The 57,671-nt window shown below is 37.2% G+C and carries 53 protein-coding genes and 1 pseudogene (2 of these 54 only partly in view); 29 read left to right on the forward strand and 25 right to left on the reverse strand.

The features are described from left to right. The 4 genes and pseudogenes from ACS125_RS12545 to ACS125_RS12560 all read right to left on the reverse strand — a co-directional run. A protein-coding gene (locus ACS125_RS12545) for a MotA/TolQ/ExbB proton channel family protein (protein WP_004792695.1) crosses the window boundary here: on the reverse strand, positions 1-539 show its 5' portion. The gene continues 343 nt to the left of window position 1, outside the view; the window shows 539 of its 882 coding nt (coding positions 1-539); its start codon is at positions 537-539; its stop codon lies off the left edge, out of view. Positions 540-580: 41 nt separating this feature from the next. Continuing rightward, positions 581-1,294, reverse strand: coding sequence for an energy transducer TonB (locus ACS125_RS12550; protein ID WP_443272436.1), 714 nt, complete (start codon positions 1,292-1,294; stop codon positions 581-583). 109 nt (positions 1,295-1,403) lie between these two features. Further along, complete coding sequence (locus tag ACS125_RS12555) at positions 1,404-4,073, reverse strand: TonB-dependent receptor (protein ID WP_443272438.1); 2,670 nt, start codon at positions 4,071-4,073, stop codon at positions 1,404-1,406. 547 nt (positions 4,074-4,620) lie between these two features. After that, a pseudogene (locus tag ACS125_RS12560) lies at positions 4,621-4,689 on the reverse strand (hypothetical protein); the annotation flags it as partial. A 160-nt stretch (positions 4,690-4,849) separates the two neighbouring features. Here ACS125_RS12560 and ACS125_RS12565 point away from each other — a divergent pair. From ACS125_RS12565 to ACS125_RS12595, 7 genes are all read left to right on the forward strand, one after another. After that, on the forward strand, positions 4,850-6,640 hold the full coding sequence (locus tag ACS125_RS12565) for an ABC transporter substrate-binding protein (RefSeq protein ID WP_443272440.1): 1,791 nt from the start codon (positions 4,850-4,852) through the stop codon (positions 6,638-6,640). Between the two features lie 18 nt (positions 6,641-6,658). After that, complete coding sequence (locus ACS125_RS12570) at positions 6,659-8,479, forward strand: ABC transporter substrate-binding protein (RefSeq protein ID WP_443272442.1); 1,821 nt, start codon at positions 6,659-6,661, stop codon at positions 8,477-8,479. Further along, positions 8,480-10,513, forward strand: a complete 2,034-nt coding sequence (locus ACS125_RS12575) for a M3 family metallopeptidase (RefSeq protein WP_443272444.1) — start codon at positions 8,480-8,482, stop codon at positions 10,511-10,513. 12 nt (positions 10,514-10,525) lie between these two features. Beyond that, positions 10,526-11,464 carry an ABC transporter permease gene (locus ACS125_RS12580; RefSeq protein ID WP_116772711.1) on the forward strand — a complete coding sequence of 313 codons (939 nt, stop codon included), beginning with the start codon at positions 10,526-10,528 and terminating at the stop codon, positions 11,462-11,464. A gap of 7 nt (positions 11,465-11,471) precedes the next feature. Next, positions 11,472-12,614 (forward strand): ABC transporter permease, encoded by a 1,143-nt coding sequence (locus ACS125_RS12585; RefSeq protein ID WP_440202564.1) that lies wholly within the window; start codon positions 11,472-11,474, stop codon positions 12,612-12,614. A 12-nt stretch (positions 12,615-12,626) separates the two neighbouring features. After that, complete coding sequence (locus ACS125_RS12590; RefSeq protein ID WP_443272447.1) at positions 12,627-14,360, forward strand: ABC transporter ATP-binding protein; 1,734 nt, start codon at positions 12,627-12,629, stop codon at positions 14,358-14,360. Between the two features lie 107 nt (positions 14,361-14,467). After that, complete coding sequence (locus ACS125_RS12595) at positions 14,468-15,127, forward strand: SOS response-associated peptidase family protein (protein WP_174740298.1); 660 nt, start codon at positions 14,468-14,470, stop codon at positions 15,125-15,127. A gap of 58 nt (positions 15,128-15,185) precedes the next feature. Here the strand turns inward: ACS125_RS12595 and ACS125_RS12600 are convergent, their stop codons facing one another. Further along, positions 15,186-15,554, reverse strand: a complete 369-nt coding sequence (locus ACS125_RS12600; protein ID WP_151962708.1) for a hypothetical protein — start codon at positions 15,552-15,554, stop codon at positions 15,186-15,188. A 296-nt stretch (positions 15,555-15,850) separates the two neighbouring features. Here ACS125_RS12600 and ACS125_RS12605 point away from each other — a divergent pair, with 296 nt between their 5' ends. Then, positions 15,851-16,708, forward strand: a complete 858-nt coding sequence (locus tag ACS125_RS12605) for a 3'(2'),5'-bisphosphate nucleotidase CysQ family protein (RefSeq protein ID WP_440202561.1) — start codon at positions 15,851-15,853, stop codon at positions 16,706-16,708. Positions 16,709-16,765: 57 nt separating this feature from the next. Beyond that, positions 16,766-17,500, forward strand: coding sequence for a histidine phosphatase family protein (locus tag ACS125_RS12610; protein ID WP_151962710.1), 735 nt, complete (start codon positions 16,766-16,768; stop codon positions 17,498-17,500). 57 nt (positions 17,501-17,557) lie between these two features. On the opposite strand, the gene rpsT is transcribed toward ACS125_RS12610, so the two are convergent. Beyond that, positions 17,558-17,824, reverse strand: a complete 267-nt coding sequence (rpsT, locus tag ACS125_RS12615) for a 30S ribosomal protein S20 (RefSeq protein WP_004792670.1) — start codon at positions 17,822-17,824, stop codon at positions 17,558-17,560. Positions 17,825-18,036: 212 nt separating this feature from the next. Here rpsT and ACS125_RS12620 point away from each other — a divergent pair, with 212 nt between their 5' ends. From ACS125_RS12620 to ACS125_RS12655, 8 genes are all read left to right on the forward strand, one after another. Then, entirely contained in the window at positions 18,037-18,702 is a 666-nt protein-coding gene (locus ACS125_RS12620; protein ID WP_174759480.1) for an NAD(P)H-binding protein, read from the forward strand. A gap of 12 nt (positions 18,703-18,714) precedes the next feature. Then, positions 18,715-19,221, forward strand: coding sequence for a ribonuclease E activity regulator RraA (rraA, locus tag ACS125_RS12625; protein ID WP_005304796.1), 507 nt, complete (start codon positions 18,715-18,717; stop codon positions 19,219-19,221). A gap of 21 nt (positions 19,222-19,242) precedes the next feature. Then, positions 19,243-20,025 (forward strand): glutathione S-transferase N-terminal domain-containing protein, encoded by a 783-nt coding sequence (locus ACS125_RS12630; protein WP_174741122.1) that lies wholly within the window; start codon positions 19,243-19,245, stop codon positions 20,023-20,025. Positions 20,026-20,167: 142 nt separating this feature from the next. Continuing rightward, positions 20,168-21,100 carry a Dyp-type peroxidase gene (locus ACS125_RS12635; protein WP_151963295.1) on the forward strand — a complete coding sequence of 311 codons (933 nt, stop codon included), beginning with the start codon at positions 20,168-20,170 and terminating at the stop codon, positions 21,098-21,100. An 82-nt stretch (positions 21,101-21,182) separates the two neighbouring features. Beyond that, on the forward strand, positions 21,183-21,539 hold the full coding sequence (locus tag ACS125_RS12640) for a hypothetical protein (protein WP_004792661.1): 357 nt from the start codon (positions 21,183-21,185) through the stop codon (positions 21,537-21,539). A gap of 134 nt (positions 21,540-21,673) precedes the next feature. After that, complete coding sequence (gene mfd, locus ACS125_RS12645; protein WP_443272452.1) at positions 21,674-25,135, forward strand: transcription-repair coupling factor; 3,462 nt, start codon at positions 21,674-21,676, stop codon at positions 25,133-25,135. Between the two features lie 201 nt (positions 25,136-25,336). After that, positions 25,337-25,771, forward strand: a complete 435-nt coding sequence (locus tag ACS125_RS12650) for an HIT domain-containing protein (protein WP_004792657.1) — start codon at positions 25,337-25,339, stop codon at positions 25,769-25,771. 56 nt (positions 25,772-25,827) lie between these two features. Next, the gene (locus ACS125_RS12655) at positions 25,828-27,294 is read left to right on the forward strand and encodes an adenylate/guanylate cyclase domain-containing protein (protein WP_023274248.1); all 1,467 of its coding nucleotides are present in this window, start codon (positions 25,828-25,830) and stop codon (positions 27,292-27,294) included. A 51-nt stretch (positions 27,295-27,345) separates the two neighbouring features. Here ACS125_RS12655 and fdx read toward each other — a convergent pair whose 3' ends face one another. From fdx to ACS125_RS12695, 8 genes are all read right to left on the reverse strand, one after another. Then, entirely contained in the window at positions 27,346-27,684 is a 339-nt protein-coding gene (gene fdx / locus ACS125_RS12660; RefSeq protein ID WP_004792653.1) for an ISC system 2Fe-2S type ferredoxin, read from the reverse strand. A gap of 17 nt (positions 27,685-27,701) precedes the next feature. Further along, complete coding sequence (gene hscA, locus ACS125_RS12665) at positions 27,702-29,561, reverse strand: Fe-S protein assembly chaperone HscA (RefSeq protein WP_312821835.1); 1,860 nt, start codon at positions 29,559-29,561, stop codon at positions 27,702-27,704. Positions 29,562-29,599: 38 nt separating this feature from the next. Then, positions 29,600-30,118, reverse strand: coding sequence for a Fe-S protein assembly co-chaperone HscB (hscB, locus tag ACS125_RS12670; RefSeq protein ID WP_005304822.1), 519 nt, complete (start codon positions 30,116-30,118; stop codon positions 29,600-29,602). An 83-nt stretch (positions 30,119-30,201) separates the two neighbouring features. Next, positions 30,202-30,522, reverse strand: a complete 321-nt coding sequence (gene iscA / locus ACS125_RS12675; protein ID WP_238611192.1) for an iron-sulfur cluster assembly protein IscA — start codon at positions 30,520-30,522, stop codon at positions 30,202-30,204. A 30-nt stretch (positions 30,523-30,552) separates the two neighbouring features. Continuing rightward, positions 30,553-30,939, reverse strand: a complete 387-nt coding sequence (gene iscU / locus ACS125_RS12680; protein WP_004792646.1) for a Fe-S cluster assembly scaffold IscU — start codon at positions 30,937-30,939, stop codon at positions 30,553-30,555. A 67-nt stretch (positions 30,940-31,006) separates the two neighbouring features. Beyond that, complete coding sequence (locus ACS125_RS12685) at positions 31,007-32,224, reverse strand: IscS subfamily cysteine desulfurase (protein ID WP_004792644.1); 1,218 nt, start codon at positions 32,222-32,224, stop codon at positions 31,007-31,009. A gap of 1 nt (position 32,225) precedes the next feature. Next, the gene (locus ACS125_RS12690) at positions 32,226-32,699 is read right to left on the reverse strand and encodes an Rrf2 family transcriptional regulator (RefSeq protein ID WP_004792640.1); all 474 of its coding nucleotides are present in this window, start codon (positions 32,697-32,699) and stop codon (positions 32,226-32,228) included. 109 nt (positions 32,700-32,808) lie between these two features. Further along, positions 32,809-33,456, reverse strand: a complete 648-nt coding sequence (locus ACS125_RS12695) for a hypothetical protein (protein ID WP_443272457.1) — start codon at positions 33,454-33,456, stop codon at positions 32,809-32,811. A 208-nt stretch (positions 33,457-33,664) separates the two neighbouring features. Here ACS125_RS12695 and ACS125_RS12700 point away from each other — a divergent pair, with 208 nt between their 5' ends. The 3 genes from ACS125_RS12700 (at position 33,665) to ACS125_RS12710 (ending at position 36,558) form a co-directional block, all read left to right on the forward strand. Then, a complete protein-coding gene (locus tag ACS125_RS12700) occupies positions 33,665-34,120 on the forward strand; it encodes a phasin family protein (protein ID WP_004792635.1) in 456 nt (151 codons plus the stop codon). A gap of 168 nt (positions 34,121-34,288) precedes the next feature. After that, positions 34,289-34,561 carry an HU family DNA-binding protein gene (locus ACS125_RS12705; protein WP_001043034.1) on the forward strand — a complete coding sequence of 91 codons (273 nt, stop codon included), beginning with the start codon at positions 34,289-34,291 and terminating at the stop codon, positions 34,559-34,561. A gap of 131 nt (positions 34,562-34,692) precedes the next feature. Further along, positions 34,693-36,558: a SurA N-terminal domain-containing protein gene (locus tag ACS125_RS12710; RefSeq protein ID WP_443272461.1), complete on the forward strand. Its 1,866-nt coding sequence runs from the start codon at positions 34,693-34,695 to the stop codon at positions 36,556-36,558. Positions 36,559-36,606: 48 nt separating this feature from the next. Here the strand turns inward: ACS125_RS12710 and ACS125_RS12715 are convergent, their stop codons facing one another. Continuing rightward, on the reverse strand, positions 36,607-37,551 hold the full coding sequence (locus ACS125_RS12715; protein ID WP_416202045.1) for an AraC family transcriptional regulator: 945 nt from the start codon (positions 37,549-37,551) through the stop codon (positions 36,607-36,609). Positions 37,552-37,740: 189 nt separating this feature from the next. Here ACS125_RS12715 and ACS125_RS12720 point away from each other — a divergent pair, with 189 nt between their 5' ends. Beyond that, positions 37,741-38,964 carry an alkane 1-monooxygenase gene (locus tag ACS125_RS12720; RefSeq protein WP_004792629.1) on the forward strand — a complete coding sequence of 408 codons (1,224 nt, stop codon included), beginning with the start codon at positions 37,741-37,743 and terminating at the stop codon, positions 38,962-38,964. Between the two features lie 108 nt (positions 38,965-39,072). Here the strand turns inward: ACS125_RS12720 and ACS125_RS12725 are convergent, their stop codons facing one another. The 4 genes from ACS125_RS12725 to ACS125_RS12740 all read right to left on the reverse strand — a co-directional run bounded on the left by ACS125_RS12725 (position 39,073) and on the right by ACS125_RS12740 (position 43,724). Further along, positions 39,073-40,278, reverse strand: a complete 1,206-nt coding sequence (locus tag ACS125_RS12725; RefSeq protein WP_004792627.1) for an acyl-CoA dehydrogenase family protein — start codon at positions 40,276-40,278, stop codon at positions 39,073-39,075. A gap of 23 nt (positions 40,279-40,301) precedes the next feature. Next, positions 40,302-41,585 carry an acyl-CoA dehydrogenase family protein gene (locus ACS125_RS12730; RefSeq protein WP_171065167.1) on the reverse strand — a complete coding sequence of 428 codons (1,284 nt, stop codon included), beginning with the start codon at positions 41,583-41,585 and terminating at the stop codon, positions 40,302-40,304. A 229-nt stretch (positions 41,586-41,814) separates the two neighbouring features. Next, positions 41,815-43,188: an ABC1 kinase family protein gene (locus tag ACS125_RS12735; protein WP_004792624.1), complete on the reverse strand. Its 1,374-nt coding sequence runs from the start codon at positions 43,186-43,188 to the stop codon at positions 41,815-41,817. A 233-nt stretch (positions 43,189-43,421) separates the two neighbouring features. Beyond that, positions 43,422-43,724 carry a hypothetical protein gene (locus tag ACS125_RS12740; RefSeq protein ID WP_440202552.1) on the reverse strand — a complete coding sequence of 101 codons (303 nt, stop codon included), beginning with the start codon at positions 43,722-43,724 and terminating at the stop codon, positions 43,422-43,424. 190 nt (positions 43,725-43,914) lie between these two features. Between ACS125_RS12740 and ybaK the strand changes: the two genes are divergently transcribed. The 8 genes from ybaK to ACS125_RS12780 all read left to right on the forward strand — a co-directional run bounded on the left by ybaK (position 43,915) and on the right by ACS125_RS12780 (position 52,601). Next, positions 43,915-44,382, forward strand: coding sequence for a Cys-tRNA(Pro) deacylase (gene ybaK, locus ACS125_RS12745; RefSeq protein ID WP_267530283.1), 468 nt, complete (start codon positions 43,915-43,917; stop codon positions 44,380-44,382). A 641-nt stretch (positions 44,383-45,023) separates the two neighbouring features. Next, complete coding sequence (gene mtlD, locus ACS125_RS12750) at positions 45,024-47,171, forward strand: bifunctional mannitol-1-phosphate dehydrogenase/phosphatase (RefSeq protein WP_443272466.1); 2,148 nt, start codon at positions 45,024-45,026, stop codon at positions 47,169-47,171. Between the two features lie 105 nt (positions 47,172-47,276). Continuing rightward, positions 47,277-47,903: a 2'-5' RNA ligase family protein gene (locus ACS125_RS12755; protein WP_443273973.1), complete on the forward strand. Its 627-nt coding sequence runs from the start codon at positions 47,277-47,279 to the stop codon at positions 47,901-47,903. Next, positions 47,891-48,409, forward strand: a complete 519-nt coding sequence (cobU, locus tag ACS125_RS12760; protein ID WP_443272469.1) for a bifunctional adenosylcobinamide kinase/adenosylcobinamide-phosphate guanylyltransferase — start codon at positions 47,891-47,893, stop codon at positions 48,407-48,409. Before ACS125_RS12755 ends, cobU begins: the two co-directional genes overlap by 13 nt. A 1-nt stretch (position 48,410) precedes the next feature. Continuing rightward, on the forward strand, positions 48,411-49,466 hold the full coding sequence (cobT, locus tag ACS125_RS12765; RefSeq protein ID WP_443272472.1) for a nicotinate-nucleotide--dimethylbenzimidazole phosphoribosyltransferase: 1,056 nt from the start codon (positions 48,411-48,413) through the stop codon (positions 49,464-49,466). Then, complete coding sequence (locus tag ACS125_RS12770) at positions 49,459-50,058, forward strand: histidine phosphatase family protein (protein ID WP_443272474.1); 600 nt, start codon at positions 49,459-49,461, stop codon at positions 50,056-50,058. Before cobT ends, ACS125_RS12770 begins: the two co-directional genes overlap by 8 nt. Before the next feature lie 124 nt (positions 50,059-50,182). Beyond that, positions 50,183-51,751 (forward strand): histidine-type phosphatase, encoded by a 1,569-nt coding sequence (locus ACS125_RS12775; RefSeq protein ID WP_443272476.1) that lies wholly within the window; start codon positions 50,183-50,185, stop codon positions 51,749-51,751. Between the two features lie 106 nt (positions 51,752-51,857). Further along, entirely contained in the window at positions 51,858-52,601 is a 744-nt protein-coding gene (locus ACS125_RS12780) for an adenosylcobinamide-GDP ribazoletransferase (protein WP_443272478.1), read from the forward strand. Positions 52,602-52,675: 74 nt separating this feature from the next. On the opposite strand, the gene ACS125_RS12785 is transcribed toward ACS125_RS12780, so the two are convergent. From ACS125_RS12785 to ACS125_RS12810, 6 genes are all read right to left on the reverse strand, one after another. Further along, the gene (locus ACS125_RS12785; protein ID WP_004792605.1) at positions 52,676-53,785 is read right to left on the reverse strand and encodes a 3-deoxy-7-phosphoheptulonate synthase; all 1,110 of its coding nucleotides are present in this window, start codon (positions 53,783-53,785) and stop codon (positions 52,676-52,678) included. A 96-nt stretch (positions 53,786-53,881) separates the two neighbouring features. Further along, positions 53,882-54,769: a sulfite exporter TauE/SafE family protein gene (locus tag ACS125_RS12790; RefSeq protein ID WP_443272480.1), complete on the reverse strand. Its 888-nt coding sequence runs from the start codon at positions 54,767-54,769 to the stop codon at positions 53,882-53,884. A gap of 153 nt (positions 54,770-54,922) precedes the next feature. Next, on the reverse strand, positions 54,923-55,204 hold the full coding sequence (locus ACS125_RS12795) for a DUF1634 domain-containing protein (protein WP_443272482.1): 282 nt from the start codon (positions 55,202-55,204) through the stop codon (positions 54,923-54,925). A gap of 21 nt (positions 55,205-55,225) precedes the next feature. Next, positions 55,226-56,758 (reverse strand): PepSY-associated TM helix domain-containing protein, encoded by a 1,533-nt coding sequence (locus ACS125_RS12800; RefSeq protein WP_443272484.1) that lies wholly within the window; start codon positions 56,756-56,758, stop codon positions 55,226-55,228. Continuing rightward, entirely contained in the window at positions 56,751-57,050 is a 300-nt protein-coding gene (locus tag ACS125_RS12805; protein WP_443272486.1) for a hypothetical protein, read from the reverse strand. Before ACS125_RS12805 ends, ACS125_RS12800 begins: the two co-directional genes overlap by 8 nt. 66 nt (positions 57,051-57,116) lie before the next feature. After that, positions 57,117-57,671: the end of a TonB-dependent siderophore receptor gene (locus ACS125_RS12810; protein ID WP_443272488.1), read on the reverse strand. It continues 1,545 nt past the right edge of the window; 555 of the gene's 2,100 nt are visible here — the last part of the coding sequence; its start codon lies beyond the right edge, outside the window; the stop codon is at positions 57,117-57,119.

A 57,671-nucleotide genomic window follows, 5' to 3' on the forward strand; every position in this document is an offset into this window, starting at 1 on the left:
TGTATTTTTTCAATTGCACGTTGAATTGATATGCTCACCCATGTATTAAAATCGATTCGCTCAAGTAAAGAGCCGCCGTGCGATTTAGTTGAGTTAATGCCTTTTTCTGCAATAAAGCGATATGCGCTACTTTGTTCTAAATTATCAGCTGCATTATCTAGTGAAGTTGCTTCCCAAAAACTTTTCTCTGCCTCTTTGCCTTGTCGTTTTACTTTAGCTTGTTGTAAGAATTTTGAAATAATGATGTACCACGTGCCAATAGACATCAGTACTAATATAAATAGGGTAGATTTAGCGACTAAGTCTCCTTCACGCCAAAGCGCTTCTAGACCATAAGGGTTTTTAACAGTTTCGCTTGTTGCTGGTTTCGGTGGTGGAGTTGGAGTATTTGCATTTGAAGTAGCTTCAGCGGTTGCTGTTGCCACAGGAGCATTACTCGTTTCTTCTGCAAAAACCGAGTTTAATGGAAGTAATGAGCAAGCTGCGATTAAACTTGCAGAAGCGAAACGTACTAGCGGTTGAGTTGATTTTTTCATCATATTATCTCCAATATTTTTTAATTTCTTACTAATTCAATTGTTTATTCAATTACGAATGGATATTCAATTTCATACCAGTCTTGCTGAGGCACGCCATCTTTCATTGCTGGTTTGAATGTACATAAGCTGTAAGCTTTAGTTGCCGCCTTATCAAGAATCCTACTACCGCTCGATTTCTTTACCTTCGCTTCTATAACCTTGCCATTGGTATCAACTAAAACTCGAATACGCACCGTACCTTGCTCACCACTCATTTCTGCTTCACGAGGATATTCCGGTTTTTCACAGCCAGCAGAACCTTCTGAAATACCGCGTGTTACACCAGCTGGTTTTGGAGCTGGGGCAGCTGCCACTGGAGCTGGTGCTGCAACAGGGCTTGGTGATGGGGTGCTAGGTGCAGCAGGAGCTGGAGTAGCAACTTTAGTTGGTTGAGCTACTGGTGTAGTTTTTTGTACCGGTGTCGCTACTTTCTCTACTTGTTTAGGCGGCTCAGGAGCTTTGGCAACTTTTTCTACCATTTTAGGTGGTTCAGGCGGTTTTTCCTTAGGTTTTGGCTCCTCCGGTTTGGGTGGAGGAGGTGGTTTAATATCTTGAATAATTTGTAATTCCACAGGTTTTTCTGCTGGTTTTTGAATATTGTTTGCTAAACCTGACATCAGAATATAGGCAACAATAAGATGCAGAAAAAGTACTGCGGCAATACCAATAAGGCGCTTTGCAGATTTATTTTCTATGTCTGTAAAAGTCATGCCCATAGTTACTCCTGAAACTGTAGACAAACAATTTTTTAAATGACTGTTTGGCTAAGAATGAGTATTTGTTCTGCAAACTAACTGTTGAGAGTTATATTTGCAGAACAACCATTTAGAACTTATATGTACCTCGGACAAAGTAGGTACGTCCTAAAGGATCTGCGTAACGTGGGTCATATCCCATTTGAAAGTTATCAATTACATTAGATGCAGGAGGGTCTTCATCAAAAATATTTTTAATACCAGCGGTCACTTCTAGATTTTTAAAGCCTTTATAAGTGCCTGAAATGTTATATGTTGTATAGTCGCTGACTCTATGGTTTTGGTCATTAGCGTTTTGATCTTTGTACCCACGAGAGAAGTTTTGTTGCAGGTTTAAAGCCCAGTTTTCATAATTCCAATTTAGGTTTGCAGTATGTTTCCATCGCAGAATAATAGATTGATAGTCTAAGCCGCTATATGAACCAGCAACACCTATCCATTCTCCATCTGGCTCGGCTTGGTATTTGTAGTCTGTTATATATGTACCATCAATGTTGAAACCGAATCGACCTGTAGCAGTCATTGGAGAAACCCAACTTAAGCCGACGTCGAAACCTGAAGTTTTAATTCCACCTAAGTTTTGTTGTGTTGTAATAATATAATCTAATGAGCCATCAGGATTACGTACAAATTTGTCTGCATATTTCACAGGGTCATTAAAAATAGCAGTTTCCGAAAGTGTAGCAATTTGCTTGTCGACTTCAATATTGAAGTAATCGAGAGTAAACGCTAAATTTTTAATTGGTTCAAACACTAAGCCAGCTGTAAAAGACTTTGATTCTTCTGGATCTAGAGTTTTATTACCTCCATTTTGTCTGTCGAATTGCATATTACAATCGCGTTCTTTTTGCCCTCCTGGTTGTACAACTCCACCTGGGCAAAGTACTGGATCGTCATATGCTGCACCTGTATTAGTTATTGAATTTGCACCATTAACTTCCCAAAGTGTTGGAGCTCTGAAGCCTGTGCTATAAGTTGTACGGAACATTAATTGTTTAATAGGTTCCCAACGAAGTGCAAATTTTGGATTAAAAGTATCACCAAAATCGTTGTAGTCATCATAACGAGCGGCAATTTGAGCTTCTAAAGTTTTAAGAAGTGGGATATGAAATTCGGTAAATACCGATTTAATATTACGATCGCCAGTATTTACTGGTTCATCAGGATCGACACCTGTACTAGGCGCTACTCGGGCAACATCAGTAACGACTTTTGAAGTCCAATCTTCATAACGATAGCTTGCTCCAACTGCAAAACCAACGTCTCCAGCGGGTAATTTAAATATAGGTCGGCTTGCAGTGAAATCAACCGTAGTTGTATCTAAGTTGGCTTTTAAATATTTGCCTTCAACTCCTAACTCATTCCATACATTGGCATCTTCAGGGTTTTGTGGTCCGAATGGGTTTAAAATACCATTGTTTAAAGCTTCTTGTGTTTTATCAAAGTTTAAATAGCCACTTACGATAGCATCCGATGCACTACTATGCGCATAGGTAACGCCTGAATTAATATCCCAACCATGAGTTTCACCCTCAATACCAGCAAACAATCTATGTGATTGGTTAATACTGTTACTTATACGGTTGCCAGATTGTGAACGCAGATATAGAGGAATAGTTCCCTTAGCGCCTGCTAAAGCTGGAGTTATGCCGTTTCCTGGATAATATTTACTACTAGAGTCAAGCGTCAGATCAAAAAATACATCGGGCGCAACTGAAGTAGTGACTTCACTTCTTGCATATAAATATTCTGCAATCGCATTAAAGTTATCGTTCAGTTTAAAAGTAGCTCGGCCCATAGCTGAGATGTCTTCTGTTTTTGGCACAATACCAATCACTGCTTGGCTGTTATATCGACAGGTTCCATCATCGTTACTATTAAGAGGATTATTACCACAGCCTGTGGAAGCATAGGGATTACCTAAACCTGGGACATTAGCAGGAAATGAGCCACTACTGGTTCTATTTACACCTAACTCAGGTAATATTCCACCGCGCCGACTAACTTTGCGGTCTTTGGCCATGACATCATCGCCTTTGCGATAGTCCACCACACCAAAAACGTTATAGCCATTTTCATCTAAATCACCGAAGCCACCAAAGATACTGTAGTCTTGTTGTTCACCACCTTTTTCTTCTGGTTTTTGATAGCCTGCGGTTAAATTAAGTCCTGTAAATTGCTTTTTGGTAATGAAGTTAATTACCCCGCCAATTGCATCTGTTCCATAAATGGAAGAGGCACCATCTCTTAGAACTTCAATACGGTCTAACATTGCGAGCGGAATAATATTTAAGTTTGTGACGCCACTGTCATATGCATTTGCAGCTAATCGACGACCATTAAGTAAAACAAGTGTTTTATTGGCACCCAAGGCTCTCAAGTTTGCCGCTGAACCAGCTGTTTTACTTGCCCCCACGTTACTGGCAGTAACAAAATTGGATTGGTTTGCACTAATTTTGGCTAAGGCTTCTTCAGTGGTAGTTACCCCTTGTTTTAAAATTTCTTCCACTTTTACGATAGTAATGGGTGAAGCACTTTGAGCTGCAACTCCCTTGATTGAAGAGCCTGTCACAGCAACTTTTACAACTTTGACGGGTTTATCATCATTGCTTGATTGTTCTGTTTCTGCTGCTTGTGCCATGGTAAGACACATCATGCTTAAACTAAGGGTGCTTAATTTAAGAATTGTTTTGCCAATCTTGGGGGTTACCTGAGATCGAACATTGTATTTTTTTTTCATCGTGGATTTGATCCCTTTTTGTTGTCGTTAGCGATATTGCTGGAAAGTTTTTAAGCAAAGCAAGTGCCAACTATATATTTTTCTTTTTTTAGTTTATGCAAAATATTGATATATATTGATTTTATTATGGTTGAGTAGGATGCTTCAGCTTTTTTTAGATAAAAATAAATTTTCCATTTGGAAAAATTTTTGATGGTGGCGAAAAGTTTCAAATTTATTTGTGTAAAAAATATACATTACTAGACTCTTCACATGCTTATTAAATAAAAATGTATCGTTTTAGAGCTTTTGAATAGGTAATGTTATAATATCTATAGTTATGTGGTTTGATTATAATTTAATTATTAATCAATAAATTATTTAAAAATTATGTGTAAAGTAAGCTGGTTCTAATGTGGATCATAATTAATTTTTAATGTATTTTATTTGTGCATTTAAGGTGTGAGATGATTAACTTATATGAATATAATATTTGGCAAAAAGTTACTTTTATTTATATAGTTCAAATGTTTTTAAGTATCTAATAAAAATATGAATTTTTAATATTTTAAAATATTTTAAGATGGATATTAATAAATGGCATGAAATTCGCTTTATATTCAATAGTTATAAAACTCTAGGTATTTGACTTTATTTTTCCATTTGATCAAATAAAAAAGATGATAAAGGAAAGTGAATTTTAAGACCTAAATAGGCCTATCTGTCGAAAAAGAACTTTTCTTATGCAGATTTAGATGTTACTCAAAAGGATAATATCTTTTAAAAAAACTAATTACGTGGGTATGAACTTGAAATTAAAATTTTTTAAGCTCGCCATTTTAAGTCTGGCTATTACATCAATCCCTTGTGCTTACGCAATTACGCCAGCACAACCAAACAAAATTTTGCACGTTGCCTATGAAGCCCCAGATGATGGCTTCGATATGGTCAAGACTACTAATTTCTATAGCGCGAGTATTGCGGAAGCCATATTTGAGCCTTTACTCAAATATGATTATTTAGCTCGTCCTGTACAGTTAGTTCCTTATACGGCTGAAAGTCTGCCTAAGGTGGAACAAGACGGTAAAGTTTATATATTTAAAATTAGGCCTGGTATTTATTTTACCGATGACCCTGCTTTTAAAGGTAAACGCCGTGAGCTGGTAGCTGAAGATTACATCTATGCAATTAAACGCATTTTAGATCCTGAAAATAGGGCACCTTCAGTTTCTTTTATTGAGGGTAAATTGTTAGGTGCCGATGCAGTTGTAGCTCAAGCAAAGAAAACGGGAAAGTTTAATTATGCTACCCCAATTGCTGGGGTCAAAGCACTTGATCGATACACTCTACAATTCACTTTGACTCGCCAAGACTTTAATTTTCCTTATATTCTTGCTTATATTACCTTTGGTGGCGTTGCAAAAGAGGTTGTTGATTATTACGGTGATCGTATCGGGATGCATCCGGTTGGTACTGGACCTTACATGTTAAGTAAATATGTTCCAAGAAGTAAGGTCGAATTAGTTGCCAATCCTGATTATCGAGGTTTTGTCTGGAATTTTAAGTCAACAGGAACACCTTGGGATAACCAGCTTATTAAAGAAATGAGCGGTAAGAAAATGCCCCAAATTGGTAAGGTTGTAGTCAGTATTATTGAAGAACAACAGTCACGATGGTTAGCTTTTCAGTCTGGTCAATTAGATTTTGACAGACTTACAGCAGATGCTGTTCCTCAAGCTTTAGATGGAAATCAACTTAAGACTTCTTTTCAGAAAAGGGGAATTAAGCACTTCCCATATAAGGAACCCGAAATGACCTATACGATGATGAACATGCGTGATCCGGTCATTGGTGGTTTTAGCCCAGAAAAGATTGCACTTCGTAGAGCAATTACGTTGGCATATAATCAAAAAGAAAGTATAAGACTGGTTTACAAAGGCCAAGCTGTTAGAGCAGAAATGTTCATACCTGAAGGTGTAAATGGATATAACCCCAAGTACAGAAGTAGCGTAGGGTACAATCCATTATTGGCAAATAAATTACTTGATTATTATGGTTATAAAAAGGGGGCTGATGGCTATCGAAATTTGCCAAATGGAAAACCTTTAGTTTTAAAAATTAATAATGAAAATAGCTCATCTTCAGTTATTCTTTCTGAATTATGGAAAAAAAATCTAGACGCGATTGGGATTCGTGCTGAATTCAAAGTGAGTAATTTTGCAGATAACTTAAAAGCCGCAACTCAATGTAAATATATGATTTGGGGCGGCGCATGGATTGCTGACTATCCTGAGGGAGATAATTTTGCACAATTACTGTATGGACCAAATGCTGGTCAGGGAAACCATGCTTGTTACCAGTCTAAAACATACGATGCTCTTTATAATCAAGCCACTCATTTACCACCCCAACAACGTCTACCATATTACGAAAAGCTTAATCGCCAGATTGAAGCTGATAATCCTTGGATTATTCATGTAACTCGAATTCGTAACTGGTTGATACGGCCACAAGTTCAGGGTTTTAAACCCCACCCAATGATGAATACGAACTGGCAATATCTTGATATTACCCCTGTTAAAAAATAATTTTAGATAAAGATAAATATGACTGAAAATTTAATAAAACAGCTCAAGCATTGTGGTGTCAGTTTTTTACTTGCTAGCATGGCATTAACTGGTTCTACAGCTCTATATGCTAAAAGCCCAGCCGATCCCAATAAAATTCTACGTTATGTATTCCCGACAGCAGAAACAGGTTTCGACCCAGCTTATATCCATGATCTATATTCGGCACATGTAACCACTTCAATATTTGAAACTTTATATACCTATGATTATTTAGCAAGGCCAGCAAAACTCGTTCCGAAAATAGCCACAGCCCTGCCAGAAGTCAGTGCCGATGGTTTGACCTATACCATTCATATAAAAAAGGGTGTTTATTTTACACAGGACCCTGTTTTTAAAGGTAAACCACGAGAATTAACAGCCAATGATTATGCTTATTCTTTTAAGCGTTTATTGGACCCGAATTTACGTTCTCCAAATAGCTGGTTGTTAGAGAATAAAATTGAAGGTATGAATGCATTAATAAATGCAGCCAATAAAACTGGAAAATTTAACTATGACCAAAAAGTTATTGGTTTACAAACACCAGATAGATATACCTTGGTGATTCGTTTAGTTAAGCCAGATTATAACTTTCCTTTGTTACTGGCACATGACCCTACAGGTGCGGTGGCACGTGAAGTCATCGAAAAATATAAAGATAAAGCAGGTTATGTAATGGGCCATCCTGTAGGGACTGGACCTTATGTACTCAGTAAATGGGTACCAGCATCACGTATTGTTTTAAAAGCGAATCCTGATTTCCGTGGTTTTACTTGGAACTTTGCTGCAAGTAGCCCTGAGGATGAGGCAATTGTAAAACGCCTTAAAGGTAAAAAAATGCCTCAAATAGGCACAATTGATATTCAGGTTATGGAAGAAAATCAATCGCGATGGCTGGCATTTCAGCGTGGTGAAATTGATATATTTCAGCTTGAAGGTCAACTGGTCGCAAAAGCAATTAAAGACGGTAAATTAAGACCTGAACTTGCTAAAGAAGGTGTCCAGCTATCTCGTATTGTTGATCCTGAAATTAGCTATATCTATTGGAATCTTAAGAATCCGGTCGTTGGTGGAATGAGTAAAGAAAAGATTGCTTTACGCCGGGCGATAGCAATGTCTCGTTCAATAGATCAAGAAATTAAATTAGTAAGAAATGATGATGCTCAGCGTTTAGATTTTCCAGTTCCACCAGGGGTAGTGGGTAACGATCCACAATATAGAAGCAGTACGCCATATTCTGTGAAAGCAGCAAATTTACTATTAGATCGATATCACTATAAAAAAGATGCCTCAGGTTGGCGTACACAGCCAAATGGCAAGCCTCTCGTCATTGAATATATGGCGCGCAGTGACAGCATTGGGCAGCAAAGTGCTGAACTTTGGAAAAAGAACTTTGATAGTTTAAATATTCGCATGGTCTTTAAACCCATGCTTTTTGCAGATCTCATTCGAGCGCAAAAACAATGTGAAGGTATGTTCGGTTCTTCTGCATGGATAGCCGATTATCCAGATGGGGATAATTTTATGCAGAATTTTTATGGACCCAATACCCATATGACGAACTGGTCTTGTGGTTCGACACCAGAGTTTGATCAGTTATATCGTCAGACACAACAAATGCAAGCAGGTTCTGAGAGAGATGCACTTTATCGAAAAATGACACGTTTATTAGAAGTGTATATGCCTGTTCAGGTCTCTTATGCACGCTACCGAAATATGCTGGCTCAACCACAAATCATTGGATATAAAAAGCATCCCATTTTACATGCTGAGTGGATGTATTTTGATATCGATACAAATACTAAATCTAATCATTAAGTGAAAAAAATTGGAGATATGATGAAAAATAATGCATTGAAAATGACAACTTTATGTATGTTGACCATAGGTATAAGTCAGTTTGCAACGGCAGAGACAACACGTCCTACTTTGCCATTACTTAAAGCACAACAACTCCCAGCATGGTGTGATGCTAATTTAAAAAAGATTCAACAACAGATTACAATTTTTGAAAAAACGCCTGTGAAAGATAATGCAGCAGCGGCACCTATATTGGCAAAATGGGATAAAGTTTTTGCGAATTTTGAAGATTTCTCAGGTCCGATAAGTCTATATAGTAATGTAGACCCAGATGCAAAATTACGTAAGGCAGCCGAAGACTGTGAAATCAAAATTAATCAGTTTCATACTGATATATTTCAGAACCCGAAGCTATATAACTTAATTAAAAATACACAAGCAACAGACCCAATTGACCAAAAATACCGCCAAGATATTCTAGATCAGTTTGAAGACACAGGTGTTCAACTTGAACCAGTAAAGCGTGCACGAATGAAGGCCATTCTGGATGAGTTGACCAAACTCGAACAAGAATATGCACGTAACGTCCGAGATAATCCGGAAAAACTTGAGTTTACTCCTGAAGAGATGAAAGGCTTACCTCAAAGTTATATTTCAGCATTAAAGAAAAATACTAAAGGCAATTATTTATTAGGTTTTGAATATCCTGAATATCGTCCATTTATGGAGTTGGCAGATAATGATGATGCTCGGAAAAGATATCAAATTGCCTTTACTCGACGTGGTACTGAGCAAAATTTAAAACTACTTAAACAGGCAATAGATTTGCGTTATGAGCTTGCTCAGTTATTTGGAAAAGCAAGTTATGCAGATTGGGTTTTAAAAGACCGTATGGCTAAAACGCCTGAGGCTGTAAATCAATTTTTAGCAGAAGTCCAAAAAACAGTAGCACCACTTGAACGTAAAGAAGTAGAAGAACTCCGTGCATTTAAAGCACAAACTTTAAAAACGCCATTAGAAAAAACCGAGATCACACGTTGGAGTGAAGCTTACTGGAGTGAAAAACTTCGTAAGAATAAATATCAGATTGATCAGGAAAAACTTCGTGATTATTTCCCCACTTTAGCTTCTCAAAAATGGTTATTTTCCATTTCATCTGACCTTTATGGCATTGATTTTAAACCTGTCAAAGTTAAAGCATGGCAGGATGAAGTTGAATATTACGATGTAGTTGATAAAAAGACAGGAAAGCTTCTTGGCGGCTTATATATGGATAAATTTCCTCGTGAAGGGAAGTATGGCCATGCCGCCGTTTGGGGAGTATATGGTGGCAGCACTTTAACCAATCGATTACCAGTTTCAGCATTAGTCACCAATTTTAACCGTAAAGGTTTAAACAGTGATGAGCTAGAAACTTTTGTTCATGAGTTTGGTCATGCCTTACATGGCATTTTATCCAATACACGTTATGCCAGTCAGTCTGGAACCTCTGTAGAGCGTGATTTTGTAGAAGCGCCGTCTCAAATGTATGAAGAGTGGGCACGCCGTAAAGAGACTTTATCTAAAGTGGCTGATTACTGTGATCCAGCATGTCCACGTGTTGATGATGAACTCATTGCTCGTTTAAAAGCAGTACATAACTATGGACGCGGCTTGCGTTATGCGCGTCAAACTCTTTATGCACAGTACGATATGTCATTACATACCGCCGATGCATTAGAAGTAAAGCCTTTAGAAAATTGGCAAAAAATGGAAGCTGCTACAGCGTTAGGTTATGTACCAACAACAGAGTTTCCTGGGCAGTTTGGGCATTTGATGGGTGGTTATCAAGCCGGTTATTACGGCTATATGTGGTCTGAGGTTTTAGCTTTAGACATGCTTTCTGCCTATGGGGACAACCTTAATAACCCGCAAGTTGGACAGCGTTACCGTCAAACCATTTTGTCACAAGGTAGCCAAAAACCGGCAGCTGAATTAGTTAAAGATTTCCTTGACCGAGAACCTGATAACAAAGCGTTCTTTAATGAAATTACCGGACAACGGGTTAAATAAGGAATTATCACTATGCTTGCATATGTTATTCGGCGTTTATGGCAGATGATTCCAACCATGTTGGGGGTAGTCTTACTTATTTTTATTCTTTTTAACTGGGTAGGTGGCGATCCTGCTTATATTTTAGCGGGCAAGATGTCTAATCCTGAGCAGATTGAAAACATTCGTAAGCAGTTAGGTGTCGATCAGCCTTATTACGTTCAGCTCTGGATTTTCATTAAACAAATACTGACTTTTGACTATGGGGCGAGTTGGAGTACTGGAGAACCTGTTTCCCAAATTATTTTAACCCGATTAGGACCATCGCTCACGCTTTTAATTCCACTGACTATTTTACAGACGGTTATTTCAATTATTTTGGCATTGGCTGTTGCAGCTGTACGTGGTTCTCTAACTGACCGTATGGTCATGATGTTATGTACCATCGGCATGTCGATCAGCATCTTAGTGTACATTATCGTTTTTCAATATGTTCTGGCTTATCAGCTAAGTTGGTTTCCTGTACAAGGCTGGAGTGACACTTTTTCCGAGAATTTATTTAAATTTGCCTTACTACCAATTTTAATCATGCTGGTGGTGAGTATTGCACCGACTTTGCGTTTATATCGTAGCTTTGTGCTTGATGAAATTAATCAGGATTATGTTCGAACAGCACGTGCTAAAGGCGTAGGTGAAAGCCGAATCTTAGGTGTACATGTCCTGCGGAACGCTTCAATTCCTATTATTACCGACGTAATGTCAACTTTACCTGCATTGCTCATAGGCGCATTTTTAATTGAACGCTTTTTTGGTATTCCCGGGATTGGCCGAGAGGTGATTATTGCAGTTGAGCGGAGTGATTTTCCTGTTATTAAGGCAATTACAGTTTATATCGCAGCTGCAACCATGATTTTTAACCTGATTGCCGATTTGGTCTACAAAGTGGTTGATCCACGTGTACAGTTGAAGTAGGTGGGCTATGCTGAGCGTTTTATCAAAAAGAAAACAACAAACAAAAGCCGAAGCTCATTCATCTGGCCTGTGGAAACTTGCCATGCGACGTCTTCGGGCCGACAAGATCGCAATGTCATCGCTAGTGATTGTATTGCTTTATTTTATTATCTTGGTTCTATCAATGACGGGTGTGATTGCATCTGACTGGAATAAAGAAGTGGCAGTAAGTTATGCACCACCTACATTTATAGGAGCAGATAAAGCAACTGAAGCCTTGAAAAATACAGCCGCTGTAGATGAAGAATTACCAGAAAATCCTGTCGATCCCTTAAAAGATGTAATTCATCAACTTAAGGCTGAAATTAAACAAGAAAAGAGTGCGGGAAGTGTAATTGATTATTATGGTGTAGTTGACCCTTTAGCTGATGATATGAAGGCCATTGATCAGCAACTTGGTGGACATTTACTTGATCAGCAAAGTGAACTTAAAAGTACACTTATATTTGGAGCGGACAAATGGGGACAAGATGTCCTTAAAAAGACCATTAAAGGTGCTGAAACATCAATTATTGTTGGGGTGATATCGGCTTTACTTGCAGTAGGGATTGGTACACTTTTAGGTGCAATTTCTGGATATTTTGGTGGTTGGGTTGATGACATTCTCAACTGGTTTTATAACATTTTTACTTCAATCCCATATTTATTATTAGTGCTTGCTATTGCTGCCGTACTTCAACAAAAAGGCATTTTATCCATTGTTCTGATTTTAGGCTTAACAGGCTGGACGGGTGTTTATCGTTTAATTCGTGCCGAATATATGAAACATACTGCACGTGAGTACGTTCTAGCTGCTAAAGCAATTGGCGTTGGACACTTCCGCCGTATGTTCATTCATATTTTCCCTAATGTCAGCCATATCGCTTTGGTCCAAATGTCAATTTTGGTGGTGTCTTTCATTAAATCTGAAGTCATCTTGAGTTTCTTAGGCTTCGGTGTGCCGGTGGGTGTAGTGTCTTGGGGGAGCATGTTAAATGAAGCACAAAGTGAACTTCTTTTAGGTAAGTGGTGGCAGCTTGTCGCAGCCTCTGTCGCGATGGCTGTTTTGGTAACGGCATTTTCAATGTTTACTGATGCACTTCGTGATGCATTAGATCCAAAACTAAAATAAGAGGAAATCCTAATGTCAGAACAAGAAAATAAGAATGCGCCGTTATTGCACGTTAAAAATTTACGAGTAAGTTTTAAAGGTGAAGATAAACAATATATTGAAACCGTAAAAGGAATTAGCTTTGACATTCCAGAGAATACCACGGTTGCTTTAGTAGGTGAGTCGGGTAGCGGAAAATCGGTTACTTCTTTGGCAACTATGGGATTACTGCCTGTAGGTCAGAGTAAAATTGATGAGCAAAGTAAAATTATATTTGAAGGCAAAGATTTACTGAGCTTATCTCGTACAGAGATGCGTAAAATTTGTGGCAAAGATATTGCGATGATTTTTCAGGAGCCGATGTCATCATTAAATCCTGTTTTTACGGTTGGCAATCAAATTGCAGAAGTGTTGTGTTTGCATATGGGATTGAGCCGTAAACAGGCCCGACAACGCGTTTTAGAGTTGCTTAAAGAAGTAGGTATTCCTTCACCTGAGACTAAAATTGATGCTTATCCAAACCAACTTTCGGGTGGTCAACAACAACGTGTCATGATTGCTATGGCGATTGCGTGTGAGCCTAAACTGCTCATTGCCGATGAGCCGACCACAGCACTTGATGTCACGATCCAAAAACAGATTATTGATTTACTTGAGTCATTGCGTAAACGCCGTCAAATGTCGATGCTTTTTATTACTCACGATTTAGCATTGGTCGGTGAAATTGCAGATAAAGTCATTGTGATGCGCCATGGTGAGATTAGAGAGCAAGGCGCTGCTGAAGAGGTTCTTGAACAGCCTAAAGATGTATATACGAGAGCATTACTTTATTGCCGCCCACAAATGTCACAACGACCTTATCGTTTGCCTGTGACCAGCGATTTTATGCGTCAAGAAGACAATATATTGGTTGAACAAAGTTTTGATGCCTCAGAAATTCCCGAGCGCAAACGTGGCTTAAATGGTGATGAGCAAATCATTTTAGAAGTAAAAGACCTGAAAAAAAGCTTTTATAGCCGTAAAGGTCTATTTGGCAAAGAAGAGTTTCAGGCAGTTAAAGGAGTTTCTTTTAAACTCGCTAAAGGAAAAACCTTAGGTTTAGTCGGTGAGTCAGGTTCAGGTAAAACGACTGTTGGACTATTACTCATGCGCTTACATCAGGCATCTGGTGGACAGGCTTTCATCGAAGGTAAAGATATTCTTTCATTAACTGAAAAAGAGTTTGCTAAATATCAACGAAAGATTCAGATCATTTTTCAAAATCCATATGCCTCTCTTAATCCACGTTTTACCATTGGGCAAATATTATTAGAGCCTATGCAAATTCATGGTATTGGTAAAGATGATGCTGAGCGTAAACAAATTGCGCTTGGTTTACTTGATAGAGTGAATTTACCTGAACAAGCTTATTATCGATACCCGCATGAGTTTTCAGGTGGGCAACGTCAACGTATTGCGATTGCACGCTGTTTAACGCTAAAGCCTGAAATTTTGATTTGTGATGAATCTGTTTCAGCGCTCGATGTTTCAGTCCAAGCGCAGGTACTTAACTTATTACAAGATTTACAAGATGAGTTTGGGCTGAGTTATATCTTTATTTCACATGACTTATCGGTTGTGAAATATATCTCTGATCAGGTGATGGTCATGAATCATGGAGAAGTTGTGGAAATTGCCAATTCGGATGAGCTCTATGCACATCCTCAACATGATTACACTAAACGTCTATTGCAGGCGATTCCTCAAGGGATTCAACACATTTCATAAGCGTAAAGTTATGTCGTTAAGGGCACTTTCGAGTGCCTTTTTATTTGGTTTATAGGCTAAATGCTTATAAAATAACAGAAGTAAATATAGAGTATTTTATTCTTGCTATGTGTGCCAACTTTAAACCTTTATCTCTTGCTCAATTACAGCAACTTCAGTTGCCTGTGGTTGGCTTTAGCTATGCCGAAGAGGTTTATCCTGCGGGAACAATGCCACTATTATTCAAATCACCACAAAGTCTTGAATGGCGTGAAGTCATGTTCGGTTTGGTTCCAAAGTGGGCTGAAGATACCAACATAGCGAAACATACCTATAATGCCCGTCATGAAACGATTTTCCAAAAACCGAGTTTTCAAGAAGCTGCTCTTAAATGTAAGTTTGGGGTAATTCCAGTGACCGAGTTTTATGAAAGTAAATATATAAATGATAAGCCGGAACGATGGGGTGTACGCCGTAAAGATGGGCAAGCTTTTTTCATTGCAGCGATTTATGAAATTTGCAAAATTAATGAGACGGTTATTCGTTCTGCAAGCATGTTGACGATGGACGCCATAGACCATCCCATGATGAAAGACTTTCACGAACCAGGTGATGTCAAAAGATCAGTGATTGTGATTCCACATGACCGACTAGAAGAGTGGTTAAGTTTAGAATCACCTGATATTTCCAGCTTTATCGAAGGCTTTCCGGTTGAAGAATTTGAATGCTCTCATGTGCCAAAAGAAAAAGTTATAAAACCGACACCACAGTTAAGCATGTTTGACTAATCTATCTAAAATAAAATGAGGTTATTGATATCAACTTTGAATCAATAACCTATATTATTTATTCAATATTTTTACTTAATGTTTGTACTTCAGAATCCTGAGCTAGATAACTCAATTCAATAGGCGAAATCACAAAAGTTGTATTATCTGAGGTCTGTTTAAATACAAAACCATATTCAAAAGACTGGCTACTTTTGTTTGGCAACCAGAATAGATAAGGGCAACCTGTATAACTCCCATCCCAACCCATTTCTCTAGCTAAAGCCAAGGCTGTATCAGATTTCGCTATAATTTCTTTAAGTGACTCTTTATCTCTTGTTGAAACACCACCATCATCATCTGCAAATGTTTGTAGGAACTCATTTAAGGGAGTAAGTTCTTCCCAGTTACGTTCTATTGTCGAGAAATGATATCCATATAGCATCATGTGCGCTTTCTTCCATCTTGTTATTGTGTGATTGAACATAGCAAGAAATACATGAAAAGGAAATGGATGAATCTGATTTAAGTTGTTTATTTTTCATAACTTATAGATTGTTTTTTGTACATAATAATGGTTTTTTTAACATCCTCATTATTCATATTAACTATATAGTGTGCATACAAAGTTTTGTTCATCTAATCATTAAGATAAATTACTTTTTTAGTAAATCAAACTGTTGGCGAATATTGAATTGTTCATAATTCACCTATAATAGAAATGAAACTATGTAGAGCATATTTATGTTTATAACAACTACGCGCCCACAAGATACTCTGATTAATCAGCTTCTTCCTGTCTTGGAACAAGCGAGCCAGATTCTATTACAAGAATATCAAAATTATTCAGCGGGTTATGAGTTTACTATTCATGAAAAACAAGATGATTCACCTGTAACTCAAGCAGATTTAAAAGTGAATCTTTTCTTATTAAAGCATTTGGCAGAGATTACCCCCGACTTGCCTGTTTTGTCTGAAGAAAGCGATTATAGTGCCCGCCATGACTGGTCTACGTGTTGGATGTTAGATCCTCTTGATGGAACTAAAGAGTTTATTCATGAGCGTGATGAATTTACGATAAACCTAAGCTTGATTAAGGGTAAAGAGACAATCTTTTCAGTTATTGCTGTGCCATGTGAACAAGTCGTGTATTTAGGATATCTGCAAGATTTACCTTTTAAATATAGTTTTAGTCAAAAGCAATGGTATCAATATCAGATAACGTCGCCTTCACCAGATGCACCTATACAAATAGGACTTAGTCATGGCAGTAAAAATCCGAAATATCAAAGATTTATTCAGCCTATCGAAAAAGAACATAATATTATTAGAAGAGAAGCAGGAAGTGCCTATAAATTTTGCATGATGTTAGAAGGTGAGATAGATATTTACCCACGATTCCATCCAACTTCTGAATGGGATACAAGTTCTGGTCAAGGGTTGTTAGAAAGTATAGGTGGTGGTTTACTTACTCTTGATGGAAAACCTTTTGAATATAACCAGAGACACACGGTTTTAAATAAGGGCTTTATCGCATTTCGTGATCAGGAAAGCAAAAAAATAGCATTTGAAGCATTAGCCCAATCAAGTGTTATAGATTGAGAGTTATGCCAGACATGTTATAGTGGCAAAGTATTGAAAAAAGATGACAAGATAACAATGGCACTCGATTTATTGCCTAAAAGTATGTTTGAAGCAATTGATTTATTGCCCGATGCTTCAACTCCCGTGACCTTATTTACGCGCCATTCTCTAAGAGAACTTGTAGACGGGCAGGGTTTAGCAGGATATGACCTCCAACTTACTCCTCAAGGGCGTGAGCTTGCACAGGCATGGGGTAATTATTTAATTAAAAATACAGATCGTGTTATCCAGCATTGTATTTCAAGTCCAATACAACGTTGTGTCGATACGGCTGCGCTCATGATTGAAGGGGCTGATGATGTAAGTCCCGAATCTAATACGCATACCATTGAAATTATTGAGCAAGGACTACTAGTTGAACCCGGTAGCTTTGTACTAGATATACAGCAAGCTGCTCCTTATTTTAAAAAACAAGGCGCCTTGGGTTTTATTAATAGTTTTGTTAATAATGCATTACCCGGCATGAAACACCCCATTACTGGTGTTTTAGACGTGCTAGAGCTTATTTACCATACTCATCCCAAAACTCAAGGTGGGCTTAGTTTAGCTGTCAGTCATGACACTATTATTGCTGCGATTGTTGCTGTAATTTCTGGTGAAAATAAAATTAAGAAAGAAGATTGGCCTGAAATGATGGAAGGCTTATTTGTATGGTTTGAAGGTGAAGAGTTTCCAAATTGCAAATTAAAATGGATTTGGAGAGGTAAGGCCTATGAGCTGAATGTAGCCAAATTTAACACAGGGCTATAAGCTCAAAAACGATAGGTAATAAAAAAAGCCCAATAGGGCTTTTTTTACATGCTTCAATTAGTTAGCTAACGCTTTAACTTGAGCATTTAAACGGCTCTTATGACGAGCAGCTTTATTTTTGTGGATGATGCCTTTATCAGCCATACGGTCGATTACAGGAACAGCTTTTTTGTAAGCTTCTGTAGCAACAGCATGATCACCACCAGCAATTGCACTTAAAGTACGTTTGATGTATGTACGAACCATAGAACGCAAGCTTGCGTTGTGTTTACGTGCAGTAACGTTTTGACGCGCACGTTTTTTAGCTTGAGCAGAGTTTGCCACTCTTGCACTCCTTGAAAATAAGTTGGTCTGGGCGGGCTGTGGTCAATCCAGTAAACTGGTGTAACCATCACCAGCCCGTAAACAAGTGCCATATTGTGATGAATAGACACCGTGAAGTCAAGCCTTGCGAGCATTTTAAGCGGTTTTAGGGGCTGCTAAAACCGTAAGAAAAGGTTAAATTTGATACAAACTTAAAGAGGGTTGGATAAAAAATGACTATAAGTACGAAAAAAGCAATTGTGATAGGTGCTACAGGACTTGTCGGTTTAGTTCTTGTTGAACAGCTTGAGCAAACACCAGAATTTGAAGCGATTACTGTTGTGGTAAGAAAAGAATCACAACTACTTAATACATATAAAAAAGTTAATCAGCTGGTTATAGAAGATTTCTTAATGTTGAATGATGAAGATGTGAACGGTCATACTCATGCATTTAGCTGTGTGGGAACAACATTAAAAAATGCAGGCTCAAAACAGGCCTTTTACGCTGTGGATTATGAAATTAATGCTCATTTGGCAGATTTGGTACAAGATAAACATATTCATTTATTGTTAGTGAGTGCACTTGGTGCAAATGCCAATTCACCGATTTTTTATAATAAAGTGAAAGGACAACTAGAAGATTATATTGAAAGTCTACAACTCGAGAAATTATCTATCTTTAGACCATCTTTACTTATTGGTAAACGCAGTGACGTACGGCTTATTGAGGACTTAGGGCAAAGTCTATTTAAATTTATTGAGAATAAATTACAAAAACCATTCAAATATAAGCCTGTTACTGCGGAGCAATTGGCTCATACGATGGTCGTAGCGGCGCTAACGCAAATTGAAGCCTTTAAACGATATGATAATCTGAGCATACAGAAAACTCGATAAGGGAGAATGAAAGTGTCGACAGTACCATTTGTAACATGTGATTTATTAGATGATAACCCTGAAAAAGATTTACAAGTTGTAATTCCCTCAATGGATGGAAAGTTCTTTCAAAGCTATGGTGCACGTAAAACTTTTGGGGGGCAGGTTGTAACAGTAAAGTGCTTTGAAGATAACTCACGTGTAAAAGAGTTATTGGCAACAGATGGTACAGATAAAGTATTAGTGGTAGATGGCGGTGCATCTATGCGCTGTGCACTCATGGGTGATTTGATTGCTGAGTCAGCAGTTAAAAATAACTGGAATGGTGTCGTGATTTACGGTTGTGTACGAGATGTAGATGCGCTTGCAACTTTGGATTTAGGCGTACATGCATTGGCTGCAATTCCGCAAAAAAGTAATCGTAAAGGCATTGGTGAAGTAGATATTAATTTGTATTTTGGTGGTGTCACAATTCAATCTGGTGATTTTATCTATGCGGATAATAATGGAATTGTGATTGCAAAAGAAAAATTAGTCTAATTCTCTCATACAAAGGAACGCATGATGGTGATTCATCAAATTAAAGTACTTCAAGCAGTTGTATCTGCAATTGCCGAAGGTGGTAGAGGTGTTACAGGAACAGCATTTCCACAGCAACCTGTAAAAGCTTTAAAACTATATGAATTTGAAGGTTCACCATTTTGCCGCCGCGTTCGTGAAGTGATTACACTTTTGAATTTGGACGTGGAAATTTATCCATGCCCTAAAGGTGGAACAAAGTATCGTTCAGTTGTAAAAGAAAAAGGTGGGAAATTACAATTTCCTTTTTTAATTGATGAAAATACTGGTGATCAGCTATATGAATCACAAGATATTATTCATCATTTATTTAAACACTACGGTAAGACTGGAAAGACACCTCAGAAATTTTCGAGTTACCCGAATATGCCATATGTGGCATTTGCAGGGACCATATTAAATGGTGCTCGTGGAGTTTGGATCAATAAAAAAATTGTTGATAGAGCTGCGCCTGAGCAAAAACTTGAGTTATGGAGCTTTGAAGCAAGTCCTTATTCAAGAGTCGTAAGAGGTTTACTTTGTGAGCTTGAGCTTCCATATATTTTGCATAATGTGGCAAAAGAAAGATGGCAAGATATGGGACCTGCCATACTTCGTTTAAAGCCAGGTAAATATATACCTTTAAAAGATGGAAAAAGAGAAAAAATATTGCCTATTATGCAAGGTAAAATGCAGGTGCCGTATTTGGTAGATCCAAATACTGGAGTGAAGATGTTTGAGTCTGCTCAAATCGTAAAATATTTAAAGAAGCAGTATGGGCGTTAATTAATATCTATTTTAGTAAGAGTTTAAGGTGCTTTACTTAAACTCTTACTAATCTCAGATTTCATTACAAGATATATGAAAAGAAAATGAGTATGCTAAATTAATAAGGTTAATTACCTAAAAGGCATATTTTATGGAATGTATGAGAATTCAGCCTGTAACGAGCGCTCCTGGTGAAAATGCATTATTTATTGTATTGGGACTAGCTCAAGGTGATTCTGTAATAGAAAAAGTAAAAGATTTTGCTGCTAATTTTTCAGCGTTAACCAGAAGTCTGTCTAATCGTTACCCAGAAACTAAATTTAATGCAACGTTGGGTTTCAGTTCAAATGCATGGGATATTTTATTCCCAGAGCAAGCGAAACCTCAAGAGTTACAACCATTTCAAGAAATTAGAGGCCCGAAATATACGGCTGTCTCAACTCCGGGTGATTTATTTTTTCATATTCGTGCCGATCGTCAGGCTTTATGCTACGAGCTGGGCAATATAATTAATCAACAGCTTGGTAAAGTAACGTATCCAATTGATGAGGTTAATGGTTTTCGCTATTTTGACGGGCGTGCAATTATTGGCTTTGTTGATGGGACTGAAAACCCTGAACCCGTTATTGCAGCGCAGTGGGCATTAGTGGGTAATGAAGATCCTGATTTTATCGGGGGAAGCTATGCTTTTATTCAAAAATATACACATGACATGGAGAAATGGCGTTCATTAACCGATGAAGAGCAAGAAAAAGTAATTGGGCGCAAAAAGTTTAATGATGTTGAACTCGGTGATGATGAAAAGCCTTTAACTGCTCATAATGTTGTAAGTAAAGCTCATGATGCAGAAGGCAATGAGCTTAAAATTATGCGAGCTAATATGCCTTTTTCAAATCCGTCTAGAAATGAATATGGCACATTCTTTATTGGTTACTCACGTAAATTTAGTACAACCAGACAAATGCTTGAAAACATGTTTTTAGGCAATGAGGATGGTAATCTTGATCGGTTGCTTGACTTTAGTACTGCTCAGACTGGTACCTTATTTTTTGTACCAACTGTCGATTTTCTTGATGATTTAGGCGATGAATAGTCGTTAAATTAGAATGCTTAAGTCATGGAAGTAATTAGATTGCTTCCATTGCTTAAATTTAAAATTAATATGATGTGATGAAATGTTTAAGAAGATAACTCAGCTTTTTCAAGGCTCAAAAGAAACGCCAGAACAACTTTACTTGCAAGAGAATCAATTAAAATTTGATTCTGAACGAGGACCTATCATTAACGATGTAGTAATCAATGAGAAATGGTCAGAACATCTTGAGTATTTCTCAAACCGCAAATTACAAAATTTTGATAATCTTCAGAAGTTATTCCTCATTACTCCACAAATTAATGAAAAAATTGATCTGGAAATCGCAACCCAGCGCTATGTAGAAAGATTAGGAAATACACAAGAAAAGCTACTTCAGCTTAAAGCGATTATACAAATATTAAATCAATATTACGTTTTGTTTTTGCGTGATAAATAATCATAGTTAATTGATTAAAAAATATAAAAAGTAGGGCTAACTAGTAGTTTGATTTTCAAAAAAATAACTCAATTCACTAAAAACATCATGCTACTATTAGGCCTATATCTTCTTAGCTGATAAAAGCCATATACATGTTTCAACAAGAAATCTCTCAATTGAATTTACAACAGCTCAAGGCCGGTGAAAAGCGTTGGGTGGGGTCGTTATTAGGTTCATCTGCTGCATTATTATTTAAGGAAATTGCTGTTCAGCATTCGTCTTTACTTGTTGTGGTTGCCAGAAATAACCAGCATGTAGCTCAATTAGAAAGTGAACTTGAATTTTATGGCATAAAACCAACAATTTTCCCGGATTGGGAAATCTTACCGTATGACCGTTTGTCACCTCATCAAGATATTGTTTCAGAACGCCTCGCAATTTTATCTAATATGCCTCAGAAGGGTGTATTACTCCTTTCAGCAAGTACTTTAGCTCAAAGAGTTGCGCCATATTCATGGGTTTTGGGTGAACATTTTGATATTCGTGTAGGTCAAAAATTTGATTTAGAACAGCAAAAATTACGTTTGGTACAAGCTGGTTATCATTTGGTAGATACTGTTTATGATCACGGTGAGTTTGCTGTGCGTGGCAGTATTATGGATATTTTTGCGTCAGGACAAGAAGCACCTATCCGTATTGATCTGTTTGATGATGAAATTGATACATTAAAATTCTTTGATCCTGAAACACAAAGAACGACTACCACTTTAAAAAGTTTTACAGTTTTACCTGCAAAAGAATTCCCATTAAAAGAAGCTCGCTCAATTTTTAGAGATCGATATTCTGAACTTTTTCCGACTGCTAATCCTAAGAAAAACCCGATTTATCAAGATGTCTTAGAGGGAATTGCTTCACCAGGAATTGAATTTTATTTACCATTATTTTTTGATAAAACACAAATGCAATCGCAAAGTACACTTACAACGTACTTCCCAAAGAATTGCATTGTAATTACAACTAATGATGTAGACACCGATTTAACTAATTTTTGGAAAGAAGTTTTCCGTCGTTACGAAGACAGACGTCATAATGTAGATCAGCCAATTCTTCCTCCTGAAGAATTATTTATTGCACCAAACCATTTACTCAGTGCTTTAAACCAGTTTCCGCGTATGCTTGTAAGTGCCGAATTGGTTGAAGAAAAAGCTGGCGCATTAAATCTTAAGGCAGAACAGCCGCCAAAATTAGCAGTCGATCCGAAAAAAGAAAAACCGTTTACCGTCGTCAAAAAATATATTGATGAAGCAAATCATCCCGTTTTATTGGTTGCAGAAAGTGCAGGCCGACGTGAAAGCCTAAGAGATGGTTTGCGTGCCAGTCTAGGAGATATCCCTAGCGTAGACAGTTTTGAACAATTTCAAACGAGTCAGTTTGCGATTGCTATTACAAATGCACCGCTCGACCGTGGCTTACTTTTAACAGACCAATTAACGGTTATTTCAGAAAATCAGTTATATGAACATCGGGTAGTTCAGCGTCGTCGTAAACGTCAGCAAGAAGTTTCTGAAGAGTTCTTAATTCGCAGTTTGACTGAACTCAGTATTGATGCCCCAGTTGTCCATATTGATCATGGTGTGGGACGTTATGCAGGATTAGTTACTTTAGCAATTGAAGGGCAAGATTATGAATTCTTGCAACTCAATTATGCTGAAGGGGCAAAAGTTTATGTTCCTGTGACTAATTTGCATCTTATCAGTCGCTATAGTGGTGGTGATCCCGATCTAGCGCCACTTCATAAAATTGGAAGTGATGCGTGGAGTAAAGCTAAACGTAAAGCTTTAGAACAAATTCATGATGTTGCAGCCGAATTATTACATATACAAGCACGTCGTCAGTCAAAACCTGGTTTTGGTTTCGAACTCGATCAATCACTTTATATGCAATTTGCCAGTGGATTTGCCTACGAAGAAACACTCGATCAGGCCAATGCTATTGAAGCAACACTTCACGATATGCAGCAAGCTAGACCTATGGATAGACTTGTTTGTGGTGATGTAGGTTTCGGTAAAACTGAAGTGGCAATGCGAGCCGCGTTCGTTGCTGTGCAAAATGGCAAGCAAGTTGCTGTTTTAGTGCCGACAACTTTACTTGCGCAACAACATTATGAATCTTTTAAAGATCGTTTTGCTGATTGGCCTGTGCGTATAGAAGTGCTATCACGCTTTGGCTCAAGTAAAACCCATACAAAAAATATTGAAGATTTAATTGCTGGTAAAGTCGATATTGTGGTGGGAACACATAAACTTTTACAGGAAAATGTGCAATTTAAAGATTTGGGCCTCATGGTTGTCGATGAAGAACATCGATTTGGTGTACGTGATAAAGAGCGTATCAAAGCATTACGAGCAGATGTAGACATGTTGACGCTTACAGCAACACCAATTCCGCGAACTTTAAATATGGCTTTTTCGGGAATGCGTGATCTATCTATCATTGCTACACCGCCAGCTCGTCGTTTAGCTGTTAAAACCTTTGTGCAAGAGCATACAGAAGCCTCTGTTAAAGAAGCGATTTTGCGTGAGCTACTACGTGGTGGCCAAGTATATTTCTTACACAATGAAGTCGATACGATTGAAAGAGCCGCTGAAAACATCCGCGTTCTTGTACCTGAAGCTCGTGTGGCAGTTGCACATGGGCAAATGAGAGAAAGAGAGCTCGAACAAGTGATGCAGCAGTTCTATCACAAAGAGTTTAACGTATTGGTATGTTCAACCATTATTGAAACCGGAATTGATGTTCCAAACGCCAACACAATTTTGATAGAAAGGGCCGATAAACTTGGTTTGGCTCAATTACATCAATTACGTGGTCGTGTAGGACGCTCACATCACCAAGCTTATGCTTATTTGTTAGTTCCTTCTATAAAACACTTGAAAGGTGATGCAGAAAAACGTTTGGATGCAATCCAACGTGCCTCTACACTCGGTGCTGGCTTTATGTTAGCTACAGAGGATTTAGAAATTCGCGGTGCTGGTGAGCTTTTAGGTGAACAACAAAGCGGTTCAATGCAGGCAATCGGATATAGCTTGTATATGGAAATGCTTGAAAAAGCCACTAAGGCAATTCAGCAAGGAAAAACACCGAATTTTGATGCGCCTTTATCGCTGACTGCGGAAATTAATTTACATATTCCGGCACTGATTCCAGATGAATATTTAGGAGATGTGCATCAGCGTTTATTGTTCTATAAACGTATTAGTAATACAGACACACAAGAAAAACTCGATAATATCCGTATGGAACTTATTGATCGTTTTGGGGTTCCTCCGCAATCGGTTAAACATTTGTTTACTGTCCATCAGATTCGCTTGAAAGCAGAACAACTGGGTATCACAAAAATCGATATTAATACTCAAGGTGGTAATATTGAATTTTCACCTGATACACCTGTTCAAGCGATTAGCATTATTCAGCTTATGCAAAAGCATCCGACCTATTATCGTATGGAGGGCGGACAGCGTTTAAAAGTTATGGTTCAGTTAGAAGAACAGGAAAAGCGCATTCAATTTATTAATGATTTATTAGCTAAATTATTAAATGAATTACATGCTTAAATAGTGTTTCAAAGTGATTTTAATCCCATACAAATTTTTTAAAAGCTGATATCAGAATTTTATGCACGATTTCTCGGATCACAGGAGGAATAAGTGCATAAAATCATTGTTATTTGTAATCAAACCAGCCACTAGCAATACTCACATCAAAACTGATGTGATAGTATTAGCCATTATTGTTTATTGTCATTTATAAAAGATATGTTTAGTTTGCATCCACAACTTGCTCAAGATACTTTTTTTGTCGGCGATTTTCCGCTTTCAACATGTCGTTTAATGAATGATATGCAATTCCCGTGGTTGATTTTAATCCCTCGTGTACCGGGAATCACAGAATTATATGAATTGAGCCAAGCTGATCAAGAACAGTTTTTACGTGAATCAAGTTGGTTATCTAGCCAGCTAGCTCGAGTATTCCGTGCTGATAAAATGAATGTTGCAGCTTTAGGTAACATGGTACCTCAGTTGCATTTCCATCATGTTGTACGTTATCAAAATGATGTTGCATGGCCTAAGCCAGTTTGGGGAACACCTGCAGTTCCATACACAAATGATGTACTGGCTCATATGCGTCAAACCCTTATGCTTGCTTTACGTGGTCAAGGTGATATGCCTTTTGATTGGCGCATGGATTAAATCAATGCAATGCCACATTTATATGAATGTGGCTACATTGAGGTATGGAGGACAGGGTGCAATTAGAGAGGTTTATCGATAGAGAGCCTAAGCAGTTTGCATATTTTCATCGTTTGATGGGATATTCAATTCTGTCCTTAATTTTAGTGATCTATGCTTTTACCTCACCTAATACAAATTATCAGATCTATGTTCCTCCTTTCTTTCTCTTTTTACTTTTTATTAGTTCGAAGTTAGAACATTGGCTTCAATACCAATTTGATAAGAAAACTCAAAAAAGTGTCTTTTTTGCAATTGATGCAATTGTTGTAGCAGTTACCTTAGCGGGTCTGCATCTTAATTTAGTGCCTACATTTATTGCAGTATTTGCATTATTTTATTCTGCAATTAATAGTCGTATTTCTTTCGCAGTTATTTGTTTGACGAGCCTATTAGGCGCGATAATTTTTTATTTAAGTACTTTTTTCCTATTTGGTTTTTATACATATTTTGAACCTACTAGCCAAGAGTTAACTGTAATTACACTCTTGGGTTTAGTGATGTTTATTACCATTGGAAATTACTACCAACATCGTTGGGTTAAAAAAATCAGTCAGCAGCGTCAACATTACTATGATCAAATGACCCGTTATATTGCTTTTGCTAATCAGTTAAGCCGTTATGCGCCACTACAGTTGTGGCAATCTATCATGCGCGGTGAGGCAGAAGCAAAAATTGAATATAAACGAAAAAAAATGACTGTATTTTTTTCGGATATTCAGGGTTTTACAGAATTATCAGAAACTTTAATTCCTGATGATTTGGCATTTTTGCTTAATGACTATCTAAGCCATATGACGGAAATTGCCAAGCAGTATGAAGCTACTGTCGACAAATTTATGGGGGATGCGATCCTCATATTTTTTGGTGATCCGAATTCTCAGGGTGTAGAGCAAGATGCAAAAGCCTGTGTAGAAATGGCAATCGCTATGCGTCAGCAAATGAAATTGCTACGTGAGCGTTGGAAAAAAATGGGGTACTCAGCCTTACATATTCGCATGGGAATTAGTACTGGTTACTGCCACGTAGGGAATTATGGGGCAACACATCGTATGGCTTATACTATTGTGGGCCGTGATGTGAATTTAGCAGCTCGTTTACAATATGCTGCTGAAATAGATGAAATTTTAATTTCAGATGATACTTATCAATTAATCAAAAGTGATTTTCTTTGTGCTCCAAAAACACCAATTTACTTAAAAGGTATTCAAGGTGCTGTGAAGACATGGCAGGTAATGGAGAAATACACAGGGAATAAGTCAGATCATCAGCAATGGTTCGACTATGAATATAAAGGCTTCCATTTAGTCCTTAATTTAGAAGAAGTACAAAACTATGAGTACCCTGAGTTAGTAGAAGTACTTGAGAAAATGATTCAACGACTTAAAGTTCAACAAACTTTAATTAATACTCAAGGTATTGCACGGTTAAGACTTGAAGATGAAGTTAAACCTATTGAAATTGATCAACAAGATCAGGTTTAAAGCTTAAAATGTGAAGTAAAAAAAGCTGCTTTTAAAAGCAGCTTTTTTATTTTAATGGCTTTCGGATGCGTGATTGATTGTATATTTAGGAATCTCAATTTCTAAATCTTCATCAACAATCTTCACTTGGCAAGAGAGACGAGAATCTGGTTCAAGACCCCAAGCGCGATCTAAAAGATCTGCTTCAACATCATCCATTTCCTCTAGGCTGTCAAAACCTTTGCGAACAACTACGTGACAAGTTGTACAAGCACACGACATGTCACAAGCGTGTTCAATTTTAATTCCTCGATCAAGCAAACTTTGACAAAGATTTGCATTTTGTTCAACTTCAAATTCTGCGCCTTCAGGGCAAAACTGAGCATGAGGAAGTACTTTAATACGGGGCATATTGATCACCTATACCTTTAGTTTGAATTTGACCAATCTTCAAGTTTTGTACCTTTTAAGGCGTGGTCAATATGTCGATTCATACGTAATGCGGCAAAAGCATCACTATGTACTTTAAGTTGTTCTACAGCTTTTTCAATTGCTTGAATATCATTACCTTCAAGCTGAACTTTTAGCAAATTTTCAGCAGTTTTAAGTGCTTCAAGCTGCTCATTATTAAGCAAATCAGCATCAACTTTGAGAGCTTGTTCCAATGCTTCAAGTTCACGTTGGGCTTCAACTTTGGTTTCTTTTAAATGGCGTAGATTTTTATCTTCTTCCGCGTGTTGGAAACCTTCAATTAATAAGCGCTCAGTATCAGATTCTGATAAACCATAAGATGGTTTAATATCAATTTGAGCCTGTACACCAGAAGTTGTTTCACGAGCTGAAACAGTGAGTAGACCATCTGCATCAACCTGAAAGGTAACTTCAATACGTGCTTGACCAGCAGTCATTGGTGGAATGCCGTGAAGGACAAATTTTCCTAATGAACGACAATGTTCTACCAAATCTCGTTCACCTTGAACCACATGAATAAGCATGGCAGTTTGGCCATCTTGATAAGTTGTGAATTCTTGACGACGAGCAACAGGAATAGCAGTATTACGTGAAATAAGGCGCTCTACTAATCCACCCATGGTTTCTAGACCAAGTGAAAGAGGAGTTACGTCTAAAAGTAATGAACCGTCTTGACTGTTTCCAATTAATTGGTTGGCAGTAATCGAAGCACCAATTGCAACCACTTCATCAGGGTTGATCGTGCAAAGAGGTTCTTGGTTAAATACATTACGAACCGCTTGTTGAACAGCATACGAACGCGTAGAGCCACCCACTAAAACAACATTTTGAATATCTGATAATTCAAGTTTTGCATCACGTAAAACACGCTTACAAACACTGATTGTTTTATCTAAAGCAACTTGAATAATACTTTCAAAAGTTGGACGGTCCAATGTTAATACATTTTCAAGTAATTTTAACTGAACTGATTCTTGAGTAGATAATTGTTCTTTAGCTTGACGAGCAGCAACCATAAATACTGCATATGCTTCATCGCTCAAAGTATCAATATCTAACTGCTTTTTAGCCCATTTAACAATGAGACGGTCTAAATCGTCACCACCTAGAGCAGTGTGGCCACCTGTAGCTAATACTTCAAAGACACCTTGTGAGAAACGCAAGATTGATACGTCAAAAGTACCGCCACCTAGATCATAAATTACGTAGTTATGATCTGTAGCTAAATTAGTTTCTTGGTCTAAACCATAAGCTACAGCAGCAGCGGTTGGCTCATTTAATAAACGTAATACATTCAAACCAGCAAGTTGTGCTGCATCACGAGTTGCTTGTCGCTGAGCTTCATCAAAATAGGCAGGAACAGTAATAACTGCACCATTTACTGGATTTTGTAGACTAGTTTCAGCACGGTCTTTTAATTGTTTTAAAATTTCTGCAGAAATTTCAACAGGGGTTTTACGACCAGCACGTGTTTCAAAAGCTGGCATCTCATTTTCAGACCCCATTAATTCATATGGATGCTGAAATTTGATATCTGCTTTTGAACGACCCATAAAGCGTTTTACAGAAACAATTGTATTTTTCGGGTCGGCAATAAGGAAAGGCTTTGCTTCTTCACCGTAGTGAGTTGCATCATTTCCATAGTGCACAATAGAAGGAAGGAGTCTTCTTTCTTTTTCATCATTGAGTACTTTAGGCTTGCCTGATAACACTGTCGCAACTAAGGAGTGTGTTGTTCCTAGGTCGATACCAATCGCAATGCGGTGTTGATGTGGGGCACTGGATTGACCCGGTTCAGCAATTTGCAAAAGTGCCATGAGTTAAATCCCTTGAATATAAATTGGAAAAAGCAAAATTAAAAATCGTCGTCTAAATCAAAGTTGTCTTCGTCATCCAACATTTGATCTTCTGCTTTTTCAATATCATTAAGAACGCGCTGAAAGAATCGTAATTTACGTACAGTATCGCGAGCTTCACCCCAGTCTTCATCTGAGTAATCAATTTTAAATTCGCGAACTAAACTTTCTATCCATTGAAACACTTCTTGTTTAAGAGTGCTTAGATGTTCTGGGGAGGTTGCTTCATCAAGTTGCTCACGAAGTTCCAAAGCTGATTGTAAGAACTCAAAATCGCTAATAGATTGATCAAGGTGATGATCTTGCTTTTTTAATGCTAAAAGATAAGCTGCGCGGCTATCTACTTGCGATAATGTTTTAAAAGCTTGATTGATTTCACTTGATTTGATCAATGCCTGATTTTTATCTTCTGCTTTATCTGGATGATATTGCTGCTGCAAATTCAAGAAACTAGATTTTAAGCTCGCCAAATCGATATCGAGTTCTACGGGTAAATTGAACAACTCAAAATGATTCATTAGAAAGGAGGTCCACGTTAATTAAATACATTAAAACAGTGCTATAAAAGACACTGTTTTAATGAGAGATGGAAGGAGATGGGTTATACAGTGAAAGACTCACCACAACCACATTCACCTTTTTTATTGGGGTTGTTAAATTCGAACCCTTCATTAAGGCCATTTTTGACGTAGTCCATTTCTAAGCCTTCTAAATAGACATGACTTTTTGGATCTACAAATACCTTAACGCCAAATTGTTCGAAAACTTCGTCATGTTCATCGATAGAATCAACAAATTCAAGAACGTAAGCCAACCCAGAACAGCCAGAAGTTTTCACACCCACGCGAATGCCTTCACCCTTACCTCTGTTCTTGAGGTAATTGCTAATATGAGTCGCAGCATTTTCAGTTAAATGAATCATGAAAACTCCAACGTTTACAGTAATAACAAATTAAGCTTTTGATTTTTTAGTGCGGTAATCTTCAATCGCAGCTTTAATCGCATCTTCAGCTAGTACAGAGCAGTGAACTTTTACAGGTGGAAGAGCAAGCTCAGTTGCGATATCAATATTCTTGATTGCTTGAGCTTCATCAAGAGTTTTGCCTTTTAACCACTCAGTTACAAGTGAGCTAGAAGCAATTGCTGAACCACAGCCATAAGTTTTAAAGCGTGCTTCTTCAATCACACCGCTATCGTTTACTTGAATTTGTAAACGCATCACGTCGCCACATGCTGGTGCACCCACCATGCCTGTACCTACATTTTCAGAGTTTTTGTCTAAAACACCAACATTACGAGGGTTTTCGTAATGATCAATTACCTTTTCGCTATAAGCCATTTCGCTTCTCCAAACCTCGGGGTCAGCCTAATATTAATATGAGGGTAAAAACACTAATTTCAATGAATTAGTGTTCAGCCCATTCAACTGTAGAAAGATCGATACCTTCTTTGTACATATCCCAAAGCGGAGAAAGTTCACGTAATTTCTCAACAGCGGCTTTGGTAATTGTAAGCACATGGTCAATATCTTCTTCAGTTGTGTATTTACCAAAACTGAAGCGAATAGAGCTGTGTGCTAGCTCATCAGATAAACCTAATGCGCGAAGAACGTATGAAGGCTCTAAAGTTGCAGAAGTACAAGCAGAACCACTTGATACGGCTGCATCTTTGAGCGACATCATTAAAGATTCACCTTCAACAAAGTTAAAGCTGACATTTAAATAGTTAGCAACGTTTTGAGTTGGATGGCCATTTAAGAAAACTTGTTCAAGATCTTGTAAACCATTCCAAAGCTTGTCGCGAAGCTTGCGAATACGCTCTTGTTCTGCTTGCATTGTTTTGCCAGCAATTTCAAAAGCTTCACCCATACCTACAATTTGATGAGTCGCTAAAGTACCAGAACGCATACCACGTTCATGACCACCGCCATGAATTTGTGCTTTCAAACGAACACGTGGGCTACGACGTACATATAATGCACCGATACCTTTTGGACCATAAATTTTATGAGCTGAGAAACTCATTAGGTCAATTTTCATAGTAGATAGGTCAATTTCAACTTTACCAGCAGCTTGAGCAGCATCTACATGAAAGAAGGTTTTATTGGCACGTGTTAATTCACCAATTGCTGCTACATCTGTAACTGTACCGATTTCGTTGTTTACCATCATAAGAGAAACAAGAACAGTATCAGGACGAAGGGCAGCTTTTACCATTTCAGGGGTAATTAAACCAGTTTGTGGTTCTGGTTCTAAATAAGTAATTTCAAAACCTTGGTCTTCTAATTCACGACAAGGATCTAGAACAGCTTTGTGTTCAATTTTACTTGTAATGATATGCTTGCCTTTAGATGCATAAAACTGCGCTACACCTTTTAGAGCAAGGTTATCTGATTCAGTTGCACCAGAAGTCCAAACGATTTCACGTGGATCAGCTTTAATTAAATTTGCAACTTGCTCACGTGCATATTCAACTTTCTCTTCTGCCTGCCAGCCATAAGCGTGGGAACGAGATGCAGCATTACCAAAGGTACCGTCGAAAGTTAAACACTCCATCATACGTTCTGCAACTTGTGGATCTACTGGAGTGGTTGCTGCGTAATCAAGATAAATTGGACGTTTCATATCAAATACCTGTACCCGATAAAAGAGCTGAATCTATGCCAGTCACATTTTGGCGTAATGCAACAGTTTGAACGTTGTCTCGGCTAATGAGGTCGGCAAGAGAGATTTTTGCTAAATAGTCGGCAATATGATGAGAGAGTTCTTGCCATAAATCGTGTGTGAGACACATTGCACCATTTTGGCAGTTACCTTTATGGTCGCAACGAGTTGCATCAACAGTTTCATTTACAGCTTCAATAATTTCTAACACAGTAATTTCATCAGCATTTCGAGCCAAATGATAACCACCATTTGCACCACGAACACTAGAAACTAACCCATGACGCTTAAGTTTTGCGAATAACTGTTCTAAATAAGCAACTGAAATGGATTGGCGAGCTGCAATTTCGGCGAGCGTGATCGTTTGTTCAGTTGGCTGCAAAGCTAAATCAAGTAGAGCAGTCACTGCGTAGCGACCGCGAGTTGTAAGGCGCATGATTCGATACACATGTTAAGACTAGATAATAGGATTTTATGAATCCCGACTAAAATAGTCAAGTTTTTTTATTTTTAATTCAAGTGCAGGAACAAAATGGAAAAATAATTTAAGCAACCCACAAATTATATATGAAATAAACAATAAATATCAGGCTAATTATACCAAAGGAGAAGTTAATATTACGTTGACGCTTCTGTAAGCGAGTAATTCGATTTTGATATTGTTTAATTTCCACATGAAGTGAATTGATTTCTGATCGTTGTTGATCAATTTTTTCAAGCAATGGGGCAATTCTTTTGCGTGAAGCAAGGGCTTCAGCTTCATCATCAGGTGTATTAAACCATTGCTTCCAGTCTGCTAAAAGTTTAGGCAGAGTAAGGTGTGAAATTAAGTCTAATAACTCTTTTTTAGTTTCTTCATTACCATCAATGCGCATATTTTTAAGACTGCGCTGGTTTGAAAAAGCGAAAATCTTAATTAAATCGATAAGTGTACTATTGATTTCAAGATCAATACGTCGGTCAAAAGAATGGATATCGAACAACAAACCCTTTTCTGTAAATTGAACATAAAAGTCAAAAAAAGGTAGGTAGCTATTGATACGAATAGTCGTTTTGTTTGAAATAAACTTTTTCGCTTGCAAGCGAAGAACACCATCGTGGGTGAGAATAAATGAAAAGAAAGTTTCTAAAATAATTAGAACGATATTCAGCAACAGACGGGGATGTTTTTGTCTTTGTTGCGTTTCACTCATAAAAGTTTATCCTTACAAATAGCAGTTAACCGAAGAATGGAACATCCTATCCCAAACTTAACACAATGTCGTGTTAAATATATTTACATGACTTAATTGCTTTGTAGAACAGTTTTGTAAATGGATCAAGTCTTTACTTTGATATTATAGAAATATTTTGTGGTCAAATCAGTCATCATCTCTCTCATCTGATTAGGAGTTTAGATTAATGGATAATGCAAATATAGATACGCAGACAGAAGAGTCAGAAGAAAAAAATAAATTAAAATCAAGAGGTTCAAGAAAGTCAGCTTTGGATTTTAGAAAGTATACCAAGCAAATTTGGCTAGCTGGACTAGGAGCTTTTTCACGCGCAGAAGAAGAGGGCAACAAACTCTTTGATTCTTTAGTCAAAGTTGGTGAAGAACTAGAGTCAAAAACTGGAGACTTAGCAGATAACACTGTAGGCAAAGTTACAGAAAAAGCAAAAGAATCTGTATCTGAAACAAAAGATAAAGTAGAGAAAATTCTTGATACCAGTGTGAACCATTCTTTAAACCGGATTGGATTGGTCACTCCGAAGGATTTACAGCACATTGAACAGCTCTTGGTACAGCTTCATATTAAGGTGGATGCTTTAATAGAAGAAAACCAGCAATTGAAAGAAAAATTGAATAAAAAGTAAAAAATGTTGGGATTTAGCAAATATATAACAGTTTTTTAGCATTTATTTTCGCTAAAAGCCCTGCTCTAGTATTGCGTTTTCCCCCAAAGCATTGCTATAAAGGCGTCATGGCCTTTTAAACTATAGCCTTGGACCTTAAACAAACGATATTAAGAGGATGTTTTATTCATGAATAAATCAGAATTAATCGATGCAATTGCTGAAAAAGGGGGAGTATCTAAGACTGATGCAGGCAAGGCACTCGATGCGACAATTGCGTCAATTACTGAAGCACTTAAAAAAGGTGACACAGTAACTTTAGTTGGTTTTGGTACTTTCAGTGTTAAAGAACGTGCTGCACGCACTGGTCGTAACCCTAAAACTGGTGAAGAGCTTCAAATTAAAGCAACAAAAGTACCTAGCTTCAAAGCTGGTAAAGGTCTTAAAGATTCAGTAGCTTAATCTTTTAAGATGATTAAACGCGCCAATATAGGCGCGTTTTTTATTAAAAATCTGAATTGACCAATATTGCTCATTCATTGATTGTGGTTTTTCAGTTAAAATTCTCCTCGAAATAAAATATTGGAATACTTATGGAATCGTTTCGTACAGTCATTAAGGGTTGGCTCGGCAAAGTCCTTCTAATTTTGTTTTTGACCCCTTTAGCACTTGTAGGTATTGAAGGATATTTTAATAGGGGAAACAAGGCTGATGTTGCAAAAACAGTAAATGGCCAAGAAATATCTAAAAAAGACCTTGAAACTTTAACTCAGTCTTACAAAGAACAATATTTAGCTGCTGTTAAAGGCGATGAGAGTCTACTTAATTTGCCTGTTATTCAGGCTAAGGCACTCGATATTTTAGTGTCGCGTAATTTACTAATTCAACAAGCTGAAAAATTAGGTATCTCACTTAGTGATACTCAAATTGAGCAAATGTTAGCTCAACAGCCTAGTTTGCAAGAGAATGGACAGTTCTCGCAAAAACTCTATGAAAATTACTTACGTTCTATTGGTATGACAAGTCAGGGCTTAATTGCTAGTCTTCGTCAAGATCATGCTTTAAAAATGCTAACGTCAACTTTTTCTGATTACTCTTTAGTAAGTAAAGTTGATTTAATGCAAATTGCGAATTTGCAAACTGAACAACGTACATTACATTTGGCTAGTATTAAATTAGATGGTTATAAAATTGGTTTAACTGCCTCTAATCAAGAAGCTACAGATTATTACAACAAACACCAAAATGAGTTTAAACAACAATCTTCTGTTGATGTGGATTATGTGGTTGTGTCGCCATCACTAATGGCTAAACCAGCTCCTGCAACTGAAGCTGAACTTCAACAAGCGTATAGCAAGTTTGTTGAAACTCAGAAAAAAGATTCTAAACGTACTGTGAAGCATATTTTAATTACTACAGATGCTCGTGATGATGCAGCAGCTCAAAAACTTGCTAAAGAAGTATATGCGAAAATTCAAGGCGGTCTTACATTTGCACAAGCTGCATCTCAGTTCTCTGAAGATCCAAGTTCGAAAGCAAAAGGTGGTTTAGTTGAAGCATATGCACCAGGGGTTTTTTCCGATGCATTTGATAAAACTGTAGTGAGCTTGAAAAATGGACAGATTTCTCAACCAGTAAAAACTCAATATGGCTATCATATTATTGAGGCAGAAACTCAAGCTAATCAAATCCCTTCATTCGAAGCTGAGAAGGCGCGTTTAACTGCTGAGGTTGAAAAGAATAAAGTTGCGACTGTTTATTCAGATACTGTAAACAGTTTAAATGAAACGATTGTTGGTAATGATTCTTTAGAAGCAGTTGTACAAGAAGTAAAAGGTACAAAAGTTGAATCATTAAATGGCGTAACTTTAGCTACACAAAATCCATATTTAAGTGATCCAAACGTTAAAATTAAATTGTTTAATGATGACGTGAAAAATGGTGACCGTAATGCATCATCTAATATTCAGTTAGCGAATGGTGATACGGTATGGGTTAAAGTACGTGATTATCATGCTGCTGGTGTAAAACCTTTAGCACAGGCGATGAATGAAGCGAAAGCAAAAGTTATCGACGAAAAAGCACGTAAAGCTGTTCAAGCTAAAATTGCTACAATGCTAGCTGAATTTAAAACTCAACCGGCAGATCAAGTAGTTGCTAAGAATAAAGTAGCATTTGAATCGGCTGGCGTATTTAGTCGTTCACAAGGATTAAAGCGTGAAATTGAGCGTGCAGCATTTAGTGCAGCTACACCTAAGCCAGGTATGTGGTCTGTTACGACAGCAAATTTACCAAATGAGCTAGTTGTTGTTGCAGTTTCAAATGTAAATTCATCGGCTGCGAATGCTATACCTGCTGATCAGTTACAGCAGTTAAAGCAACTTTATCGTCAGTCACGTGGTCAACAAATATTGGAAGATTACAGTCAATATTTAAAATCACATGCGAAAATTAAATAATAATTTGATTCAATAAAAAAAGCGCCTCGGCGCTTTTTTTATTGGCAGTTAATCTAAGCTGTGCCCAATATATTGCTGTCTATATTGTTTAGGAGATAAATCAAAAATTCGCTTAAATGCCTGACTAAATGCGGTTTCGGATGAATAGCCAACCTTATTTGATATTTGCTGAATTGATAAATTACTTGTGCGTAAATACTGACTGGCTAAACGGAAACGATAATGCTGTAAATAAGTTAGAGGTGGTTCACCAATAATACTGCTAAACAAATTTGCAAATTTAGAACGTGACATACAACATTGTTCAGCTAAAGATTCAACTGTCCATGTAACTTCTGGCTGGCTATGAATAGCAGATAGTGCATTGCTTAGTTCAGGATGAGTTAAAGCACTTAACCAGTTTTGTTGATCTGTCATTTGTTGAATATGATCACGAATGCATTCAATGAGCAAAATACTGACTAGATGATCAATAATTTTGTCGTGACCTGGCCTGATTTTTTGAGTTTCAATTGCTAGAAAATAAAGCCCAATTTGTAGCCATTCGGGTGGAGTGGTTTGATTTTCATGCTGAATATGCATGATGGACGGGAGGGCATTAATGAGTGGCCCAGCCATATGAGTATCGATTTGGCAGCGTAAAGATAGCAATAATGTATTATTTGGAGATGAAGTACCAAATTCGATGGCATCTTGTCTATGACCATTAAAAAGTGACGTTATATCTAAAGAATCTACCAACTTACTCGCTGTTGATTTTGAGTCAGTCGCACTATGTGCTTTCCCCGAAGGAATCAAAATAATATCGCCAGCAGTCGCAGTTATTTTTTCTGAAGTGTTAAGTTGAATATATACAGAACCAGTTAAAACAATATAAGCAAGTAAAGCAGATTGATCTTGTGTTTTAAAAGCCCATTCTCCTTGCGCTTTTAAATAGATGTATTCAGACTTATTCAGGTGAATATCATCAAAAAATTTACTTAGTGCATCCATATTTAAATGATCAATCATTATTTTAATAAAATTATAGTGAGCTATAAGAATAGATCAACATGTGTTTTTAGGACAGAAAAGTGGAAGAAAATGCCAAAGACTTTAACATAGGTTTTTTGGACGGTTACTACTGTTAACTAAACACTATTTCTTTAACTATATAGACATATAGAAAAAGGAAATATAGCTATGAATGCACCAGTAAATGTTCAGCAAGAACTTATGCCAGTGCCTGCGTCTATGCGTGAAATAGATCGCAAACGCTTTTTATGGATGATTAGTCCTGCTTTACCTGCTATCGGTTTGGGTATTTTAGCTGGTTATCAGTTTGGTCCACGTCCTTTGAAGAAAGTCTTCGCATTAGGTGGTCCACTTTTATTACATGTCGTGATTCCTGCAATTGATACTATTATTGGGAAAGATGCTCGAAATCCGACAGATGAAGAAATTAAGCTTTTAGAAAAAGATCCATATTATTCACGTCTTGTGAAGAGCTTTATTCCTCTACAGTATGCTGCAAATGTTTATGCATGTTATTTAACAAGTCGTAAAACAACATCTTTTATTGATAAGATTTTACTTGGTATTTCAATGGGTGCAATCAATGGTATTGCGATTAATACAGCCCATGAGTTAAGTCATAAGCATGATCGTATAGACCATATTTTGTCTCATCTTGCTTTAGTTCCAACTGGCTATAATCATTTCCGTATTGAGCATCCTTACGGTCATCATAAGCGTGCAGCAACACCAGAAGATCCAGCTTCATCTCGTATGGGTGAAACATTCTATGAGTTCTGGCCACGTACTGTTGTTGGTTCTTTTAAGTCTGCAATAGAAATTGAAAAAAATCGTTTAAAACGTAAAGGTAAAGAATTCTGGTCTTCAGATAATGAGCTATTACAAGGCTGGGGAATGACTGCTGCTTTTCATGGTTCTATGGTTGGAATATTTGGCAAAAGCACAATTCCATATTTAGCAACACAAGCATTTTATGGCATTAGTCTTTTTGAAATTATTAACTATATTGAGCATTATGGTTTATTACGTCAGAAAAAAGAAAATGGTCAATATGAACGTACAATGCCAGAGCATAGCTGGAACAACAATAACGTAGTAACAAACTTGTTCTTGTACCAGTTGCAGCGTCATTCAGACCATCATGCGTATCCGACTCGTCCATTCCAAGCATTACGTCATTTTGACGAGGCACCTGAGCTACCAAGCGGTTATGCAAGTATGTTATTACCGGCATTAATCCCTTCATTGTGGTTTAAAATAATGGATAAGCGAGTTTTTGATCATTATAAAGGTGATTTAAATAAAGCAAATATTTCGTCAAAAAGACGTGCAAAAATCTTTAAGAAATTTGGTGTAGTTGATAAAGCGTTAGACAGCACAACTGCCGAATAAATAAAAATGTAAATTCCTGAAATACGAAGCCCTCTAGTTTAATCGCTAGAGGGCTTTTAAGTTTTTACATAAACAGCTAATAAAAGAAGGGAAAATTTCCCTTAATTATTATTTTAGTTCGCTAGAAGATTTACCCAGTTCTCTGCGGGCAATGATCAATTGCTGGATTTGCTGAGTACCTTCAAAAATATCAAGAATTTTCGAATCACGTGCCCATTTTTCCAGTAACTCATCTTCGTTATAGCCAACACTTGCTGCCAATTCGACACATTTTAAAGTGATCTCATTACCCACACGACCTGCTTTGGCTTTTGCAATAGAAGCTTCCTTAGAGTTTGGTTTTTTGTTATCTGCCATCCACGTGGCTTTTAACATAAGTAGGCGAGCAGCTTCCCACTCAGCTTCCATACGGTAGATTTGTGCTGCAAGGTTAGAAGTATGTAGGTAGGGGGTAGAGTAATCAGGATCGAGTTGATCTTTAAAAATCTCTTTAATACGTTCTAGTGAAGCTTTAGCACAACCGATTGCCATTGCTGCAACTAAAGGCCGAGTATTATCAAAAGTTTCCATTACTCCAGCAAAACCTTTAGCGACGTCTACTTCGGCATTACCTAAAAGGTTTTCGGCTGGTACGCGGCAATCAATAAAACTAATCACTGCCGTATCTGAAGCCTTAATTCCTAATTTATGTTCGAGGCGTTCAACTCTCATTCCTGGCGTACCTTTTGGTACCACAAATGATTTAATCGCTGCACGTCCAAGTTTGCGATCAAGCGTGGCCCAAACGACGACAGAATCTGCACGTTCGCCAGAGGTCACAAAAATCTTTTCACCATTTAAAATATAGTCATTGCCATCTTTGGTTGCAGTGGTGCGGATCGCAGCAGAGTCAGAACCGCATCCTGGCTCAGTAATGGCCATTGCTGCCCATGTTCCGTTGAACCGTTCTAATTGCTCATCATTTGCGACAGCAGCAATTGCTGAGTTCCCAAGCCCCTGACGTGGCATACTCAGTAATAAGCCAGTATCGCCATAACACATCTCAATAATTCCAAGAGCGGTCGACATGTTGGTTCCGTTACGAACACCTTCATTGTCTGTATCACCGCGCTTTCCAGCACCTGCTGCTCCAGCATTAATACCTTCGCCACCTTCATTCATGCCATCAATCAGAGAAGCGAGCATATCGAGCTCTTTGGGATACGCATGCTCAGCTTTATCATATTTACGAGAAATAGGACGTAAAACATTGATCGCAACATCATGTGCTTGATCAATCATCATCTTGAATTTTTTAGGATTTTGTAAATTCATTAAAGTATCCTCTGATTGATCATTTAAGCATGTAAGCCAGATTGTAAAATTGCAGTAGCGCGTAGATCACGGTACCAGCGTTCAACAGGATGTTCTTTTGTGAAACCATGTCCACCAAGAATTTGCACTCCATCTGTACCGATTTTCATGGATTTTTCAGCACAAAGTAGTTGGGCTAGATAAGCTTCGCGGTGAAATGGCTTGCCTGACTCTGCAAGACTTGCCGCATTTAAAATCAACATACGCATTGCATCAATTTCGATTGCCATATCTGCAATCATGAAAGCTACACTTTGGCGATGAGAAATTGGTTCACCGAATGCAGTTCGTTCATTGGCATATTTAATACAATAAGCTTTAACAGCTTCACATGTACCTACGGCCATTGCACACCACATTAAGTTACCCAAATCTAAAAAAGCAGTGTAATCAAAGTCTGTTGCACCTAAGCGTAGAGCAGGAGTGTGATTAAAGCGAAGAGTTGCAGTTTCTGTGGCTTTAAGACCCATGGCCGGAGTGTTTTTAATTGAAATTGTGTCACCGCATTGCACGGCAAATACGTCTGGCTTGCCGTTAAAGTCTGCACTTACTAAAAATACGTCAGCTAAATCACCTAAAATTACTAATGTTTTTTCACCATCAATAAAAAACTGATCATTTTCAAGTGATGCTTTTGTTTTTAAAGCATAAGGATTAAATGCTGGAGTTGCCTCTTGAACTGCAAAGGTTGCTGTAATGTCTGAGTCTTCTGCAAAACATGGTAGGTACATTGACTGAACTTCAGTAGAACCCCAACGTGTAATTGCATTAATGACGCTAAATGTACTGAGTAATCCTGCTGTAAGGCTAAAATCACCTTCAGCGAGTTTTTCAGCTATTAATAGATTACTTACAATATTTTGTTCGGCCGCGACACCACCTAATGCCTCTGGGAGTGCATAGTAGTTAAGACCTAGATCCTCAACATATTGCCAAAGACTTTCAGGAAACTGAGCTGCCTGATCAGCATCATGAGCCAACCCCAATAAGACTTCTTGAGCAAATTGAGACATTGCCTCAGAAGTCATTTGTTGTTCTTCGGTTAGACTTAAATCAAATAGATTTTTTTGTTGGCGAGGTAATCGCTGTTGGGAGATCTGTTTTGGTTTAAATGCTTTTTGAGTCTGGCTTAATGCTTTAAAACCAGCTTTTGAACCTTGATAAAGAGATTTTTCAACAAATTTACGCAACTTGAGTTGATCAAGTACATCGCTTCCAGCCAATCTGGTGATCAGCGATAAACCCAAACCCTGAGCTTTATTGATCATACTTGTCATAATTATGGTGTCCTAACACGTTGTTATTGTTTTATGCTGACACGCCTCATATTAAAAAACTATGTCGTTACTGACATTCAAAAAATGAGTAGATAAATGGCAAATAGAAAATAATAAAATTATAAGTGTTTGATTTTATTTATTTAAAATTATTTAATTGTTGGGTGGGTTGAGAGGTATTGACTAGAATGACATGGAATCATTCTAGTCCTTTATTAAATTAAGCAAAGTTACGAATCATACGTCGCACATTTGTTTTTGCATCAATAACTGTCATAAACGTATAGGCCCCAATAAACTTACGGCTAATAAACATAAATTCTTTTGGAGGAATCGAGAAATAACGTGATGCCATTGATTTACTTGCTTGCTGCATAACACGGCTATGTAACTGGCTTTTCTTCCAGTCATAACGTTCATGTTCATCCATAAGGCCAGCAGGCATATCTGGATTATTTGCAGGGGTACTAAATGCTTCTGTCGCGATTAAAAAGACATCGGCCATGCCTGGTTTAATACTTTCAGGCATTGCATCAAAAAATTCATATCCAGTCATGGCTTCCACCATCGCATTTTTATCATGCTGATAACCTGCCTGAATGAGTTGACGTGCAACTGCTAACAAATGTTCATCAAACTGACGGATAGCACCAAAATCTAATAACACAATTTTGTCCTGAACGTCTTGGCCATTACCCAAACGAACAAGGTAATTACCAAAGTTAGGGTCAGTCTGCATTTCACCCCATTCAAAAATTTCACGAACTGCAATTTCAAGTGAAGCTTCGCCGAGCTGATTACGACGCTCTTGAGGCAAAGACAACATCACAGGGCTATTGATTGGAACACCACGTTCAAAAGTCATGCAAAGTACTTGATTGGTACAGTATTCATCTACAATTGTCGGAACAATATAACGCTCGTCATCTTTTAAGCGTTCACCGAAGCGACGGGTAGTGGCAGCTTCAACATCGTAGTCAACTTCGCGATGCATCATTTCACGTACTTCATCAAACCACTGATCAAATTCACGGGTTTGAGGCACCATACGTGTCAGTTTAAGCATGTTTTTAAACAAGCTCATATCTGAGTCAATTGCATTTGCAACGCCAGGATATTGGATTTTTAAGACTAATTCTAAGCCGTCTGATTTGCGGGTTGCACGATGTACTTGTGCGAGAGAGGCAGTACCAATTGGTTCATGATCAATCGTTAAATCATTTAACTTCGCGCCCAATTGCTCCTGTAGATGTGGCTTAATTGCAGGCCAATCTAAGGCAACAGTTTGGTTATTTAGGGTATTTAAAGCTTGAGTAATCTCTTCTGGTAAAAAGTGTTCACCATAAAGAGCCATCATTTGACCAATTTTAACAATAGAACCCTTAAGTTTACCTATTTCAGAAACCAGATAGTTAGCTTGTTCGCTCATCGCTTTTTTGCGTTTCTTTTCTTTTTCTTCTTCATTAGAAAATAAAGAAGAAGCACTTGCAGTTGCCCAACGCGTTCCTGCAAGTAAAGAAGCTTTCGCGATTGATAAGCGTCGATCCATGGAAGAAGTTTTTAAACTCTTAAGCTTATCTTTCTGATTTGACATGAAAATAGAATCCTATGCGCATCATGCAGCCAAACGCTGGTGATCTAAAATTGTAACGAATATTACATGTTTTGAGCGTATTAAAATAGTTCTCTCAGACTGAATGATAGGCCGATATGGTCATCTTTCTTCCATTAATCCTTAAATAGCCTAAGCAATTTAAAAATTTAAGAAATTAAAACAATTCAGATAAGTAAAACTAAGATAAAACAGATCTTTGATAACAAAATGGATTACATTTTAAATTGAATCTTTAATTCAGATTTCTGCATCAAATGCAGGCGATTGGTCTGAATATGTTGCAATAACATTTGTTTGACTGAATCATGCATAAAACCAAGTGCATGAGCTTTTACAATAATGATGCTAGGAAGGGTATAAAAGAAGTACTTAACATCATCAAAGGTTGCATTATTAAAAATACCTTGTTCAATTAACGTCTGCTGCAAAAATTGCTTTTCATTTAATACAGAATCTGATGATTCATCCCAAAAACGGTGACGCATTGCCATCAGATTGTTGTGTTTATAACTCATAAAATTGTCAGCTCAGACTTCAAATCTAAATAAAATATATGGAGTCGAGCAACGAATATCAAGTCGAGATTATTTTTTCTTCAGTTGCTGTTTGAATTTTTATGTAACTCTTGTAAATAGCCTAAGTAAATTTTAAATTTTTTCTAAAAAAACTATAATCGAAATAATTTTATCTATAACACCATATACCATGACTCCTGCATGTAGATTGTTAAAAAGTAATAAAATCGAATTTTCTATTCATGAATATGAACATGATTCAAATGCCAAAAGTTTTGGATTAGAAGCAGCCGAAAAATTAGATTTAGATGTAAACAAAGTATTTAAAACTCTAATGGTAAGTGACGATAAAAATTATTTCGTTGCTGTCTTACCAGTTAATCATCAATTAAATTTAAAAAAAGTAGCTACGGCGTTTGGATGTAAAAAATTACAGATGGCTAATCCTAAAGATGCCGAACGTTTAACAGGATATTTAGTAGGTGGGATTAGTCCTTTAGGCCAAAAGAAACGATTAAAAACTGTCATTGATGCATCAGCTCAAAACTTTAACAAAATTTATGTAAGTGGTGGAAAAAGAGGGCTTGATATTGGTTTAAATCCAAAAGATTTAGCTCAGCTTTTAAATGCCCAATTTGTTGATGTACTTGATCAATAATAATGGTTTAGAAGTGTAGCTTAAGAATTAATCGTTTTCTAACTACATTTAGAAAATACTTTATTGAGGGCTATTACTTGTTGCAGATCTTTTTTCAAAAAGGAGAGAAGCACAAATAACGAAGAAAAAGCTTGAACTATCAAATGAAAATGATTATCATTATTAATAGTAGCGATATAGCCATTTCTAATAAGGAGCAAAGACATTGGTCGTAATATCAATCTTATATTCTATTCGTTCATGCTAATTTTCTTATGAATTTTAGAGTTATACCAGAAGCACCAACAATAAGAATAGAGAAAGGTGAGTTGATTTCTGGTATGTGACACCTGCGAGACATTATAAAAATATGCGGGTTCAAGTAGCGGTAAACGGAACTAAGAAAAATAAATACTATCAGCGCAACAAAAAGAATAAACCAAGAGCGGCAAGCGAGGATGGCTTGCCGTTCTTGCATCTACAGTTAGCTTCATACTTATTTATATTGTTCAACCTTTTTAGAGTATTAACGCTAATCAGTAACAGATCTCTTATATTTTTGATTAAAAAATGACCACTAATGTTTCATTTATTAATATCCCGCCTTTTTAACCAATTTTTGTATACCCTGAATAAAACATGATCAAAAAAGAGGAAAAAGCGTGCTTATTTTTCATGGAAAACCTGTTCATGGAGCAATTTTTGATATGGATGGGACAATGTTTGATACTGAGAGGTTGCGATTTCAAACATTGCAACAAGCATCTCAAGAACTCATTGGACAGGAATTTTCTCACGAATATTTAATGCAATGTTTAGGTTTAAGTGCAACTACTGCTGAGCAATTGGCTCAACGTTTATATGGCGTAAATGTTCCCTATAAAGAAATTCGAAAAAAAGCTGATGAGATGGAACTCGAATATATTCGAAAACACGGCGTACCGATTAAAAAAGGTTTAGTTCAAGTTTTAGAACGTTTACGAAAATCTGGCTTAAGAATGGCTGTTGCGACTTCAAGCCGTAGGGCAATTGCTGAAGAATATTTGATTAATGCCAATGTTTATAAATTTTTTGATGTGATTACCTGTGGTGATGAAGTAGAGCAAGGAAAGCCGCATCCAGAAATCTTTTTAAAAGCTGCTAGTCAACTTCACTTAGACGCTAATCAGTGTCTTATGTTTGAAGATTCTGAAAATGGTTTAACCTCGGCTCACACTTCAAAAGGTTTAACAATTTTATTAAAAGATATTAAAGAGCCAAATGATGAAATGCTGGAAAAAGTGCATTTTTATTATGATCAGATGTATGACTTCTTAACAGATCTCGACCAATTTATTCCTGTTATGGATATGCCTGAGATACAGGAACCTTTTCCACAAAGCTTGAATCAACTGACAGTTGGGATACACGGTTTTGGTGCTATCGGTGGGGGGTATATAGCGCAAATCTTGTCACATTGGGATGGATACACAAAACCAAAGAGAATTATTGCTTCTACACGAAATAGTCTTTTTCGAGAAGCTGTGAATGCATTTGGAACTTATAGTATTCGCTATGGGCAATTTTCTTATGATGAACGTATTGAGAATATGACCATTGTTGATTCTGAAAATGAACAACAAATGTTAGAGATGTATACTCATTCCAGTTTGATTGCACTTTGTTTACCTGAGCAAGCGATTGAAGCTGAATCAAAAATAATTGCAAAAGGATTATATGCGCGTTTTAACTCGTCACTTGAAACATGTATTGAACCGTTAACTTTTCTAATTATTTTAAATAAAGTTGGTGCGAAATATTTGGTTATGAAGCATCTTAGAGAAGCTCTATTAGAGTTGACCAATGATGAAGATGTAACCGAGCATATTTTAAAAGAACATTATTTTTGCGACACCGTTGTAAACCGCATGGTTTCAAAGCTATCTAATCAGAATTTATATCGTCAACTTCGTATTAAGCATCACTTTCTTGAACAGCATTTATCTGATGCGGAGCATGAAGAACATGTTGAAATTGAAGATTGTAATAAACTGACCCAAGACCAGCAAAATCAGGCATCTTTATATGTTGATAACATGCGTCGTAATTTCCAGCCTGGTCATATATTACAAAGCATGGATCTAATTCTGTTTCATAGTGAAACGGATATGCCAATTTATGTAGAAAAGGGTAGTCCTTTACTCGAAAAGTTACGTCAAGTTGTCTTAGTTAATCAGATTACAGACATTCAATTAATCAAAAACCGTTTATGGAACGGCGTGCATGCCATGCTTGCTTGGTACGCATCTTTACTAGGATATGAATCTATTGGTGTTGCCATGGGTGATCATTCAGTTAAAGCATTTGCAGAAAACTTAATTAGAGAAGTAAAGCAAGGGCTTGCAATTGTATTACCTAACTATGCAAAAGATTTGGATCGCATGGCACAGAGCTTTCTAGACTCATGTGAATATGCTTTTAAAGATCCGTGTCAGCGTGTGGCAAGAGATCCACTTCGCAAATTAACTCATAATGAAAGAGTAATTGCATCAATTGAAGTGAATATAGGTCATGATTTGCCTTATAAAAACCTATTAAAAGGCGCTGCGCTAGGGTATGCCTATGCAATTCAATATTTAGAAATTGAAGAGGCTGATGCGATTAAACATTTACAACAGCAAATTCAGAAATTGGATATGAGTACTTCCCAAAAAAGACAACTTGAAGTTGAGTTAACGCAATTAGTTCAATATTTATTTTCTGAACAAGGCAAACAGCCTTTAAACATGAATATTACCAACTCCAAAAGTACGCGTACTCAGTATGCTTAAGTTCGTTTAAATAATTAATATTCTACAACTGAAAGGCAAACATGCTTTAATACGGAAATTGAATGATTTTGAATTAAAGCTGTGCTGCTAAAACCTTCGACGTTCATGGTGCCAACATCTATACGGGATTATCCCGAATGGCATCTTGGGCGCCAAAATTATGCTTTATGGTATTTAGAAATTAATGATCAAAAAATAGTTGATTATTTAGATGCCTTGCGCGCGCATTTCTCAGAATTCTTATTAGAACCCAATAGCCGTCAATATCATATCACGCTGTTTATATGTGGATTTTTAACCCACGAAACTAGAATGTATAGTGATGACTTTAGTTTGAGTGAGTTGGAGCAGCAAAGGGAAATTTTAAGAAAAGAAGATTTTGCCCCGTTTCATTTAAAAATTGGTTTAGTCGATAGTTTTAGTAGTGCTTTATTTGTAGAAATCCAAGATACAGAGAATATCTTACCTCAAATACGCCAAAAGTTAGGTTTAATTTCTCATGAAATTGCCGCTTTAAAATATTGTCCGCATATTACATTGGGGTTGTATAAAAAAGACTATAGTAGTGATTTGATTTTACATAAAATTTCCCAATTACCTGTACAATACAAACACGTTGAATTTGACCTTAAAGTCGAGCATTTAACGTTTGGTTGTTATCAAGCTCAAACTTTACAAGGTAAGTTATATCCGTCTCAGCATTTGTTCTTAGGTGATTCATGTTGCAACTGATTTTGGGTGGAGCCCGTTCTGGCAAAAGCCGACTGGCTGAACAAACAGCAATAAATATGCAATTAGCGGTGACTTATGTTGCTACGGCGCAAGCGCTTGACCCAGAAATGCAAAGTCGAATTGAACATCATCAAAATCAGCGTCCTGCTCACTGGTCTTTGGTTGAAGAACCCTTATTGTTAGCAAAAACTTTGCAGAAAATTGATCGACCTAATCAAATTATTTTGGTGGATTGTTTAACACTTTGGCTAACCAATTTGTTAGTTTTAGATGATCAAAGTATTCAACAATTTGAGTGTGAGCAGCTGTTAAAAGTTTTACCTACGCTTGAGTCAGAAATTATTGTAGTAAGTAATGAAACGGGTTTAGGTGTTGTGCCACTCGGTGAGATCAGTCGACGGTTTGTCGATGAAGCAGGCAGACTACATCAAGCTCTAGGGCAAATTGCAGATAAGGTTGTGTTTTGTGTGGCTGGTTTTCCAATGATTTTAAAAGGTGAGAAGTAAAATGAACTGGTGGTTAGAATCTGTACAGCAACCTAATGTGGACACAAAACAACAAGCTGAGCAACACCAACTCCAACTCACTAAACCTACTGGTGCTTTAGGTGATTTAGAACTAATAGCAATTAAGCTTGCCAGTTTGCAGTCAAATGCACATCCACAAATTAATCATCCATGGATCACCATTTTTGCGGGCGATCATGGCGTGGTTGAAGAAAATATTTCTGCATATCCTCAAGCCGTCACTCGTCAAATGCTGCAAAACTTCACGACTGGTGGCGCAGCAATTAGTGTAATTGCCAAATATCATCAAGCTCATTTGCAAGTGATTGACTGTGGCACAGTGGGCGAAGTTTACGAATACGCAGGTGTTGAGCGTCATTGTGTTCGTGCTGGCACAGCAAATTTTGCCAAACAAGCAGCAATGAATGCTGATGAATGTCGTGCTGCTTTAGAGTTGGGAAAAAAGAGTGTAGATACAGCTAAAGCCGACGGCGCAGATATTTATATTGCTGGTGAAATGGGAATTGGAAATACCTGTTCTGCTTCTGCCTTAGCATGTCTTTTATTAAATGATACTGCTGAGCAATTAACTGGAGTGGGTACAGGAATTGGTGCCGATCAGTTAAGACATAAAATTGAAGTAATTGAACAAGCAATCGAGCTTCATCATAAACATGTTACTGGTGATGCGTTCAAAACATTGTGTGCAGTTGGTGGATTGGAAATTGCGGCAATTGTAGGTGCTTATATTCGATGTGCGCAGATTGGCTTACCTATCATTGTGGATGGCTTTATTAGTTCGGTCGCTGCTTTATGCGCGATACGAATGAATCCTAAAGTACGTGACTGGATGTTATTTGGCCATCAATCGGCAGAATATGGCCACCAACGTATTTTACAAGAACTCAATGCTGACCCGATTTTAAAAATGAATTTGCGGTTAGGTGAAGGGAGTGGGGCAGGTACTGCTTTGTCATTAGTTAAAATGGCATGTGTGTTACACAACCAAATGGCTACCTTTGCTCAAGCTGCCGTAAGCGGAGATAAAATTGGGTAAATTCAGAATTGATTTGCTCAGACATGGTGAGAGTCAATATAGCCATACTTTACGTGGGCATTTGGATGATGAGTTAACGGAAAAAGGTTGGCAGCAAATGCAGTCAACCATTGAGCAAGTTACAAATCAGTCATGGGATGTCATTGTAAGTTCCTCATTAAAACGTTGTGCTTGTTTTGCTGAGAAACTTGCAAAGATAACTCAGCTACCTTTACTTTTAAGCCATGACTTAAAAGAAATGTATTTTGGTGAGTGGGAAGGCGTCTCAACTCAGAAGATTTATGAAACTTCACCAGAATTACTGGCAAATTTTTGGCAAAAACCGAGCCAATATTGTCCACCACGCGCAGAAACATTAATGCAGTTTCAAACAAGGGTTCTTAAAGGTTTTCAGGAACTACTTGTACAGATGCAAAACCAAAACTGGCAACATGCATTGGTTGTTACCCACGGTGGTGTGATTAAGCTATTAGCTTGTTTAGCTAAGCAACAACCTTTAGATGATTTGCTAAAAATGCCAGCAGAGCTTGGGAAATTATATTCATTCGAATTTTCTGAAACAGATGATCAATTAAACTTTATGTTGATATAGCCTTTTTATATTTCTATACATATGTAAGTTATTATTTTTATAAAGATATTTGAGTGTTTGTAATAGAACTGTCATTGCTAAAAATTAAGCTATTGGCATTTCTTATTAATCACTCATCTGACTTATGAATATTTTATTTAAAACGACTGTACTCGCAGCATCATTATTACTTGCAGCTTGTAACAATAATGATGATCAAGACATTCAAACAACTGCTCCAACAAACTCATCAAAATATTATCAAACAAAAACACCTTACCAACCACAACAAGAAATAAAAAACTATGAACAAGCACCCACTGGGTTCCAGCCAGTTTTTACAGAGTTAGTGGCACGTCACGGTTCAAGAGGTCTCTCAAGTCTGAAATATGATTTGGCACTTTATAATTTATGGAAACAGGCAAAAGCAGAAAATGCCTTAACACCATTAGGTGAACAATTGGGTGCAGATTTAGAAGTAATGATGAAAGCCAATATCTTATTAGGCTATGGCGTGGAAGGAATCCGCCAGTACGGTTATGGAAATGAAACCATGATTGGTATCTTAGAACACCGTGGCATTGCAGATCGTTTATTACAACGCTTACCAACTCTTTTAAATTCTCAAGCCTCTATATTGGTACAGAGTTCTGGGGTAGATCGTGCGGTTGATAGTGCTAAATTCTTCGCGGCTGAACTCATTCAACAACAACCGCAACTTAAAGATAAAATTGTGCCAACGTCTTATACCAGTTTATCGAGTGCAAGCGTTCCAAGTGTTGAAGATAGTGGTGTTGATCGTTTTAAACTCTATTTTCATAGTTTGAATGCAGATGAAGATTTAACTCAGCCATTGAGTCCTAATCAACAAAAAATTTATGATGCTAGTCAGGCCTATCAGGATTTTGAAGAAAATAATAAAGATTTAGCCCAAAAGTTAGATGAGTTATCAAAAAATACAGCAGCTGAAAAAATGGCCGAAACAGTGCTTAATCCGATTTTTAAAGCAGACTTTATTAAAAAACTGGGTACAACAGGTTATAACTTTAGTAATACCGGATCCTTTACGGTAACTTCACCAAAAGGCGAACAAATTACAGAAAAGGGTAAGGGGAAAAATACCATTGCTAGTGCAGTAGATGCCGCGGCTTATATTTATGAGCTTTATTCTATTTCTGGTGGTATGAAAGATGAGTTAAAAGGTGTTTATTTTGATAAATATATGCCTTTAGACGCCGCAAAATTTTATGCTGAATTTAATGATGCAAACGATTTTTACGAAAAGGGTCCGAGTTTTACAGAGTCAAATCAAGTCACAAGTGAAATTGCTCAAGGGCTTAAACAGGACCTGTTCCAACAAGTTGACGCCGTGGTGAATAAAGCTCAGCCTTACAAAGCCGTTTTACGGTTTGCCCATGCTGAAATTATTATTCCTTTGGCAACTAGCCTAGATTTACATAATATGATGCAGCCTTTACCACTACGTCAGACTTATAATTACTCAACAAGCGCATGGCGCGGTGGACTAGTTTCACCTATGGCGGCAAATGTCCAATGGGATATTTACCAAAATAGCCAAGGCAATACTTTGGTAAAAATGCTTTATAACGAAAAAGAAACTTTGTTTAAATCTACATGTAACTATGCACGTTACACACCAACCAGTTTTTACTACGACTACATCAAATTGAAACAGTGCTATCAAATGCAATAGATTTCCAGTTTTTGAAGTCTTTAAGGGGAATAGGGATTGCTATTCCCATTTTTATTTCTTCATAATTCAATTTGCTTTTAAATATAGATCAGTTAGAGACTTGGATATGAAACCTTTTTGGATTGCATTGCAATTTTTAACTGTTCTGCCTATTGAGCTAAAGACAATGCCGACGGCGCAACAAAATGGTCGAGCTATTTTGTTTTATCCACTGGTTGGATTGATTATTGGTGGCATTCTTTTTCTTATCTCGTGTCTTTTAGTTAAATTACCCGTACTTTTGCTTGCTACCATCATCATGACTTTATGGATTTGGCTGACAGGAGGATTACATTTAGACGGGCTAGCTGATACGGCAGATGCATGGGTCGGCGGTTTTGGGGACAAACTACGTACTTTACAAATTATGAAGGATCCAAGTTGTGGTCCAATTGGCGTGCTAAGTTTACTTATTATTTGTTTGCTCAAGTTTGTACTGATTTATGTGTTGATTGAACAACATCAAACGTTATTTTTAGTCTTTGTTCCCGTACTAGGTCGTGTTGTGCCATCTATTTTGTTTTTAACTACACCATATGTCCGTGAAAAAGGTTTAGGTCGTTCGTTAACTGACCATTTACCTAAAACGGCTTCTTGGATAATAGTTGGGTTCGTTCTGCTATTGGCTTTATATTGGGAATGGCAAGGGCTTATTGCCATCATTGGTTTTTTAATTGGCCTTGTTTATTTAAGGCATCTGTTTATTAAAAGAATTGGCGGTATTACAGGTGATACAGTCGGGGCAGCAATTGAGCTTAGCGAAACCGTGCTACTTTTTGCTTTTGTGGTGAGTTATTTTTATTTAGTTTGATGTTGAATTCCGACAAAGAAAAATAAAAAAGCCCTCAAAAATGAGGGCTTACTTGATCTTCTTAAAAAGATGAATTAACGATTTGGTAAAACGTCTTTTAAAGCTTCATGCATTTCAAGTAATGTTTTTTCAGTCGTTTCCCAGTCAATACAGCCATCAGTCACTGATTTACCATATTCAAGGTCACAAAGATTTTCAGGAATATCTTGGCGACCACCTTTTAAGTGACTTTCAACCATAAGACCGACAATTGACTTATTACCATCTAAAATTTGTTCCGTAATATTTTTAAGAACAAGTGGCTGTAAGTACGGGTCTTTATTTGAGTTCGCGTGACTCGCATCAATCATGATTTTATTGCTAACTTTTGCTTTCGCTAAAGCATTTTCTGCTTCTTCAACAGAGCCAGCATCATAGTTAGGCTTACCATTACCACCACGTAATACAACGTGTGCATAAGGGTTACCATTTGTATTAATAATTGAAACCTGACCATCTTCATTAAGGCCTAAGAAACTATGGCCATATTTAACAGACTGCATGGCATTGGTGGCAACAGTTAAACCGCCGTCTGTACCATTTTTAAAACCAACTGGTGATGATAGACCAGAAGACATTTCACGGTGAGTTTGGCTCTCGGTTGTACGTGCACCAATTGCAGACCATGAAATTAAGTCTTGGTAGTATTGTGGAGAGTTAGGATCAAGTGCTTCAGTTGCACATGGCAAACCTTTTTCATTTAACTCAAGCAAGAGTTTACGACCAATACGTAAACCTTTTTCAATGTTAAACGAGTCATTCATGTCAGGGTCATTAATTAGACCTTTCCAACCAATTGTCGTACGTGGTTTTTCAAAATAAACACGCATAACTAGATATAGAGTATCTTTAACTTTTTCGCTTAGCACTTTTAAGCGATCGGCATATTCGTGAGCAGCTTTCGGGTCGTGAATAGAGCAAGGACCAATAACGACAAACAAACGTTTATCAGAACCATCTAAAATATTACGAATGGTTTCGCGGCCTTTTAGAACAGTTTGTGAAGCAACATCAGATAAAGGAAGTTCTGACTTAAGCTCATTTGGTGTTACAAGAGTTTGAATGCTTTTAATATTAACGTCGTCGATATCTGGCTTTGAAACGGAATTTAAATGTGTAGTCATTGCTGTCACTGGTTCGATCATACTAAAGGTTGTTTTGTATACTGAATATACCATGAAATAATTATGAAAATCCTACATCTCATGGTATTTCAGTTTGGAAAAATCTTATTGATTTTGCTATCTTTCAGTTGAGTTGCTTGTTTTTTCAGCAACCACAACTTGTTGTTGTACCACAGGTGCTTTCGGTTTTGCTTTGACTGGGTGAACCATAAAGTTAACACCGAGGGCAAATAGGGTAATCCCTAAAATTTTTCGGATTAAACGTTCAGGCATACGAGAACTAATTAGCGTACCAACAATAATTGCAGGAATTGAACCCACCAATAACCACATAAGAAGCGTAAAGTCGACGTTACCAGCACTCATATGTCCAAGACCAGCCACTAAAGTGAGCAATACGGCATGTACAACATCTGACCCAATAATTCGAATCATTGGTAAGTTCGGGAACATGATCACAAGTGCCATAATCCCAAATGCACCAGCACCGACTGATGAAAGCGTTACGAATACACCTAAGATAATACCCATAACTACAATAAAGCTACGTTTTTTATGGATAGCTAAATGCTCAGTCTCAGTTTGAGTGACTTCTTTATTTCTAAAACGACTAAAGAACTTCTCAATACGGGAGCGGAAAATGATAGATACACCAGTCAAAGTCAGCATAAAGCCCAACACCATGGTTAATACAGATTTATAGTGTGTTGACTGACTTAAATAATGCTCAAGTACCCACGTGGTAGCGAAAGACGCAGGAATACTACCTACTGCTAACCATAAAACAATTGGCCAGACAATATTGAGCTTTCTAGCGTGAACCATTGATCCACAGAACTTTGAAATTGCGGCATAAAGTAAATCGGTACCAATTGCGATATGAGGTTCAATTCTAAAAAGGCCAATTAAAATTGGTGTCATCAATGAACCACCACCAACTCCTGTAATCCCTACACAGAAACCAACTAACATACCTGCTAAGATAAATTCAAAAGCACCAGACATCTTTATCGCCACATATCACGAAACGTCCATATCTTATTCCTTTTAGAGATAAACAGTTGTCATGAATAATGATTTACTTATGCAAAAAAAAGCTAAGCAATCATAATTTTGCTTAGCTTGAGCTATTTTTCATCAAATTATTAGGGGCTAATATTATTTAGATGATTTTAAAGGGTTAAGTAGAAGGATGAGACCAAAAGTTAATGGCGTTGCAAAAATCCACCAACTGACAAAACCAATTGAAAATTTATAGTGTTGAATAAGAATAAATGTACATAAAACAAATAATATGAATGCAGCTATTTTAAAGTATCGGTAGTACTTTTGAGCTAACGATTTGAAATGACCTGTTGATTTCGGTGATCGATATTTCTCACTCGCCATAAATAGCAAAAACATTCCTAATAAAATTAAGATAAAAGCTATAACAATCATGAGCTCACCTCAGTATTTAATTTATTTAGCTTTTTTTGAATTTTTTTTTACAGCTTTATGCTGAATAGGTTGAATTTTGTAGAATATGAAAATTGCTAAAGCTGCAAAGATCCATAAAAATACATCTACACGTGCAAAGGTCCAATAATCTCTGAGACTTTGAACATACTCATGTTTAAGTAAATAACTTAGATTTAAGATGGGAAGTGCAATACACAGCATAATAAAAACGCAAAGTTGAGTTCGCCACAAATGCTGCTTTTTAGTGAATAAAGCAATGATCAAGCTGATGAGCCAAACTAAGAAAAAACTATAAATTTCATAATTGATCGTGGTTGGCGTAACTGTAAATAATCTATTCGCGCTTAAATAGGCGACAGTCGCACATGGCAGGCCAACAAATGCTGCAACATTTAAACGGTCAACTAAATAGTGTCCAAAGTGAAACTTACTATTCTTATTTTGAATTTGGCGTTTAAGGCTCCAGAGTAACAAACCGGAAGCAATCATTACACAGCCTAGAATGCCTGAGAAAAAGAATCCTAAACGGAGTAAGGGTTGAGCAAATGTCGCCATATGTAGGCCATAGACACCCGCATTTAACGTTGCAATAGGACTATTATTACGTGTGTCTTCTAAGACTTTGCCAGTTGATGCATTTAATGTAATTTGAGCCTGATTACGAGTGATAGAGCGGTCTTCTTGCTGAATAAATGTAATTTGCGCCTGATTAGTATTTGGGTTTTTTACACTAATTGTTGATAAAGATTGACTCCCCCAACTTTGTTGAACTTGGCTTAATAACTTTTCGATTGATAAGTTTTGAGCAGGCTGAATCGATTGGTTCTCAGGCACAGTCTTTGTACGGATTTCGGTAAAATATTGATAAGGATTTTCAGGGTAGAGCTTTTGCATTCCCCAAGGTAGATATAAATAAAAGAAAATGGCTAAGCCTGTAAATGTAATGGTTAAAAAGAAGGGTAGTGCAACGACTGAAGAAATATTATGAAAGTCTAACCATGAACGCTGAGACTTAAATGTACGTAAAGTAAAAAAGTCGGTGAATATTTTTTTGTGGGTAATAATGCCTGAAATCAAAGCAATCAGCATAATAAATGCAGCAAGACACACCACCAATCTTCCAACTATGATTGGAATACCAAAAAGCTGGTAATGGAAACGGTAAAAAAAATCGCCGCCTAGAGTTGCCGAAAGTTGAAGTTCTTTACCTGTGTTAGCATCAAGCGTGGCATTGCCATAACCGCCGTCAGCTTTTTCCCAATACATGGTGTTGACGGGACTTTCTGGTGTTGCAACAGTTAAATACCAAGATTTAGCATCCGGAGCATTTTTTTGTAAATATTGATATGCTGTTTTAATAGCAATATCTTGCTTTACTTCATACTGCGCAAGTGCAGGCTGCATCCATAAATTAATTTCGTGGCGGTAATAAGATAGGCTACCCATTAAGAAAATGGCAAACACGAGCCATCCAAAAATTAAGCCAGTCCATGAGTGTAGCCATGCCATAGATTGACGTATACCCTTATGCATAACCCACCATACGTGTCACAGAAAAGAAAAGGGCGCACAAAATGATCGACAGCCCAGTGAGTTTCAAAAGTGATTGAATGCAGAAACCAACAATTACAAAGACGACATAAAATAAAATCGCTATAAATGCCGCGAGATATATAGCTTCAGCTTTGTCGAGGGTCAAAAGGAAAATTCCAGTGAGTCCAATACTTAAATACGCCATACAAGCAAAGCCCATACCGAAAACTAGCAAGAATCGATAGAAAACTTTTATACGATATGACACTGGGAGATTTACAGTTTTGGACATCTTTATTGACACATACACAAAGAATAATAAGTAAAGCCAATCCCTAAATTGGGATTGGCTACGATATTAATATTTAAACTTTACAGCAACTGTATAGTTGGCAGGAGCGCCATAGTAACCTTGGCCACCAGATAAACCTGTCAAATATTTTTCATTTGTTAGATTGTTTCCATTTACCTGGAACAGTACATGTTCGTTTAAATCATAACTGGCCATAACGTTAAGCAATGCATATGCATCCTGTTTTACAGTTGAGTAAGAGGTGTCATGTATATCATCTTGCCACTTAATGCTTGCACCAACTTTTAACTTTGGAATTTGTGGAACTGTATAAGAAGCTAAAACATTAAGCGTTTGAGTCGGGATATTAGGTCTGCCTCTTTCACCCGTTTCCATATTTTTTAGACTAAATGTTGAAAAACCAAAAACTAAATCTAAGTTATCAGTTAATTTTCCAGTTAATCCTACCTCAACACCTTGCGATCTAATCGTTCCGATTGGAGATGAGTATTTGTTGTAAAGCGGATCCCATAATGGGTTTAGTGCAAAATTATCTTCATCTGTTCTAAAGATGGCGATATTTCCTGTTAAAGCTCCATCTAACCAAGCGCTTTTTACACC

Origin of the sequence: Acinetobacter sp. PFS20 (genome assembly GCF_052261015.1) — a bacterium.
GTDB lineage: Bacteria > Pseudomonadota > Gammaproteobacteria > Pseudomonadales > Moraxellaceae > Acinetobacter.

Bases quoted from the DNA above. Each gene is read 5' to 3' on its own strand.
- ACS125_RS12550 (WP_443272436.1), bottom strand. From the start codon at position 1,294: ATGGGCATGACTTTTACAGACATAGAAAATAAATCTGCAAAGCGCCTT.
- ACS125_RS12555 (WP_443272438.1), bottom strand. From the start codon at position 4,073: ATGAAAAAAAAATACAATGTTCGATCTCAGGTAACCCCCAAGATTGGC.
- ACS125_RS12570 (WP_443272442.1), top strand. From the start codon at position 6,659: ATGACTGAAAATTTAATAAAACAGCTCAAGCATTGTGGTGTCAGTTTT.
- ACS125_RS12580 (WP_116772711.1), top strand. From the start codon at position 10,526: ATGCTTGCATATGTTATTCGGCGTTTATGGCAGATGATTCCAACCATG.
- ACS125_RS12585 (WP_440202564.1), top strand. From the start codon at position 11,472: ATGCTGAGCGTTTTATCAAAAAGAAAACAACAAACAAAAGCCGAAGCT.
- ACS125_RS12590 (WP_443272447.1), top strand. From the start codon at position 12,627: ATGTCAGAACAAGAAAATAAGAATGCGCCGTTATTGCACGTTAAAAAT.
- ACS125_RS12595 (WP_174740298.1), top strand. From the start codon at position 14,468: ATGTGTGCCAACTTTAAACCTTTATCTCTTGCTCAATTACAGCAACTT.
- ACS125_RS12600 (WP_151962708.1), bottom strand. From the start codon at position 15,554: ATGATGCTATATGGATATCATTTCTCGACAATAGAACGTAACTGGGAA.
- ACS125_RS12605 (WP_440202561.1), top strand. From the start codon at position 15,851: ATGTTTATAACAACTACGCGCCCACAAGATACTCTGATTAATCAGCTT.
- ACS125_RS12610 (WP_151962710.1), top strand. From the start codon at position 16,766: ATGGCACTCGATTTATTGCCTAAAAGTATGTTTGAAGCAATTGATTTA.
- ACS125_RS12620 (WP_174759480.1), top strand. From the start codon at position 18,037: ATGACTATAAGTACGAAAAAAGCAATTGTGATAGGTGCTACAGGACTT.
- ACS125_RS12630 (WP_174741122.1), top strand. From the start codon at position 19,243: ATGATGGTGATTCATCAAATTAAAGTACTTCAAGCAGTTGTATCTGCA.
- ACS125_RS12635 (WP_151963295.1), top strand. From the start codon at position 20,168: ATGAGAATTCAGCCTGTAACGAGCGCTCCTGGTGAAAATGCATTATTT.
- ACS125_RS12640 (WP_004792661.1), top strand. From the start codon at position 21,183: ATGTTTAAGAAGATAACTCAGCTTTTTCAAGGCTCAAAAGAAACGCCA.
- mfd (WP_443272452.1), top strand. From the start codon at position 21,674: ATGTTTCAACAAGAAATCTCTCAATTGAATTTACAACAGCTCAAGGCC.
- ACS125_RS12650 (WP_004792657.1), top strand. From the start codon at position 25,337: ATGTTTAGTTTGCATCCACAACTTGCTCAAGATACTTTTTTTGTCGGC.
- fdx (WP_004792653.1), bottom strand. From the start codon at position 27,684: ATGCCCCGTATTAAAGTACTTCCTCATGCTCAGTTTTGCCCTGAAGGC.
- hscA (WP_312821835.1), bottom strand. From the start codon at position 29,561: ATGGCACTTTTGCAAATTGCTGAACCGGGTCAATCCAGTGCCCCACAT.
- hscB (WP_005304822.1), bottom strand. From the start codon at position 30,118: ATGAATCATTTTGAGTTGTTCAATTTACCCGTAGAACTCGATATCGAT.
- iscA (WP_238611192.1), bottom strand. From the start codon at position 30,522: ATGATTCATTTAACTGAAAATGCTGCGACTCATATTAGCAATTACCTC.
- iscU (WP_004792646.1), bottom strand. From the start codon at position 30,939: ATGGCTTATAGCGAAAAGGTAATTGATCATTACGAAAACCCTCGTAAT.
- ACS125_RS12685 (WP_004792644.1), bottom strand. From the start codon at position 32,224: ATGAAACGTCCAATTTATCTTGATTACGCAGCAACCACTCCAGTAGAT.
- ACS125_RS12690 (WP_004792640.1), bottom strand. From the start codon at position 32,699: ATGCGCCTTACAACTCGCGGTCGCTACGCAGTGACTGCTCTACTTGAT.
- ACS125_RS12695 (WP_443272457.1), bottom strand. From the start codon at position 33,456: ATGAGTGAAACGCAACAAAGACAAAAACATCCCCGTCTGTTGCTGAAT.
- ACS125_RS12700 (WP_004792635.1), top strand. From the start codon at position 33,665: ATGGATAATGCAAATATAGATACGCAGACAGAAGAGTCAGAAGAAAAA.
- ACS125_RS12705 (WP_001043034.1), top strand. From the start codon at position 34,289: ATGAATAAATCAGAATTAATCGATGCAATTGCTGAAAAAGGGGGAGTA.
- ACS125_RS12710 (WP_443272461.1), top strand. From the start codon at position 34,693: ATGGAATCGTTTCGTACAGTCATTAAGGGTTGGCTCGGCAAAGTCCTT.
- ACS125_RS12715 (WP_416202045.1), bottom strand. From the start codon at position 37,551: ATGGATGCACTAAGTAAATTTTTTGATGATATTCACCTGAATAAGTCT.
- ACS125_RS12720 (WP_004792629.1), top strand. From the start codon at position 37,741: ATGAATGCACCAGTAAATGTTCAGCAAGAACTTATGCCAGTGCCTGCG.
- ACS125_RS12725 (WP_004792627.1), bottom strand. From the start codon at position 40,278: ATGAATTTACAAAATCCTAAAAAATTCAAGATGATGATTGATCAAGCA.
- ACS125_RS12730 (WP_171065167.1), bottom strand. From the start codon at position 41,585: ATGATCAATAAAGCTCAGGGTTTGGGTTTATCGCTGATCACCAGATTG.
- ACS125_RS12735 (WP_004792624.1), bottom strand. From the start codon at position 43,188: ATGTCAAATCAGAAAGATAAGCTTAAGAGTTTAAAAACTTCTTCCATG.
- ACS125_RS12740 (WP_440202552.1), bottom strand. From the start codon at position 43,724: ATGAGTTATAAACACAACAATCTGATGGCAATGCGTCACCGTTTTTGG.
- ybaK (WP_267530283.1), top strand. From the start codon at position 43,915: ATGACTCCTGCATGTAGATTGTTAAAAAGTAATAAAATCGAATTTTCT.
- ACS125_RS12755 (WP_443273973.1), top strand. From the start codon at position 47,277: ATGGTGCCAACATCTATACGGGATTATCCCGAATGGCATCTTGGGCGC.
- cobU (WP_443272469.1), top strand. From the start codon at position 47,891: ATGTTGCAACTGATTTTGGGTGGAGCCCGTTCTGGCAAAAGCCGACTG.
- cobT (WP_443272472.1), top strand. From the start codon at position 48,411: ATGAACTGGTGGTTAGAATCTGTACAGCAACCTAATGTGGACACAAAA.
- ACS125_RS12775 (WP_443272476.1), top strand. From the start codon at position 50,183: ATGAATATTTTATTTAAAACGACTGTACTCGCAGCATCATTATTACTT.
- ACS125_RS12780 (WP_443272478.1), top strand. From the start codon at position 51,858: ATGAAACCTTTTTGGATTGCATTGCAATTTTTAACTGTTCTGCCTATT.
- ACS125_RS12785 (WP_004792605.1), bottom strand. From the start codon at position 53,785: ATGATCGAACCAGTGACAGCAATGACTACACATTTAAATTCCGTTTCA.
- ACS125_RS12790 (WP_443272480.1), bottom strand. From the start codon at position 54,769: ATGTCTGGTGCTTTTGAATTTATCTTAGCAGGTATGTTAGTTGGTTTC.
- ACS125_RS12795 (WP_443272482.1), bottom strand. From the start codon at position 55,204: ATGATTGTTATAGCTTTTATCTTAATTTTATTAGGAATGTTTTTGCTA.
- ACS125_RS12800 (WP_443272484.1), bottom strand. From the start codon at position 56,758: ATGCATAAGGGTATACGTCAATCTATGGCATGGCTACACTCATGGACT.
- ACS125_RS12805 (WP_443272486.1), bottom strand. From the start codon at position 57,050: ATGTCCAAAACTGTAAATCTCCCAGTGTCATATCGTATAAAAGTTTTC.